The sequence below is a fragment of the Novosphingobium sp. FKTRR1 genome (assembly GCF_020404405.1).
Lineage (GTDB): Bacteria > Pseudomonadota > Alphaproteobacteria > Sphingomonadales > Sphingomonadaceae > Novosphingobium.
In genome coordinates this window covers 115,344-170,422 of record NZ_JAIZDA010000006.1, presented here as the reverse complement: position 1 = coordinate 170,422, position 55,079 = coordinate 115,344, and the positions used below count along the sequence as shown (strand labels likewise).

The 55,079-nt window shown below is 66.0% G+C and carries 59 protein-coding genes (2 of these 59 cut by a window edge); 28 read left to right on the top strand and 31 right to left on the bottom strand.

Annotation, left to right across the window (positions count from 1 at the left end; all coding sequences use genetic code 11):
• Nucleotides 1-438: the start of an efflux transporter outer membrane subunit gene (locus LDN95_RS08640; RefSeq protein WP_226017257.1), read on the bottom strand. Its footprint begins 945 nt before the window's first position; 438 of the gene's 1,383 nt are visible here — the first part of the coding sequence; it begins with the start codon at nt 436-438; its stop codon lies beyond the left edge, outside the window.
• An 11-nt stretch (nt 439-449) separates the two neighbouring features.
• Nucleotides 450-2,054: a DHA2 family efflux MFS transporter permease subunit gene (locus tag LDN95_RS08635; protein ID WP_226017256.1), complete on the bottom strand. Its 1,605-nt coding sequence runs from the start codon at nt 2,052-2,054 to the stop codon at nt 450-452.
• 72 nt (nt 2,055-2,126) lie between these two features.
• Here LDN95_RS08635 and LDN95_RS08630 point away from each other — a divergent pair, with 72 nt between their 5' ends.
• The 3 genes from LDN95_RS08630 to LDN95_RS08620 all read left to right on the top strand — a co-directional run bounded on the left by LDN95_RS08630 (nt 2,127) and on the right by LDN95_RS08620 (nt 8,212).
• Nucleotides 2,127-3,266, top strand: coding sequence for an HlyD family secretion protein (locus tag LDN95_RS08630; RefSeq protein WP_226017255.1), 1,140 nt, complete (start codon nt 2,127-2,129; stop codon nt 3,264-3,266).
• A gap of 2 nt (nt 3,267-3,268) precedes the next feature.
• The gene (locus LDN95_RS08625; RefSeq protein WP_226017254.1) at nt 3,269-4,075 is read left to right on the top strand and encodes an SDR family oxidoreductase; all 807 of its coding nucleotides are present in this window, start codon (nt 3,269-3,271) and stop codon (nt 4,073-4,075) included.
• 129 nt (nt 4,076-4,204) lie between these two features.
• Nucleotides 4,205-8,212, top strand: a complete 4,008-nt coding sequence (locus LDN95_RS08620; protein ID WP_226017253.1) for a non-ribosomal peptide synthetase — start codon at nt 4,205-4,207, stop codon at nt 8,210-8,212.
• 47 nt (nt 8,213-8,259) lie between these two features.
• On the opposite strand, the gene dctA is transcribed toward LDN95_RS08620, so the two are convergent.
• A complete protein-coding gene (dctA, locus tag LDN95_RS08615; RefSeq protein ID WP_226017252.1) occupies nt 8,260-9,555 on the bottom strand; it encodes a C4-dicarboxylate transporter DctA in 1,296 nt (431 codons plus the stop codon).
• A gap of 108 nt (nt 9,556-9,663) precedes the next feature.
• Complete coding sequence (locus LDN95_RS08610; RefSeq protein WP_226017251.1) at nt 9,664-10,092, bottom strand: organic hydroperoxide resistance protein; 429 nt, start codon at nt 10,090-10,092, stop codon at nt 9,664-9,666.
• Nucleotides 10,093-10,235: 143 nt separating this feature from the next.
• Between LDN95_RS08610 and LDN95_RS08605 the strand changes: the two genes are divergently transcribed.
• From LDN95_RS08605 to LDN95_RS08595, 3 genes are all read left to right on the top strand, one after another.
• Nucleotides 10,236-10,739, top strand: a complete 504-nt coding sequence (locus LDN95_RS08605; RefSeq protein WP_226017250.1) for a MarR family winged helix-turn-helix transcriptional regulator — start codon at nt 10,236-10,238, stop codon at nt 10,737-10,739.
• A gap of 99 nt (nt 10,740-10,838) precedes the next feature.
• The gene (locus LDN95_RS08600; RefSeq protein ID WP_226017249.1) at nt 10,839-12,101 is read left to right on the top strand and encodes an amidohydrolase family protein; all 1,263 of its coding nucleotides are present in this window, start codon (nt 10,839-10,841) and stop codon (nt 12,099-12,101) included.
• Nucleotides 12,102-12,151: 50 nt separating this feature from the next.
• Complete coding sequence (locus tag LDN95_RS08595; protein ID WP_226017248.1) at nt 12,152-13,312, top strand: aminotransferase; 1,161 nt, start codon at nt 12,152-12,154, stop codon at nt 13,310-13,312.
• Here LDN95_RS08595 and LDN95_RS08590 read toward each other — a convergent pair.
• Together LDN95_RS08590 and LDN95_RS08585 are read right to left on the bottom strand one after the other, a co-directional pair.
• Nucleotides 13,309-14,001 (bottom strand): glutamine amidotransferase, encoded by a 693-nt coding sequence (locus LDN95_RS08590; RefSeq protein ID WP_226017247.1) that lies wholly within the window; start codon nt 13,999-14,001, stop codon nt 13,309-13,311. The genes LDN95_RS08595 and LDN95_RS08590 overlap by 4 nt on opposite strands.
• 40 nt (nt 14,002-14,041) lie before the next feature.
• The gene (locus LDN95_RS08585; RefSeq protein ID WP_226017246.1) at nt 14,042-14,206 is read right to left on the bottom strand and encodes a hypothetical protein; all 165 of its coding nucleotides are present in this window, start codon (nt 14,204-14,206) and stop codon (nt 14,042-14,044) included.
• A gap of 313 nt (nt 14,207-14,519) precedes the next feature.
• Here LDN95_RS08585 and LDN95_RS08580 point away from each other — a divergent pair, with 313 nt between their 5' ends.
• Entirely contained in the window at nt 14,520-16,361 is a 1,842-nt protein-coding gene (locus LDN95_RS08580) for a DUF885 family protein (RefSeq protein WP_226017245.1), read from the top strand.
• Nucleotides 16,362-16,481: 120 nt separating this feature from the next.
• On the opposite strand, the gene LDN95_RS08575 is transcribed toward LDN95_RS08580, so the two are convergent.
• On the bottom strand, nt 16,482-16,640 hold the full coding sequence (locus tag LDN95_RS08575; protein WP_226017244.1) for a hypothetical protein: 159 nt from the start codon (nt 16,638-16,640) through the stop codon (nt 16,482-16,484).
• A gap of 99 nt (nt 16,641-16,739) precedes the next feature.
• Nucleotides 16,740-18,338 (bottom strand): isocitrate lyase, encoded by a 1,599-nt coding sequence (locus tag LDN95_RS08570; protein WP_226017243.1) that lies wholly within the window; start codon nt 18,336-18,338, stop codon nt 16,740-16,742.
• 171 nt (nt 18,339-18,509) lie between these two features.
• Here LDN95_RS08570 and LDN95_RS08565 point away from each other — a divergent pair, with 171 nt between their 5' ends.
• The 5 genes from LDN95_RS08565 (at nt 18,510) to LDN95_RS08545 (ending at nt 22,889) form a co-directional block, all read left to right on the top strand.
• A complete protein-coding gene (locus LDN95_RS08565) occupies nt 18,510-19,922 on the top strand; it encodes a short-chain fatty acyl-CoA regulator family protein (protein ID WP_226017242.1) in 1,413 nt (470 codons plus the stop codon).
• Nucleotides 19,923-19,995: 73 nt separating this feature from the next.
• Complete coding sequence (locus LDN95_RS08560) at nt 19,996-20,505, top strand: GNAT family N-acetyltransferase (protein ID WP_226017241.1); 510 nt, start codon at nt 19,996-19,998, stop codon at nt 20,503-20,505.
• Between the two features lie 23 nt (nt 20,506-20,528).
• Nucleotides 20,529-21,110, top strand: coding sequence for a DUF1285 domain-containing protein (locus tag LDN95_RS08555; protein ID WP_226017240.1), 582 nt, complete (start codon nt 20,529-20,531; stop codon nt 21,108-21,110).
• Entirely contained in the window at nt 21,107-21,715 is a 609-nt protein-coding gene (locus LDN95_RS08550; protein ID WP_226017239.1) for a CoA pyrophosphatase, read from the top strand. The genes LDN95_RS08555 and LDN95_RS08550 overlap by 4 nt, the downstream gene beginning before the upstream one ends.
• The gene (locus tag LDN95_RS08545; protein ID WP_226017238.1) at nt 21,708-22,889 is read left to right on the top strand and encodes a CCA tRNA nucleotidyltransferase; all 1,182 of its coding nucleotides are present in this window, start codon (nt 21,708-21,710) and stop codon (nt 22,887-22,889) included. The genes LDN95_RS08550 and LDN95_RS08545 overlap by 8 nt, the downstream gene beginning before the upstream one ends.
• Nucleotides 22,890-22,893: 4 nt before the next feature.
• Here the strand turns inward: LDN95_RS08545 and LDN95_RS08540 are convergent, their stop codons facing one another.
• From LDN95_RS08540 to hisB, 14 genes are all read right to left on the bottom strand, one after another.
• Nucleotides 22,894-23,427 (bottom strand): J domain-containing protein, encoded by a 534-nt coding sequence (locus tag LDN95_RS08540; RefSeq protein ID WP_226017237.1) that lies wholly within the window; start codon nt 23,425-23,427, stop codon nt 22,894-22,896.
• Nucleotides 23,428-23,544: 117 nt separating this feature from the next.
• Nucleotides 23,545-24,063 (bottom strand): peptidoglycan-associated lipoprotein Pal, encoded by a 519-nt coding sequence (gene pal / locus LDN95_RS08535; RefSeq protein WP_226017236.1) that lies wholly within the window; start codon nt 24,061-24,063, stop codon nt 23,545-23,547.
• Between the two features lie 87 nt (nt 24,064-24,150).
• Nucleotides 24,151-25,560, bottom strand: coding sequence for a Tol-Pal system beta propeller repeat protein TolB (gene tolB, locus LDN95_RS08530; RefSeq protein ID WP_226017235.1), 1,410 nt, complete (start codon nt 25,558-25,560; stop codon nt 24,151-24,153).
• Nucleotides 25,557-26,573: a TonB C-terminal domain-containing protein gene (locus LDN95_RS08525; RefSeq protein WP_226017234.1), complete on the bottom strand. Its 1,017-nt coding sequence runs from the start codon at nt 26,571-26,573 to the stop codon at nt 25,557-25,559. Before LDN95_RS08525 ends, tolB begins: the two co-directional genes overlap by 4 nt.
• 4 nt (nt 26,574-26,577) lie before the next feature.
• Nucleotides 26,578-27,033: a biopolymer transporter ExbD gene (locus LDN95_RS08520; protein ID WP_226017233.1), complete on the bottom strand. Its 456-nt coding sequence runs from the start codon at nt 27,031-27,033 to the stop codon at nt 26,578-26,580.
• Nucleotides 27,034-27,037: 4 nt separating this feature from the next.
• Nucleotides 27,038-27,739, bottom strand: a complete 702-nt coding sequence (gene tolQ, locus LDN95_RS08515) for a protein TolQ (RefSeq protein ID WP_226017232.1) — start codon at nt 27,737-27,739, stop codon at nt 27,038-27,040.
• Complete coding sequence (locus tag LDN95_RS08510) at nt 27,736-28,221, bottom strand: YbgC/FadM family acyl-CoA thioesterase (protein ID WP_226017231.1); 486 nt, start codon at nt 28,219-28,221, stop codon at nt 27,736-27,738. The genes tolQ and LDN95_RS08510 overlap by 4 nt, the downstream gene beginning before the upstream one ends.
• Before the next feature lie 77 nt (nt 28,222-28,298).
• On the bottom strand, nt 28,299-28,676 hold the full coding sequence (locus LDN95_RS08505; RefSeq protein ID WP_226017230.1) for a histidine triad nucleotide-binding protein: 378 nt from the start codon (nt 28,674-28,676) through the stop codon (nt 28,299-28,301).
• A 2-nt stretch (nt 28,677-28,678) separates the two neighbouring features.
• On the bottom strand, nt 28,679-29,002 hold the full coding sequence (locus tag LDN95_RS08500) for a phosphoribosyl-ATP diphosphatase (protein WP_226017229.1): 324 nt from the start codon (nt 29,000-29,002) through the stop codon (nt 28,679-28,681).
• 71 nt (nt 29,003-29,073) lie between these two features.
• Nucleotides 29,074-29,208 carry a hypothetical protein gene (locus LDN95_RS23145; RefSeq protein ID WP_255630812.1) on the bottom strand — a complete coding sequence of 45 codons (135 nt, stop codon included), beginning with the start codon at nt 29,206-29,208 and terminating at the stop codon, nt 29,074-29,076.
• 247 nt (nt 29,209-29,455) lie between these two features.
• Nucleotides 29,456-30,217, bottom strand: a complete 762-nt coding sequence (hisF, locus tag LDN95_RS08495) for an imidazole glycerol phosphate synthase subunit HisF (RefSeq protein WP_226017228.1) — start codon at nt 30,215-30,217, stop codon at nt 29,456-29,458.
• Nucleotides 30,214-30,942, bottom strand: coding sequence for a 1-(5-phosphoribosyl)-5-[(5-phosphoribosylamino)methylideneamino]imidazole-4-carboxamide isomerase (hisA, locus tag LDN95_RS08490; protein WP_226017227.1), 729 nt, complete (start codon nt 30,940-30,942; stop codon nt 30,214-30,216). Before hisA ends, hisF begins: the two co-directional genes overlap by 4 nt.
• 39 nt (nt 30,943-30,981) lie before the next feature.
• Nucleotides 30,982-31,614, bottom strand: coding sequence for an imidazole glycerol phosphate synthase subunit HisH (hisH, locus tag LDN95_RS08485; protein WP_226017226.1), 633 nt, complete (start codon nt 31,612-31,614; stop codon nt 30,982-30,984).
• Nucleotides 31,607-32,200 (bottom strand): imidazoleglycerol-phosphate dehydratase HisB, encoded by a 594-nt coding sequence (gene hisB, locus LDN95_RS08480; protein ID WP_226017225.1) that lies wholly within the window; start codon nt 32,198-32,200, stop codon nt 31,607-31,609. Before hisB ends, hisH begins: the two co-directional genes overlap by 8 nt.
• A 94-nt stretch (nt 32,201-32,294) precedes the next feature.
• On the opposite strand from hisB, the gene LDN95_RS08475 reads away from it, so the two are divergent.
• Together LDN95_RS08475 and LDN95_RS08470 are read left to right on the top strand one after the other, a co-directional pair.
• Complete coding sequence (locus LDN95_RS08475; RefSeq protein WP_226017224.1) at nt 32,295-32,798, top strand: SspB family protein; 504 nt, start codon at nt 32,295-32,297, stop codon at nt 32,796-32,798.
• Nucleotides 32,799-32,818: 20 nt separating this feature from the next.
• Nucleotides 32,819-33,274, top strand: a complete 456-nt coding sequence (locus LDN95_RS08470; protein WP_226017223.1) for a hypothetical protein — start codon at nt 32,819-32,821, stop codon at nt 33,272-33,274.
• Between the two features lies 1 nt (nt 33,275).
• Here LDN95_RS08470 and LDN95_RS08465 read toward each other — a convergent pair whose 3' ends face one another.
• Nucleotides 33,276-33,830, bottom strand: coding sequence for a hypothetical protein (locus LDN95_RS08465; protein WP_226017222.1), 555 nt, complete (start codon nt 33,828-33,830; stop codon nt 33,276-33,278).
• A gap of 80 nt (nt 33,831-33,910) precedes the next feature.
• On the opposite strand from LDN95_RS08465, the gene gmk reads away from it, so the two are divergent.
• Nucleotides 33,911-34,588 carry a guanylate kinase gene (gene gmk / locus LDN95_RS08460; protein ID WP_226017221.1) on the top strand — a complete coding sequence of 226 codons (678 nt, stop codon included), beginning with the start codon at nt 33,911-33,913 and terminating at the stop codon, nt 34,586-34,588.
• 73 nt (nt 34,589-34,661) lie between these two features.
• Here gmk and LDN95_RS08455 read toward each other — a convergent pair whose 3' ends face one another.
• From LDN95_RS08455 to LDN95_RS08445, 3 genes are all read right to left on the bottom strand, one after another.
• Complete coding sequence (locus LDN95_RS08455) at nt 34,662-35,465, bottom strand: SDR family oxidoreductase (protein ID WP_226017220.1); 804 nt, start codon at nt 35,463-35,465, stop codon at nt 34,662-34,664.
• Between the two features lie 14 nt (nt 35,466-35,479).
• Nucleotides 35,480-36,634, bottom strand: a complete 1,155-nt coding sequence (locus tag LDN95_RS08450; protein WP_226017219.1) for an acyl-CoA dehydrogenase family protein — start codon at nt 36,632-36,634, stop codon at nt 35,480-35,482.
• Nucleotides 36,635-36,732: 98 nt separating this feature from the next.
• Nucleotides 36,733-37,893: an acyl-CoA dehydrogenase family protein gene (locus LDN95_RS08445; RefSeq protein WP_226017218.1), complete on the bottom strand. Its 1,161-nt coding sequence runs from the start codon at nt 37,891-37,893 to the stop codon at nt 36,733-36,735.
• 180 nt (nt 37,894-38,073) lie between these two features.
• On the opposite strand from LDN95_RS08445, the gene LDN95_RS08440 reads away from it, so the two are divergent.
• From LDN95_RS08440 to LDN95_RS08425, 4 genes are all read left to right on the top strand, one after another.
• Complete coding sequence (locus LDN95_RS08440; RefSeq protein ID WP_226017217.1) at nt 38,074-38,916, top strand: SDR family NAD(P)-dependent oxidoreductase; 843 nt, start codon at nt 38,074-38,076, stop codon at nt 38,914-38,916.
• Nucleotides 38,917-39,023: 107 nt separating this feature from the next.
• A complete protein-coding gene (locus tag LDN95_RS08435) occupies nt 39,024-40,316 on the top strand; it encodes an acyl-CoA dehydrogenase family protein (RefSeq protein ID WP_226017216.1) in 1,293 nt (430 codons plus the stop codon).
• A 60-nt stretch (nt 40,317-40,376) separates the two neighbouring features.
• The gene (locus LDN95_RS08430; RefSeq protein WP_226017215.1) at nt 40,377-41,468 is read left to right on the top strand and encodes a Zn-dependent alcohol dehydrogenase; all 1,092 of its coding nucleotides are present in this window, start codon (nt 40,377-40,379) and stop codon (nt 41,466-41,468) included.
• A 40-nt stretch (nt 41,469-41,508) separates the two neighbouring features.
• Nucleotides 41,509-42,582 (top strand): phosphotransferase family protein, encoded by a 1,074-nt coding sequence (locus tag LDN95_RS08425; RefSeq protein ID WP_226017214.1) that lies wholly within the window; start codon nt 41,509-41,511, stop codon nt 42,580-42,582.
• A 45-nt stretch (nt 42,583-42,627) separates the two neighbouring features.
• On the opposite strand, the gene queF is transcribed toward LDN95_RS08425, so the two are convergent.
• Entirely contained in the window at nt 42,628-43,098 is a 471-nt protein-coding gene (queF, locus tag LDN95_RS08420; RefSeq protein ID WP_226017213.1) for a preQ(1) synthase, read from the bottom strand.
• A 187-nt stretch (nt 43,099-43,285) separates the two neighbouring features.
• On the opposite strand from queF, the gene sseA reads away from it, so the two are divergent.
• From sseA to LDN95_RS08375, 9 genes are all read left to right on the top strand, one after another.
• The gene (gene sseA / locus LDN95_RS08415) at nt 43,286-44,131 is read left to right on the top strand and encodes a 3-mercaptopyruvate sulfurtransferase (protein ID WP_226017212.1); all 846 of its coding nucleotides are present in this window, start codon (nt 43,286-43,288) and stop codon (nt 44,129-44,131) included.
• Nucleotides 44,132-44,233: 102 nt separating this feature from the next.
• Complete coding sequence (metC, locus tag LDN95_RS08410) at nt 44,234-45,481, top strand: cystathionine beta-lyase (RefSeq protein ID WP_226017211.1); 1,248 nt, start codon at nt 44,234-44,236, stop codon at nt 45,479-45,481.
• Entirely contained in the window at nt 45,478-46,455 is a 978-nt protein-coding gene (locus LDN95_RS08405) for a mechanosensitive ion channel family protein (RefSeq protein ID WP_226017210.1), read from the top strand. The genes metC and LDN95_RS08405 overlap by 4 nt, the downstream gene beginning before the upstream one ends.
• A gap of 69 nt (nt 46,456-46,524) precedes the next feature.
• Nucleotides 46,525-47,307 carry a uroporphyrinogen-III C-methyltransferase gene (gene cobA / locus LDN95_RS08400; protein WP_226017209.1) on the top strand — a complete coding sequence of 261 codons (783 nt, stop codon included), beginning with the start codon at nt 46,525-46,527 and terminating at the stop codon, nt 47,305-47,307.
• A complete protein-coding gene (locus LDN95_RS08395) occupies nt 47,304-47,600 on the top strand; it encodes a DUF2849 domain-containing protein (protein ID WP_226017208.1) in 297 nt (98 codons plus the stop codon). Before cobA ends, LDN95_RS08395 begins: the two co-directional genes overlap by 4 nt.
• Before the next feature lie 3 nt (nt 47,601-47,603).
• A complete protein-coding gene (locus LDN95_RS08390; RefSeq protein ID WP_226017207.1) occupies nt 47,604-49,238 on the top strand; it encodes a nitrite/sulfite reductase in 1,635 nt (544 codons plus the stop codon).
• Entirely contained in the window at nt 49,231-49,692 is a 462-nt protein-coding gene (locus tag LDN95_RS08385) for a DUF934 domain-containing protein (protein WP_226017206.1), read from the top strand. Before LDN95_RS08390 ends, LDN95_RS08385 begins: the two co-directional genes overlap by 8 nt.
• A 1-nt stretch (nt 49,693) precedes the next feature.
• Complete coding sequence (locus LDN95_RS08380; RefSeq protein WP_226017205.1) at nt 49,694-50,506, top strand: phosphoadenylyl-sulfate reductase; 813 nt, start codon at nt 49,694-49,696, stop codon at nt 50,504-50,506.
• A gap of 190 nt (nt 50,507-50,696) precedes the next feature.
• Entirely contained in the window at nt 50,697-51,770 is a 1,074-nt protein-coding gene (locus tag LDN95_RS08375; protein ID WP_226017204.1) for a GGDEF domain-containing protein, read from the top strand.
• A 4-nt stretch (nt 51,771-51,774) separates the two neighbouring features.
• On the opposite strand, the gene LDN95_RS08370 is transcribed toward LDN95_RS08375, so the two are convergent.
• The 4 genes from LDN95_RS08370 to obgE all read right to left on the bottom strand — a co-directional run.
• A complete protein-coding gene (locus LDN95_RS08370; protein ID WP_226017203.1) occupies nt 51,775-52,710 on the bottom strand; it encodes an NAD(P)-dependent oxidoreductase in 936 nt (311 codons plus the stop codon).
• Nucleotides 52,711-52,751: 41 nt separating this feature from the next.
• Entirely contained in the window at nt 52,752-53,930 is a 1,179-nt protein-coding gene (gene proB / locus LDN95_RS08365) for a glutamate 5-kinase (RefSeq protein WP_226017287.1), read from the bottom strand.
• Between the two features lie 364 nt (nt 53,931-54,294).
• Entirely contained in the window at nt 54,295-54,621 is a 327-nt protein-coding gene (locus LDN95_RS08360; protein ID WP_226017202.1) for a GIY-YIG nuclease family protein, read from the bottom strand.
• 130 nt (nt 54,622-54,751) lie between these two features.
• A protein-coding gene (gene obgE / locus LDN95_RS08355; RefSeq protein ID WP_226017201.1) for a GTPase ObgE crosses the window boundary here: on the bottom strand, nt 54,752-55,079 show its 3' end. It continues 728 nt past the right edge of the window; 328 of the gene's 1,056 nt are visible here — the last part of the coding sequence; its start codon lies off the right edge, out of view — the gene reads right to left on this strand; its stop codon occupies nt 54,752-54,754.

Genomic DNA, 55,079 nt, shown 5'->3' with positions numbered 1-55,079 from the left:
GGCGCCTGCCTGCGCCAGACTTGACCGGCGGCGGGCCGACAGCCCGCCGAACAAGTCGATCTCCCACTGGGCCGAAGGACCGACCTGATACAGATCGTATCCCCGCGACAGGCCCAACGCCTGCGAAACCGCGCCAAACGGCGTATTCAGCGACTGGCTGGCTGCTTCGGCAGAGGCACCCAACGTGACCGAGGGCAGCAGCGCGGCGCCTGCGCTCTTGGCCATGGCACGCGCCTGCTCGATGCGGGCGGCGGCGGCGGCAAGGTCAAGATTGCCAGCCAGCGCGCGATCCACCGCCTCGTCCAGCGTGGCGTCGTGAAAGGCGTGCCACCACGGCGTCGCCGGACCTGAGGGCGACGCGGCATGGGCTGGTGTGCCCGCCACCGCCAGAACTGCCAGGACCGGCAGCATGGCCTTGGTCGACATCGAAAAACGCATGGTCATCTCCATCAATGAGCCGCATCGGGCGGCGGCGGTGGCGCTCCGGGCATCAGCCTGCAAAAGGGCACGAGCACGAGCGCGCCGATGAACATCCACGCCATCACGCGGAAAACGTCGTCAAAGCCCATGGCCAGCGCCTCGCGCCCGACCAGTCGGCCCAGCGTGGCCGAAGCGAGCGCGCTGGCGTGGTCAGGATCGGGGCTGACCGTGCTCATTCGCGCGGCCAGCGTGGACAGCGCATCGCCTGCGGCGCGGCCCGAATGGCCAAGCGCCTCGGACAGGCGCGCAGCGGCAATGCGCGTGTCGTCCATCAGCCAGCTGTTGACCACGGCGATACCGATCGCCCCGCCCAGATTGCGCATCAGGTTGAACAGACCCGAGGCCGCGCCAAGATCCTGCGGCGCAACCCCGCTCAACGCCATGTTCACCGCAGGCACGATGCACAACATCAGGGCAAATCCGCGCACCAGCTGCGGCATCAGCAGTTCATAAAAGCCCCACTGACTGGTGATCGAGGACGTCATCCACAGGCTGTAGGCAAACAGCGAAAGGCCGACCGCGATCATCCAGCGCACATCGATCCGCTGCGACAGGCTGGCAGCCACCACGGTCGAGGCCAGTTGCGCCGCGCCAACCACGAACACCGTCTGTCCGATCTGCAGCGCGCTGAAGCCGCGCACTTGCGCCAGATAGACCGGCACAAGGTAGATCGAGGCGTACATGCCAAAGCCGATTACCAGGTTGAACAAGCAGGCAAAGGCGAACAGCGGTCGGCGGAACGGGCGCAAAGAGACTACCGGGCTCGGCGAAAACAGCGCTCGCTCCATGAACAGAACGAAGCCGACAAGCGCTGTCCAGGCGGCGATCGCGATGGTCTGGTCCCCCAGCCAGTCGTGGCGCGGCCCTTCTTCAAGCACGTACTCAAGGCCCGCCAGAAACACCGCCATCGACACGAAATGCGGCCAGTCGATCCGGCGCAGCATCGCCGGATCGGCATGATCGATGCGCAGCAGGACCGCGCAGGCCGACGCGATGGCAAGGCCGGGCAGCACATTGACGAAGAACAGCCAGCGCCAGTCGAGCGCTTCGGTGATCAGCCCCCCGGCCGACGGTCCGAGCGCGGGCGCCAGCACGCTGACCGTGCCGAGGATGGCGGGGATCAGCGCCCGCTCCTTGCCGGTGAACAGCCGGAACCCCACTGCGAACACCAGCGGCACCATCGCCCCGCCGGTAAAGCCCTGCAGGGCGCGGAAAGCGATCATCGAGCCGATCGACCATGACAGGCCGCACAGCAGACTGGACAGCGTGAACATCGCGCAGGACGCGACGAACAGCCAGCGGGTGGACAAGGCACGCGCCAGAAAGCCCGACAGCGGGATCATCACCAGTTCCGCCATCAGATAGGCGGTCTGCACCCAACTGATCTCGTCCCCGCCCGCCGCCAGCCCGGCAGCAACATCGCGCTGCGAAGCGGACACGATCTGAATGTCGAACAGGGCGAGAAACTGACCAAACGCCATCAGTCCGAAAATCAGGAATTTGCGCGGCGTGGGCATCGCCTCTGGGTCGGCGGACCAATCTTGGCCAAGCGCGGACAACCGGGTCAGGCGCATCGGAAATATCCCTCTAGACATATGATGGACGACATATATATGATGATCGTCATTGCAGCAAGAGGCTTTCCCATGGCGCAAGATGCCCCAGACACCGCACATCGAACCGAAACCGCGAATGACGAGGCGCCCGCAGCTCGCCGTCGGATCGGGCGTGGCACGCTTGCTGCCGGTGTGGCGCTGCTTGTTGCGGGTGCCGGGGCCGTCTGGATATTGGCGGAACCAGCCAGCCAATCGACCGACGACGCCTATCTGGCGGCCGATTCGACAACGGTCGCCCCGCGCGTGAAGGGCTTTGTCAGTCAGGTACTGGTGGCGGAGAACCAGTCGGTTCGTGCCGGGCAGCCTCTGCTCAGGATCGATGCGGAAGAGTTTTCCGCGCGCCACGCCGCCGCGCAGGCCGATCTGGCCAATGCCCGCGCGGCCGTTGCCGCCGCCCAAGCCGCACTTGCTCGTCAAGGTAGCGAAGAAGCGGTAGCCGCAGCGCAGATCACTGCGGCGGCGACCACGATTCGCGCAGGGGAAGCCTCAGCCACCAATGCCGACGCGGACAATCGGCGCTATGCCGCGCTGGTATCGACCGGCGCGGTGGCCGAACGCGATGCGCAAGGCTATCGCACCGCCGCCATCGGCGCACAGCAGGGACTGGCGCGCGCGCGCGCAGAACTCGACGTGGCCCGGCGGCAGGCAGCGGTCACGCTGGCAAGGCGCGCCGACTTGCGCGCGGCATTGGAAAGCGCACAGGCTGGAGAAGCGCGGGCACACGCTGCGCTCGATCTGGCCGGGCAGGACTTGCGCCATACCCTTATCGCGGCACCCGTCGACGGAGTCGTGGCCAACCGCCAGTTGCGGGTGGGCGACTATGTGCAACCGGGCACGCGCGCGCTGACGCTGGTGCCGCTCGGCGGCATCTATGTCACCGCCAATTTCAAGGAAACCCAGACCCGCCACATGCGCCCCGGCCAGCATGCCACCGTGCGGGTCGACGCGCTGGGCAGCACCACCCTGACGGGTCAGGTGGACAGTCTTGCCCCGGGTTCGGCGTCAACCTTTGCGCTACTTCCATTTGAACCGGGCACCGGCAATTTCACCAAGATCGTCCAGCGCGTGCCGGTGCGCATCCGCCTAGATCGCGGCCAGCCGGGCCTGACGGCGCTGCGCCCCGGACTTTCCGTTACCGCCACCGTGAACGTCAGCAAGCAGGAGCATTGATCATGACCATTCCCGCCCATTCGACCGCGCTTGTCACCGGCGCATCCGCCGGCATCGGCGCGATCTATGCTGACCGCCTTGCCAAGCGCGGCCACGACCTGATCCTTGTCGCGCGCGATGCGGCACGCCTCACCGCTCTGGCAGAGCGCCTGCGCGCCGAGACCGGGCGCAAGATCGATATCCTTCCCGCCGACCTGACCGATCCCGCCCACCTCGCGCTGGTCGCCCAGGTTATCGCCGACGCCCCGAACCTCGGGATTCTAGTGAACAACGCGGGCATGGCTCTTACCGGTACGCTGACCACCTCGCCCGAAGCCGAAGTGGCGCGGCTGATCGCACTCAATGTGACCGCACCCTCGCTGCTCGCCCGCGCTGCCGCCATCCGCCTGAGCGCGGCCGGCGCGGGCGCGATCATCAACTTGTCCTCGGTGCTGGCACTGATCCCCGAAAGTTTCGACGCGACCTACAGCGCCACCAAGGCTTTCATCCTCAACCTGTCGCAAGGACTTGCGCAGGAACTGGCCTCGAGCGGCGTACAGGTGCAAGCCGTTCTTCCCGGCGCCACCCGCACCGAAATCTGGGAACGCTCGGGCAAGGACATCGACAGTTTCCCCTCCGAAATGGTGATGGCGGTCGATGATCTGGTCGATGCTGCGCTGGTCGGGCTCGATCGCGGCGAAACGGTCACCATCCCGCCGCTCGCCGACCTTGCCGATTGGGAGACCATGCAGACCGCGCGCTTGGCGCTGGGGCCGCAATTGTCCAAGCGCGACGTTGCTGCACGCTATGCTGCAGCCGCGACAGCATAATCGCGAAGGCCATTGCGACTGCACAAATCGGCCAGCAAAATCAACAGACCCAGCTTGACGCTGCGAATCCTCCACCATTGCCGACACAGCCGGAATTGACGCGAAACGCTGGGACTCTAGGGGGGCGGGATGAGCGCAAGCGATTCTCGTCCCTTTACGCAATTCCTGCTGCCGGATCTGTTCCGCGCCACGGCGCTACGCTGTCCCGATCAGATCGCGCTTGATATCCCGCCGGGTCGCGGCCGACCTGAACGCCAGACCCTGACTTACGCGGCGCTTGACGCGCTGTCGGATGCGCTGGCCGGGCATCTTGCCGCACGTATCGGCAGTGGCGAGGCAATCGTCGCCCTGCTCATCCCACGTACGTCACCGCTGCTGTTTGCCGCACAACTCGGCGTGCTCAAGGCGGGCGGCGCTTATACCTGCCTCGATCCGGGCTTTCCTGACGAGCGGATGCGCGAGATCATCGAAGATGCCGCGCCCATCGCCGTGCTTGCCGATGCTGTCGGAATGGCGCGGTTGGCCGGGCTCACCCTGCCGGACGGGCTGGTGCTCGATGTCGCTGGCCTTGTTGCGCAGGCGCACGAAAGCGCGCCCGCACCGGCCAAACTCGCGCTCGCACATGACCGGCTGGCGTATGTGATCTACACCTCGGGCACCACCGGCAAGCCCAAGGGCGTGATGATCGAACATGGCCAGATCGCCAATCTGATACGGTCGGACATCGCGGAGTTCGCGCTGACCGAAGCCGATCGCGTGGTTCAAGGCTCGTCCTCCGCCTACGATTCATCGATCGAGGAAACCTGGCTGGCATTCGCTTCGGGCGCGCGGCTGCTGGTGATGGATGATGCCACCGCCCGGCTTGGGCCCGACCTGATCGGCTGGCTGCGCGACGAAGGCGCAACCGTGCTGTGCCCACCCCCCACTCTGCTGCGCGCGACCGGCTGCACCGACCCGGCCAAAGCCCTACCCGCTTTGCGCCTGCTCTATGTCGGGGGTGAGGCGCTGCCGCGCGATATCGCCGACTTGTGGGGCGCAGGGCGGCGGCTCGTCAACGGCTACGGTCCCACCGAATGCGCGGTCACGTGCGTGCGCGGCGACATCGTGCCCGACAGGCCGATCACCATCGGCAAGGCGGTGCCGGGCATGGCGGCTTTTGTGCTCGACGCCGCGCTCGAACAAGTGCCCGACGGCGTGCAGGGCGAACTGTGCATGGCCGGTGCGGGACTTGCGCGCGGCTATCGCAATGCGCCCGAGCTTACCGCCGAGAAGTTTGTCGTGCATCCACAGCTTGGCCTGATCTACCGCACCGGCGATCTGGCCGAGTACGATGCCGACGGCAACCTGATCTACCACGGCCGCATCGACGCGCAGGTCAAGCTGCGCGGCTATCGCATCGAACTGGGCGAGATCGAGGCGCGCCTTGCCGCCATCGACGGCGTGCGCGCTGCCGCCTGCACACTGCAGGGCGAAGGGGCGACGGCGGAACTCGTCGCGTTCATCGTGCCCGAAACCGCCACGTCTGCCCCCGCCGGGGACGATCTGCGCAGCGTTCTTGCTACCACCCTGCCTGCCTACATGGTGCCCGGCCGGATCGGGCTGCTTGACGCACTGCCAACCTCGGTCAGCGGCAAGCTGAACCGCAAGGCATTGCCGCTGCTTGGCCCCGGCGGCACCGCGCTGCAACGCGATATGGTTGCTCCCGCAAGCGCGATGGAAGCGCTGCTGAGTGCCGGTTATGCCGATATCCTGCGGCGCGACGTGGTTTCGGTGACCGATGACTTCTTCGTCGATCTGGGTGGCGATTCGCTCAGTGCGGCCATGCTGGTGACCCTGCTGCGCGACGATCCGCGCACCGCATGGATCACCGTCAGCGACATCTACGAAGCGCGCAGCCCGCGCGCACTCGCCCTGCTGGCGCCCGATGGCACGGCCGCTGCGACCGATCCGACGCGCGAACTTGTGCGCGAAGGACAGGCACGGCCATGGCTGGCCAATCTGGTCCAACTGAGCTGGCTGGCCGGAGAAGTCATCGTGGCGGGCTGGGCGGCGTGGTTTGCCGCGTTCCGCATCGTGCCGCTGCTGTACGGCGGGATGGGGCTGGTACCTTTCCTCATGCTGGCGCCGCTGCTCGCACTGGTCGCGACCGCCGCCTATGTGCCGTTCTCGATCGTAGTCGCGGTTGCGGTGAAGCGGCTGGTCATCGGCCATTATCGTGCGATCCGCACGCCGGTGTGGTCGGCCTATTACCTGCGCCATTGGGTCGTGCAGCAAACCGCGCGGCTGGTGCCGTGGCCGCTGTTGCAGGGTACGCAGTTGCAGCAGGTCGCGCTGCGCGCGCTGGGTGCCCGGATCGGACGCGGTGTGCATATCCATCGCGATGTCGAATTGGCGCGCGGAGGCTGGGATCTGCTCGACATCGGCGATAACGTGTCCCTCGGGCAAGGCGCGCAGATCAGTCTGACCGAACTCGACCGGGGCGATCTGGTTATCGGACCGATCACGCTTGAGGCTGGGGCAACATTGCAGGTGCGCGCCGGTGTCTCGGGCCACTGCAGCATCGGGGCGGGCGCGGAACTGACCGCGCTGTCGGTACTCAACCCCGGTCAGAACATTCCTGCAGGCGAGTTGTGGGACGGCGTGCCCGCGCGGCGAATCGGCCTGTCGCAACCTGCCCCCGCGCTTGATCAACCCGGCCGCCGCCTGTCGCCATTGGCTTGGGATGCGCTGGTCTTTTTGAGCGAGGCCGTGCTGGGTGCGATCGTCGCCCTGCCCGCACAACTTGCCGGGCTGGCTGCGTTCGCGCTGGCGGGCGTCGGTTACGAAGCGGTCTGGCGGTGGTTCTACCACCCCGATCTGACCAGCCGGACCGCCCTGCTGATGATCGGCTGGACCGTGCTCGGCCTGCCGCTGACGCTGGCTTGGACGGCAGTGGTGATGCGCCTGATGGGCCGCGTCGAGGCGGGCGTGATAGACCGCTGGAGCATCGCCTTCCTGCGCGTCTGGCTGAAAAGCGGCCTGCTGTCGGTTTCGGGCGAATGGCTTACCGGCACGATGTTCTGGCGCGGCTGGTTGCGGCTGGCGGGGATGAAGCTGGGCCGCGATTGCGAGATCAGCACGATCCTCGACGTCGTGCCCGAACTGGTCGAGATCGGCGAAGGAACGTTCTTTGCCGACGGCATCTATCTTGGTGGCGCATGGGTCAGGCAGGGTCACGCCACGCTTGGGCACGTCACGCTCGGGCGCAACACGTTTCTTGGCAATCACGCGGTGATCCCGCCTGGCGTCACGCTGCCGTCCGACATCCTGATCGGCATCGCCACCGTGGCCGACCCGATGCTGATCTCGCAAGGACAGTCGCGCTTCGGCCATCCCAGTTTCGACCTTCCCCGCCGCGAAGTCGTGGAAGTCGACCGCAGCCTGACGCACGATCCCGGCCCGCTCCGCTACTGGAACCGGGTGTTCTGGGAGGCACTGCGCTTTGCCCTGCCCGTCTTGCCGCTGCTGTTGAGCGCGCAATGGTACGCCTGGCTGGTCAGCGCAGCGCAAAACACGAGCCCGGCAGAATACGATCTGGTGGTCATTCCGTCGGCCACGCTGTTTCCGCTGGTGGTGCTGTGCGGCGCGGTACTGGCGTTGAAATGGCTCCTGATCGGCCGGGTCAAACCGGGCCAGCACGCCTTGTGGTCATGCTGGTGCAGCCGCTGGGACTTCGTCTACGTCGCATGGGCACGCTATGCCACGACCATCCTGCGGCGGCTCGACGGAACGTTCCTGTTGCCGCAGTTCCTGCGCGCCATGGGCCTGAAGATCGGCAAGCGCGCCGTACTCGGCCCGTTGTTCGCGCAGGTCGTCGATCCCGACATGATCGAAGTCGGCGATGGCGCCACGGTGTCGGCAATGTTTCAGGCGCACACTTTCGAAGATCGTGTGCTCAAGGTCGACAAGGTTCGCATCCGCGCGGGCGCGACCGTTGCGCATGGGGTAGTGCCCCTTTATGGCGCCGTGATCGGAGAACGGGCACACGTCGGCGCGCACAGCGTGGTGATGAAGCAGGAACACCTGCTGCCCGGCGTCGCGTATCAAGGCGTGCCCACCCGCGTGACTGGCCGCGAATACCTCGGCCCCGCAACCTAGGCCCCGCAACTTAGGCGGCGTGAACTAGGCCCGCTAAGTTCGGCCCCCTAAGTTCGGCCCGTCAGCGCCGCGTCCAATTGCGCGCGGTCGAGCGTCCCTTCCCAGCGGGCCACGACGATGGTGGCGACGGCATTGCCGATGAAGTTGGTCAGGCTGCGGCATTCGGACATGAACCGGTCGACCCCGAGGATCAGCGCCATGCCCGCCACCGGCACCGCCGGCACGATCGACAGCGTTGCAGCCAGCGTGATGAAGCCCGCGCCGGTGATGCCTGCCGCGCCTTTTGACGAGAGCATTGCCACGCCCAGCAGCAGCGCCTCTTGCCCGAATGTCAGGTGAACGTTGCAGGCTTGCGCGATGAACAGCGCCGCCAGCGTCATGTAGATATTGGTCCCATCCAGATTGAAGCTGTAGCCGGTGGGCACCACCAAGCCGACCACCGCCTTGGGACAACCGGCGCGCTCCATCTTCTCGATCAGCGCTGGCAAAGCGCTTTCAGACGAGGACGTACCCAGCACCAGCAGCAGTTCCTCGCGCAAGTAGGCGATCAGCCGCAGGATCGAGAAGCCGGTCAACCAGCCGACCAGCCCCAGCACGACCACAACGAACAGCGCCGAAGTGAGGTAGAACGTCGCCACCAGCGCGGCCAGGTTGGCAAGGCTGCCCAGCCCGTACTTGCCCACGGTGAAGGCCATCGCCCCGAAGGCCCCGATCGGCGCTGCACGCATCACCAATGCGACCAGCCGGAACACCACCGCCGAGGCGTCCTCCATGACCGCCAGCACGCGTTGGCCGGGCGCGCCTGCCTGCGCGAGCGCGATGCCGGTCAGCACCGCGACCACCAGTACTTGCAGGATGTTGCCTTGGGTCAGCGCAGAGAACCAGGTATCCGGCACCATCGCCATGACGAAGCCGATCACGGTCGTCTCGTGCGCCTTGGCGGTATATTCGCCAACCTTGGAAGCATCGAGGGTGGCAGGATCGATGTTCAGCCCCGCGCCCGGCTGGACAACATTGGCCACCACCAGACCGACCACCAGTGCCAGCGACGATACCACCGCAAAATACAGCAAGGCGCGCCCGGCCACGCGGCCAACCGCGCGCAGATCGCGCATCGCGGCGATGCCGGTGGACAATGTCAGGAAGATGACCGGCGCGATCACCATCTTGACCAGCTTGACGAACAGGTCGCCCAGCGGCTTGAGCGCCTCTCCGGCAGAAGGCGCGAAATGACCCACCGCCACGCCTGCGGCAATGGCAAGCAGCACGAGCACATAAAGTCGTGAGGGACGGGATGTGGGCAGCGCGGAAGGCGGTTCGGCGGCGGGATGCAACAGGGTCATGCCCTGCCTTGTGCATCCGCGCCGCCGCACTCGCAATCGATGATTGAGGCGCCTGATCAGGCGCCACGATCAGGCGCCACGATCAGGCGCCACGATCAGGCGACGCGATCAGGCGACAGTCAGTTGCACGTCGATGTTGCCGCGCGTGGCGTTGCTGTAAGGGCAAGCCTGATGCGCAGCGGCGACCAGCGCTTCAGCCGCAGCCTTGTCCACTCCGGGCACATTTGCAGAAAGCGCGACGGTCAGGCCAAAGCCGCCTTCGGCGCGCGGACCGATGCCGACAGTGGCAGTGACCGTGGCGTCATCCGGAACCCGCGCCAGGCTCTTGTCCTGCGTCGACACGAACTTCATCGCGCTGAGGAAGCACGCGGCATAGCCGGCGGCAAACAACTGCTCGGGATTGTTACCCTGTCCGTTGCCGCCCATTTCCTTGGGCACGGCCAGTCCGACATCGATCGAGCCGTCTGCGGTGCGGGTGCGGCCATCGCGGCCCCCGGTGGCAGTGGCGCTGGTGGTGTAGAGGGGGGAAATTGCCATGATGCTTTCCTTTCGAGATGTCGGAGCCTCGGGTAGGCTCGATATAAATCCTGCACGATTAGATCGTGTGCGATTTATCTAGATTGACGATGCGAGTCTGTCAATCCCTTGCGATTTGATCGTGTACGATTTATCTTCATCGCATGAACAACGCCCAACCCTCCGCTTCGGTTCCCGCCGCTGCGTCCGCCGACACGCCGCCTGCACCGGTCGGCCCGTTTGCAGACTATGTGTGCTTTTCGATCTATGCTGCGGGACTGGCGTTCAACCGGCTGTACAAGCACGTCCTTGACCGCTTCGGACTGACCTATCCGCAATACCTCGTGCTCGTTGCCCTGCGCGCGCGCGATGACCGGACGGTGGGCGAACTGTGCGAGTTGCTGTTCCTCGAATCGAACACGCTGACCCCGTTGCTCAAGCGGCTTGAGGCAGCAGGACTGGTCACGCGCACACGCGACAAGGCCGACGAGCGGGTCGTGCGCATCGGCCTGAGCGCGCAGGGTCGGACACTGGCCGCAGACATTGCCTGCGTTCCCGCCGACATGGTTGCCGCCGCAGGCACCAGCGAGCAGGATCTCGCCGAGTTGCCCCAGCTCATCCGCACGCTCGATTCGCTGGCCGAGACTCTTCGCAAGGCCCTACCCTGAACGACCAAGTCCCTGATCGACCAACGCCAGCGAAGGGTTTGACGCGCAGCGCCATCGTGCCCCACGATTGCACGACGACCCGTCGCTGGAGCCTGACCCATGATCCCCTATCCGATCCGCGCGCTGTTGCTGGCATGTGCTGCCGCTTGGGCTGGTCCCGTGCACGCCGCGCCGATCCTGCTGCGCCCTGCGCAAGTGTTCGACGGCACCGATCCCGCGCCGCATCAAGGCTGGCAGGTGCTGGTCGATGGCGAAAAGATCATCGCGGTCGGCCCTGACCTCAAGGCTCCAGCCGATGCCAGGGTCATCGACTTGCCCGGGCAAACGCTGTTGCCCGGCCTGATCGAAGGACATGGGCACTTGTTCCTGCACCCCTACAACGAAGTGCCATGGGACACCCAAGTGCTCCATGAAGCGCTGGCGCTACGCACCGCGCGCGCAGTCGCACAGGCGCGCGCGACCTTGCTGGCAGGCTTCACCACCGAGCGCGACCTGGGCACCGAGGGGGCGGGCTTTGCCGATGTCGGCTTGCGTCAGGCGATAGCGCAAGGGATCGTGCCCGGACCGCGCCTGCTGGTCGCGACCCGCGCGATCGTGGCGCTCGGCGCCTACGGTCCGAAGGGGTTCGAACCCGGCGTGACGGTGCCGCAGGGCGCGCAGGAGGCCAGCGGCAGCGATGGCGTGGTCAGCGCGGTGCGCCTACAAATCGCCGCCGGGGCCGACGTGATCAAGCTCTATGCCGATTACCACTACCAGCCCGGTGAGCCGACCCGCGCCACGTTCACCGCCGCGGAACTAGCCGCCGCCACCGCCGCCGCGCACGATGCCGGGCGCCCGGTCGCCGTCCACGCCACCACCGCCGAAGGTATGGCCCGCGCGATCGCGGCGGGCGTCGACACGATCGAACACGGCGACGAAGGCACGCCTGCCTTGTTCCGCGCGATGAAGGACAAGAGTATCGCGTTCTGCCCCACGCTTGCCGCAGGCGACGCCATCGCGCGCTATCGCGGCTGGAATGGCAGCACCCCGGCCCCGGCGATGGTCGAGGAAAGCGTTCGTGCGTTCCGGTTGGCGCTGGCAGCCGGTACACCGATCTGCATGGGCGGCGATGTCGGCGTCTATGCGCACGGCACCAATGTCCGCGAAATGGAGCTGATGCAGGCGGCCGGCATGGCGCCTGCGCAAGTCCTGATCGCGGCGACTTCGGGCAACGCCCATCACTTCCGCCTGTCCGACAAACTGGGCGCCATCCGCGCAGGCCTGCTGGCTGACCTGATCGCCACGCCGGGCGACCCGACACGCGATGTGGCGGCGCTGCGCACGGTATCGCTGGTGATGAAAGGTGGCGTTGTCGTCAAATGATCGCGCGGTCCCACCTTTCCCGTCGCAGCCCAACGGGTTAGACATGGCTGATGGCTGCGCTCAACCCCGTTTACACCGCCCTTCCGACCACGATCTTCGAACATATGTCGGGGCTGGCGCGCGCAAGTGGCGCGATCAATCTGGGCCAAGGTTTTCCCGATGCTCCGCCGCCCTTTGCGCTAACCGCAGCGGTGGCGCGCGCGATGGCCGAACGCTCGCAACAATACCCGCCGATGGCTGGCGTGCCCGAACTGCGCGACGCGGTCTCCGCATTCTATGCCCGCACGCAAGGCCTTGAACTCACCCGCGACCACGTGATCGTGACCTCGGGCGCAACCGAAGCGGTGGCCGCCGCCATCCTTGCGGTAGTATCAGCGGGTGACGAGGTGCTGCTGTTCCAACCCGCCTACGATGCCTATGCACCGCTGGTTCGGCGGGCTGGCGGCGTGCCGGTGTTCGTCAACTTGCGCCCGCCGCATTGGCAGTTGGAACGCACCGCGATCGAGGCCGCGATCACACCGCGCACCCGCGCGCTGGTGTTCAACGATCCGCTCAACCCGACCGGCACCGTCGCCTCAGCCACCGAACTGGCGCTGCTGGCGCAGATCGCGCAAGCGCACGACCTGATCGCCATTTGCGACGAGGTTTGGGAGCAAGTCCGTTTCGACGGCCAGCCGCACCGCTCGCTGCTGGCCGAACCCGGCATGGCTGGGCGCACGATCAAGATCGGCTCTGCGGGCAAGATCTTTGGCGCTACGGGATGGAAGGTTGGCTGGATGGTCGCCGCCCCCGAACTGGCGGCGGTGACGGCCAAGGCGCACCAGTTCCTGACCTTCACCACCCCGCCGATGCTGCAATACGCGGTGGCAGAGGCGCTGGCCGACGACGGACTGGTGCAAGGTTTGCGCGATGATTGGGCGGCTACGCGCGCCATACTCAACCAAGGACTTGCCCGCGCCGGACTTGCCGTCCTGCCGGGCTTGGCGACGTGGTTCACCTGCATCGATCTGGCCGCTAGCGGCATCGCGATCGACGATGCGACTTTTGCCGACCGGCTGGTGCGCGAGGCAAGCGTCGCCTCGATCCCGCTGTCCGCCTTGTGGGAAGGGCCGGCCGCGCCGCGCCATATCCTGCGGTTGTGCCACTGCAAGCCCGCCGCCATGCTGAATGATGCGGTCGAGCGCATCACGCGCTGGCGCTCAGAGCTTTAATCGAGCCCCTGCAGCCACTCCGCAATCATCGCGCGGCCCGCAGCAGCGGCGCGGGCACCGTGCGCCGCATGGGCTTCACGCAGCGAATCGGGGGTGTGCCCTGCCGCCTCGACATCATCGGGTGACTGTTCGATCCATGCGTCAAAGCGCGGATCCTCACCCATTTCGGCATGGAACTGAAGCGCCAGCAGATTGGCCCCCCGACGAAATGCCTGATGATCGTAGACATGGCTCGATGCCAAAAGTTCGACGTTATGCGGCAGAGTGAACGTATCGCCATGCCAGTGCAGCACCGGCGTATCGGCGACATGGCGCAACGGCCCCTGCGTATCGTGCACCGTTACCGGATGAAAGCCGACTTCCTTGGCCCCACCCGGAAAGACCCGCGCGCCCAAGGCTGCCGCCACCATCTGCGCGCCGAAGCATACCCCCAGCGTCGGCCGGTCGGCTTCAAGGCGCAGCGCGAGGCGCCGCATCTGGCAGGCGATCCACGGGTGCCGGTCGGTTTCATAGACCCCCATCGGGCCACCCATCATGATCAGCAAGTCGGGCTCACGCAGATCGATGCACCCGAAACCGGGGTCCGACACATCGATCCGATCGACCTGATAGCCCGCAGCCTCGATCGGCTCACGGTACCCGGCGACCCCTTCATAGGGCACATGGCGGATGATCAGGGCGGACTTCATGGTGCTATCGTGGTCAATTCACTGCTGCAGGAAAACACCTTTAAAGGCCAAGGCGCTTCCAGAAATCGTCGGCGGAAAGTGGCGTTTCGGCATCGCCTGCCGCACCAGCCAGCCGCCAGGAGGGGTGCGGCAGGCGACCGGGCGCGGGAATGCGCGGCAAGTGGACATTGGCGGGCGTGTAACGACGGTTGGCAGTCCTGGACATCTTCGTACCTCCTTTGCCGGAACACGAATCTGGCGAGGACGCCCGGATTGCGTGCGCTTTAGCCGTTGGTTACGCGGAGCAAGCTGGCATCGATCAAAAGCCGCGGTCGGGCGGAAGCGGGAGAGGGAACTTCCGCCCGACGCCCCTTCTCTACCAATTTGGTTGGCAATTGTCCTTTCAGAAAAACTCGAACCCCGCAAAGTTTTGCTTGATGATCGGGCGGTGCGGGTTCGTAGTGCGGCAATGGGGCAAACGGCTGTTGGCGCAGACTGAACGGGCCGCTAACAACCCTGAAAAATTGGAGAAAACAATCTTGTCTGAACGCTTGTCACGCCGGTTCGCTGCGGCCTTGCTCCTGTCGGCAACGACGGCAGCTTTTGCTCCTGCGCCCGCTCTTGCCCAAACACCAACCGCTCAGACAGACAATGAGACGGCGCGGCTCTATGCCTTCCTCGACACGCAGTTTGCCGAGCAACTGCGCCTGCAACCGCAGCTCGCCACTTATCTTGGCGACAAGGCCGGAGAGGATCGGCTCGACGACATCAGCGATGCTGCCGCATTGCGTCAGCTCGAATGGCGGCGCGCCAGTGTTGCGCGGATGAAGGCGCAGTTCGACCGGGCGAAACTGACGCCCGAGGCGCAGACCAACTATGACATCTGGGCACTGGAACTCGATCGCGCCGAGTTGTCCTATCGCAATCGCGGCTATGCGCCGCCGTTCTATTCCTTCCTCTATTCGGTCCATTCGCGCCTGCCCGATTTCCTGATCAACACCCACACGGTCAAGGATGCCGACGACATGCGCGCTTATGCGGCGCGGCTGCGGGCCATTCCGGCGGTGCTGGACGAGGCGATCGGGCAAAGCCGCGTCGCCGACGCTAAGGGCGTGCACGCGCCCCGCTTTCAGATCGAGCGGGTGATCGCGGGCAGCCAGGCAATCATCACCGGCGCTCCGTTCGACGCGGGCAAGGATTCGCCGCTCTGGGCCGATGCGCAGGCCAAAGTCCACAAGCTGCAGACTGCGGGCAAGATCTCCGCGGAACAGGCCGATACATTGCTGGCCGATACGCGGACCGCGCTGCTGTCGATCCAACCGGCCTACCAGCGGGTGATCGCCTGGGCGCAAGGGGAACTGCCGACCGCGCCAAGTGGCCGGGTCGGTGCGATCTCGCTGCCTGGCGGGGCGGACTGGTACGCAGCAGCGCTCAAGCTCAACACGACGACCGACCTTACCGCCGCGCAGATCCACCAGATCGGGCTGGACGAAGTGAAGAGGATCGAAGCCGAGCAGGACAAGCTGGCGCAAGAGGCCGGGTTCAAGGACCGCATCGCCTATTATGCTGACCGCGAGAGGCGCGACCCGCCGCAGCCGTGGACCGATGCGCTACGCGCCGAATACCTGCAAAAGGCCAACGCCACGATAGCGCACAACCGAACCTTGCTGCCCAAGTTCTTCGGAACCCTGCCGACGCGCGCGATGGAAGTGATCCGCGAGCCGTCGTTCAGCGAAGTGGCGGGCGGAGCTGCCCATGCCGCTGGCCCCAGCGCTGACGGCGCACGGCCGGGGCGCGTCTATGTTCACCTGCAAGGTCAGACGAGCGATCCGTCGACCGATGCGATCGTCGATCTGATGTGCCACGAAGGCGTGCCCGGCCACGTCATGCAGGGTGATATCCAGATCGGTCAGACATCGGGGCCGCGCTTCCGTCAGGCCACGCGCTATGTCGCGTTTGGCGAAGGCTGGGGCCTTTATGCCGAAGCGCTGTGCAAGGAAATGGGCGCCTATCCCGACCGCGCGAGCGACTTCATGCGTTTGGAGGCCGAAGTGTTCCGCGCAGCACGCTTGGTGGTCGATACCGGCATCCATTCGCTGGGCTGGGACGAGGACAAGGCTGTCGCCTACATGATCGCCAGCGGCCGGGCGACGCCCGATCAGGCACGTTCGGAAGTCCGCCGCTACATAACGCTGCCGGGACAGGCGACGGGGTACAAGATCGGCATGCTCAAGATCATGGAGCTGCGCCACAAGGCTGAACACGAACTCGGCGGAAAGTTCGATATCCGCTCGTTCCACGATCTGCTGATCGGATCGGGCTCGCTGCCCTTGTCCATCCTTGAAACCAAGGTCGATGCGTGGATTGCCGCAAGGCGCTGATACCGCGACAACTTCGCAGCCGCTCGGTGCTGCAAAACGGAAAAGGCCCGCGACGCCGGTGAGCGCCGCGGGCCGCTTTCCTCCCCAGGAAAGTCCCGATAGGGTTGGCGATAGGCCGGTTCAGCGGCCCATCGCGCTCCCAAGCCGGTGGTAAAGGTGCGAGAATTTCACCGATTCCGGCTCATCCTCGTGCGCCTTGAGATAGAACAGTACCGCTTCACGGATCAGCTTGAAGTCCTCGGTCGAGAGGACCGCGCGGGCGCGTGCCGGTTCAGCCATGGTCATTCTCCTTCTTCGGTCCTTCGTGGCGTGATGCCGCGAATGGGTAGTGGGGGCGGCCAGCAGGTTCAGTTTGCAGGCCGCGTCCCCTGTCGCAGATCAGGCTGCGGCAAACTGATTCATCGTGTTGTGAGCGCCGCCCGCCTTGAGCGCGGCTTCACCGGCGAAGTATTCCTTGTGATCGTCGCCGATGTCCGACCCGGCCATGTTCTGGTGGCGGACGCAGGCGATGCCCTGCCGGATTTCCTGACGCTGCACGCCCTTGACGTAGCCCAGCATGCCCTGTTCGCCGAAGTACTCCTTGGCGAGGTTGTCGGTGCTGAGCGCAGCCGTGTGATAAGTCGGCAACGTGATCAGGTGGTGGAAGATGCCAGCCTGCGCCGCTGCATCGCGCTGGAAGGTGCGGATGCGCTCGTCAGCCTCGATCGCCAGTTCGCTGGCGTCATAGTCCACGCTCATCAGACGGGCGCGGTCATAGGCCGACACGTCCTTGCCTTCGGCGACATAGGCATCGAACACCTGCTGGCGGAAGTTCAGCGTCCAGTTGAAGCTGGGCGAGTTGTTGTAGACCAGCTTGGCGTTCGGGATGACTTCGCGGATGCGGTTCACCATGCCGCCGATCTGGCCGATGTGCGGCTTTTCGGTTTCGATCCACAGCAGGTCCGCCCCGTTCTGCAGCGCGTGGATGCAGTCGAGCACACAGCGGTCCTCGCCCGTTCCGGCGCGGAACTGGAACAAGTTGGACGGCAGGCGCTTGGGCTTCAACAGCTTGCCGTCGCGGCTGATGATCACGTCGCCGTGGCCGATCTGCGTCAGGTCGACTTCCTCGACGTCGAGGTAGCTGTTGTACTGGTCGGCGATATCGCCCGGTTCCTTGACGAAGGCGATCTGCTTGGTCAGCCCGGCACCCAGCGAGTCGGTGCGCGCCACGATCACGCCGTCATCGACGCCGAGTTCGAGGAAGGCGTAACGAACCGCACGGATCTTGGCGATGAAGTCTTCATGCGGGACGGTAACCTTGCCGTCCTGGTGGCCGCACTGCTTTTCGTCCGAGACCTGGTTTTCGATCTGGATGCAGCAGGCGCCCGCTTCGATGAACTTCTTGGCGAGAAGGTAGGTCGCTTCGGCATTGCCGAAACCGGCGTCGATATCCGCGATGATCGGCACGACGTGGGTTTCGTAATTGTCGATGGTGTGCTGGATCTTGGCCGACTTGACCTGATCGCCAGCCTTGCGCGCCGCATCGAGATCGCGGAACAGGCCGCCCAGTTCGCGGGCATCAGCCTGCTTGAGGAAGGTGTAGAGTTCCTCGATCAGCGCGGGAACGCTGGTCTTTTCGTGCATCGACTGGTCGGGCAGCGGGCCGAAGTCGCTGCGCAGCGCGGCAACCATCCAGCCCGACAGGTACAGGTAACGGCCCTTGGTGGTGCCGAAGTGCTTCTTGATCGAGATCAGCTTCTGCTGCCCGATGAAGCCGTGCCAGCAACCCAGCGACTGGGTGTAGTTGGCCGGATCGGCATCATATGCGGCCATGTCGCGGCGCATGATCGCGGCGGTATACTTCGCGATATCGAGCCCGGTGTGAAAGCGGTTCTGCAGACGCATGCGCGCGACCGATTCGGCGGCGATGCCGTCCCAGGTCTGCTGGAAGGGAGCGATGGCCTGGTCGGCCTCGGCGATCTTCTGCTGGTAGGTCATGGCGTAACGTCCTTCACGCTGCATGTGTCTTGCGGCCGGCGGCTGCGGTGTGAATTCGGCCTAGAGCGGAACGCCGGGCCGCGTAATGCCTTGCGAAGTCTTGTTGTCAAACTTTACAGAATTTGCTTGTAAAGTTGTACAGGCTTCACACACCGCAGGATTTGCTTAACCATGGTCCGCGAAAACGCCGTTTCCCGCCCGCTCTATCTTGGTCCGCGGATCAAGCGCTTGCGCCGCGAACTGGGGCTGACCCAGGGCGCCATGGCCGAAGACCTTGGCATTTCGCCCAGCTACATCGCGCTGATCGAGCGCAACCAGCGCCCTCTCACCGCCGACTTGCTGCTGCGCCTTGCCCGCTCCTACCGCCTCGACGTGACCGACCTCGCCGCCGAGGATCGCGACGATTACGCCCGGCGCCTTGCCGAAGTGCTGCGCGATCCGCTGTTCGCCGAAATCGATCTGCCCGCGCTTGAAGTGGCCGATATCGCCACAAGCTTTCCCGGCATGGCCGAGGCGATGCTGCGCCTGCACGGCGCCTATGCGCGCGAACAGCAGGCGCTGGCAGGCCTGCGCGCCGGGGCTGGCACCGACCGCGCCGCCGATCCGGTGGGCGAGGCGCGCGCGTTTCTGAGCGCACGCCGCAACTATTTCCCCACGCTCGATTCGCGCGCCGAATCGCTGGCGGGCGAAGTCGACAAGGCGGGCGGCAGCGCCGAATGGGTCCGCCAGCAAGGCACGCGCGTGCGCCGCCTGCCCGCCGAAGTGATGATGGGCGCCATCCGCCGCTATGATCGCCACGGCGAGCAACTGCTGCTCGACGAAACGCTATCGCCGTCCGCGCGCGACTGGCAGATCGCCCTGCACATCGCGTATACCGGACTGCGCACCGAAATCGCCACGCTGGTGCGCGGGGAAAGCTTTGCCAGCCCGACAGCCGCGCAACTCGTCCGGCGCGCGCTGGCGAGCTATGGCGCGGCAGCACTGGTCATGCCTTATGAGCGCTTTGCCCGCGCGGTCGATGCGCACGCCTATGATGTCGAGGCGCTGGCCGGGCAATTCGGCGTCGGCTTTGAACAAGTGGCGCACCGTCTGACCACGCTGGGCAAGCCGGGGCAGGAGCGGGTGCCGTTCTTCTTCATCCGGGTGGACGCGGCGGGCAATGTGTCCAAACGGCTGGACGGCGCGGGCTTCCCCTTTGCCGCGCACGGTGGGGGCTGCCCGCTGTGGAGCCTGCACGATGCCTTCCGCCGCCCCGGAGAAGTGCTGACCCAGTGGCTGGAACTGCCCGATGGACAGCGCTTCTTCTCGATCGCACGCACCGTCACCTCGGGCGGCGGCGGCTTTGGCAAGCCCGCCAGCTTGCGCGCGATCGCGATCGCCTGCGCGGCCGAGCACGCGCCCAAGCTGGTCTATGCCCAGACCGCGCAAGGCAGCGCGCCGCCCGCACCCACCCCGATCGGGCTGACCTGCCGCCTGTGCCAGCGCGCGGACTGCACCGCCCGCGCCGAACCGCCGCTTGGCCGCGATGTCCTGCCCGACGATTTCCGTCGCGCCGCGCAACCGTTCAGCTTTGGCGAGAGTTGAACGGCTTGCCCACACGGCTCCCCCCGGCTATCGGCCAAGCCCTTGTTGTTCCGTCCTGTAAAGGCTGTGCCCTGTGGCCACGATCATTCCGCTCGCCGACGTCGACCCCGCGCTGGTCGAGCAAGTGCTCGACACCGCGTTCGAGCCCGAGCGCCACACCCGCACCGCCTATCGCCTGCGCGAAGGGACCGAATGGCTGCAGGCGCTCTCGTTCGCTGCGCTTGATGATGACGACATGCTGGCCGGCACGATCCAGTGCTGGCCGGTCGCGCTGACCGATCCGACCGGCCGCGCGCATCCGTTGATCATGGTCGGTCCGGTGGCGGTGCTGCCCCACGCGCAAGGGCTGGGCTATGGGCAGGCGCTCATGACCGCCAGCCTGACCGTGATCGACCCGCGCGCGCCCTTGCCGCAAGTGCTGATCGGCGATCCGGAATACTACGAGCGCTTCTTCGGCTTTTCCGCCGCGCACACCGCAGGCTGGACGCTTCCCGGCCCCTGGGCGCCCGAACGGCTGTTGTGTCGCACCGCCAATCCGGCCGTCCTGCCCCAAGAGGGCATGCTCGGGCCTTGGCGCGGCTGAACGGTTCTGGCAGGGCATGATCAATGCCCTATGAACCGCCCCCCGAACTTGCCACGCTAAGCCTTGGCCAACTGGCCGAAGCCATTGCCGCCCGCCGCTTGCCGCCGCTCGACCAATGGGCCCCGGCGGCATCGGGCGACAGCGAGATGCGCATCGCCGCCGACGGGCGCTGGTTCCATCAAGGTGGCCTGATCTCGCGTCCCGCCATGGTGCGCGCTTTCGCCTCGCTGCTGATCCGCGATGCCGATGGCCGGCACTGGCTGATGACGCCGACGCAACGGTTGGCGATCGCGGTCGACGACGCCGGGTTCCTCGCCACCGACATGCAGGTGCGCCATGACGATAACGGCCGCGCGGTGCTCGCCTTTCGGCTCAACACCGATGACATCGTGCTGGCCGATGCCGACCACCCGCTGCGCGTGGCCGGAACGGCGGATCTGCCCGCGTTCTACCTTGGTGTGCGCCATGGCACCGAAGCGCGGCTCAACCGCAGCACGTACGGACAGTTGATCGACCACGCTTTGACCGTGTCCGAGCCAGAGGCGCTTGCGGTAGAAAGCGCGGGCCTGCGCTTTGCTCTCACTCCGCCGGAACCTGCCGCATGAGCGATGCGCTGATCGCCCGGCTGCAAGCGCTATTTGCGCAAGGCCATGCCGATCCTTCGGGTGCGGTGGACGAATCCGACGCGTTCGATCCGGCGGTGCCGCTGCGCCCGGCGGCAGTGCTGATCGCGATCACCCACCGTCCCGACCATCCCGACGGCCCCGGCGTACTGATGATCCACCGCCCGGCACACATGCGCGCGCACCCCGGTCAGGCCGCCTTTCCCGGTGGCAAGCTCGAGCCGGGCGAAACCCCGGAACAGGCCGCGCTGCGTGAAGCGCATGAGGAGCTGGGCCTCGACCCCGCAGGTGTGCGGCTGATCGGCGCGACCGACCGCTATCGCACTTATTCGGGCTATGACATCACCCCGGTGCTGGCGCTGGTGCCCGAAACGCCCGTGATCGACCCCAATCCGGGCGAAGTCGCTTCGTGGTTCGAACCACCGCTCGGCTTCCTGCTCGATCCGGCCAACATCGTCTATAAAGGCGGCGAATGGCGCGGGGCACGGCGCGAATATGTCGAGATCGTGTGGTCTGGCCACCGCATCTGGGGTGTGACCGGCGGGATCATCGCCAACCTTGCCCGGCGGATCGACTGGCATGGCTGAGCCGACCCGCCTGCCCGCAGCGCCGTGGACCCGGCGTGACGATCTGGCCGCTCTGGTCGTCGCGCTCGACCCTGCGGGTGCCGGCACCTGCCGCTGGGTGGGTGGAGCCGTGCGCGACACTTTGCTGGGGCAGCCGGTCAAGGACATCGACATGGCAACCCAAAGCCTGCCCGAGCAGACGCTGGCCGCGCTCAAGGCAGCGGGGATCAAGGCCGTACCCACCGGCATCGCCCATGGCACCGTCACCGCCGTGCTGGCCGGGGGGCCCGTCGAGATCACCACGCTGCGCCGTGATGTCGAGACCGATGGCCGCCACGCCACGGTCGCCTTCGCCACCGACTGGCAGGAGGACGCTGCTCGCCGCGACTTCACCATCAACGCGCTCTATGCCGATCCGCGCACGCTGGCGGTGTCCGACTGGTTCGGTGGGCTGGACGATCTGCGCAGCCGCACCGTGCGGTTCATCGGCGATGCCGAGCAGCGCATCCGTGAGGATTACTTGCGCATCCTGCGCTACTTCCGCTTTCAGGCGCGCTTTGGCGGGTATCCGGCGGACGCGCCTGCAGAGGCGGCGTGCGCGGCGCTGGCAGCGGGGATGAAGGGCCTCTCGCGCGAACGAATTGCCGCCGAACTGCTCAATCTGCTCGGCCTGCCCGATCCGGCCCCGACGGTGCGGCGCATGGCCGAACTGGGTATTTTGGCGCAAGTTCTGCCCGAGGCCGACGCCTCAGCGCTCGCCCCGCTGATCACCACCGAACGGGCGCAATCGGTCGCGCCGGATGCACTGCGCCGCTTTGCCGCCCTGCTTCCCGCCGAGCCGCCGCTGGTCGAACAAGTCGCCGCGCGGCTGCGCCTGTCCACCGCGCAGCGCAAGCATCTGGCAGCCGTGGCGCAAAGGTCAGGCTCGGACGCAGACGCGCGCGCCCTCGCCTACCACATCGGGCGGGACGAGGCCGTCGACCGCCTGCTCATTCTCGGCCAGTCCATCGCGCCTCTGCAAGATTGGTCGATCCCGCGTCTGCCGCTGAAGGGCGGACAGATCGTGGCGCGGGGGATCAGTGCGGGACCGGAAGTTGCACGCATCCTGCGCGCGGTCGAATCGCGCTGGGTGGCCGAGGGCTTTCCGGACGACGCGCGGGTAGCGCAGTTGCTGGACGAAACGCTGGCGGAATAGCCGCTTACCCGCGCCACTCCCGGCGTTCCTCGGCCGCGCGCAGCACTTCGTAGGCGGTCTGCAGCTTCAGGAATTCAGCGGCAGCAGCAGCGTCGCCGGGGCGCACATCCGGGTGGACCAGCTTGGCCTTGGTCCGCCAGGCCCGCTTCACCGCCTCGTAATCGGCGTCGGGCTCGAGTTCCAGAGCCTCAAGCGCGCGCAATTCGTCACGGCTGCGGGTGCCGTCGCCCGATCCGCCCCATTCCGCCCACGCCGCCTGACGATAGCCCGAGGATTCGCCGCGTTCGGCCTGCTCGCGCTGTTCGGCCTCTTCCTTGTCCAGCCCTTCGAAATAGTTCCAGCCCGCGTTGTATTCGGCGGCATGAGCCTGACAGAAATACCAGCGATCCGGGCTGTTGGGCGATTTTGGCGCAGGACAGTTGCCCGGCTCGTTGCAGCCATGCCGATCGCACAGACGCACTTGCGCCGCCTCGCGCGAGCTGCCGTAGCCGCGCCAGCGGGGGAAACCCCAGTCATTTGTCCGCCCGTTTCGCGCCATGAACCCGCAAAGCCCGAACCTGCGCCCAACGTCAAGATGCCGATGCGGCAACCCGCATGCAAAACGGGCCCGGAGCATTGCACCCCGAGCCCGCCATACATGCCAAGAAGCCTGCGCTTACTGGACGGTGATCGTCACCGCGCGGCGGTTCTTGGCCCAGCTTGCCTCATCCGAGCCAAGCGCGATCGGGCGTTCCTTGCCATAGCTGACGGTGGTGACGCGCGACCCGGAAACGCCCAGGCTGACCAGATAGTTCTTGGCCGCGTTGGCCCGGCGTTCGCCCAGCGCGATGTTGTAATCGCGGGTGCCGCGCTCGTCGCAATGGCCTTCCAGCGTTACCGACTTGCCGGGATTGCGCGCCAGCCACTGGGCCTGACTTTGCAGGATGCCCTGGCTTTCGGCGTCGATGGTGTACAGGTTGGTGTCGAAATGGATCGTATCCGACAGCACCGAGGCGAGGAAATCGGCCTGACTGCCCGGAACCGGACCGGCAGGCAAAGGCGCGGGCAATTGCGCACCGGCCGTGCTGGTGGTGGCGCCCGAAGGCTGTGGCGGCAAGGCTGCAGGAGTGCTGGCACAGGCGGCGAGCGCAAGGCTTGAGGCCAGAACAGTGATGGAGAGGATCCGGCGGCGCATGATCAGTACTCCTTGACGGGGATTGCGACAGATTGTGCATTGCACAAGACAAAATCGCAACCGATTCCGTCCTGCGTCTTGTTTCGATCAGGGCAGCACCGGTCCCCATGCGGGATCGGAGGCGTCGACCGGCGTTTTCAACTTGCGTTCGTTGCGTCCGGTCAGATCTACCTGCCAGATCGCGGTGCGACCACTGCCCCTTTCGGTGCGGAAGAACTGGATGATCCGTCCGTTGGGCGACCAGGACGGCGCTTCATCCTGCCAACTGTCTGTCAGGAAACGCAAACCGCCACCTTGCGGGTTCATCACCGCAATGCGGAAATTGCCGCCAAGATAGGTGAACGCGATCTGGTCGCCGCGCGGGCTCCATTCGGGCGTGGCCGCGCGCGCGCCGAAAAAGCTGATACGCTGCTGGTTGGTGCCATCGGCGTTCATCACATAGACCTGTTGCGATCCGGAACGGTCGCTTTCGAACACGATCTTGCTGCCGTCGGGCGAATAGCTGCCGCCGACGTTGATGCCGGTGGTGTTGGTCAGCCGCACCGATTCGCCGCCGCTCGCCGGAACGCGATAGATGTCGGTATTGCCCGCAATCGCCATCGAATAGAGGATGTACTTGCCATCGGGCGACCAGCGCGGGGCAAACGTCGGCCCCTTGGCCTGCGTCACCAGATGCTGCTGGCCGGTGCCGATGTCATAGACATAGATGCGCGGGTTGCCGTTCAGATAGCTGAGATAGGCAATCCGGCTGTAATCGGGCGAATAGCGCGGGGTCAGCGCAGTCGCCTGCCCGTTGGTGATGAAGCGGTGGTTGGCCCCGTCCGAATCCATGATCGCCAACTGCTTGCGGCGATGATCCTTGGGCCCGGTCTCGGCGATATAGGCGATCTTGCTGTCGAAGAAGGGGCTTTCCCCCGACAACCGCGAATAGACCATGTCGGCGCACTTGTGCGCGGCGCGGCGCCATTCGTCGGGTCGCACGACATAGCCCTGCCGCGCCAGTTCCTGACCCAGCGCCACGTCGTAAAGATAGCAACCAACCGTCAACCGCCCGTCATCGGCGGCCTTGACGAAGCCTTGCACCAGCATTTCGGCATTGCGCGCACGCCAGCCCTGGAACGCAGGTGCAGCAACTTCGGCATAGGCGATCCCCGGCAACTGGTCGGGCCCGGTCGGCTTGAACAGCCCGTTGTTCTTCAGATCGTTGAACACCACGCGCGCAAGGTTCTTGCCCAGCACATCGGTGCTGCCGCCCTCGGCCGCGGTGGATACCGGGCGATCGGTGGAAAAACCCGGTATCGCCACGCCCAGATCCTGCCATTCGCTTTCATCGGTGACCGATCCGGTCAGCACGGTGTCCTCGGCAGGCTTGCCAGGTTCTGCCGGCTTGGCATTTGATCCCGGCAACAACTGCTGCTGCGCCTGAACGCTGACGACGGACAGCGCCAGCGCGGGCAGCGCGGCAGCGAGCAACAGCACGAGCTTGCAGGTCTTCATTGCGACAACTTCCTGTCAAAGCGGAACTCAACGCGTTTCCAACTGGCGTAAAATTGCGGCGGCAGATCGAACGGAGCGGCCAGTTGCACGGCGCGGATCGCCTGTTCGGCATGGCGCTGCGCCTGCGCGCGGTTCTCGTCGGTAATGCCGCTTTGTGACACGACGACGGGCCTGCCCGCCAGCGAGCCATCGGGATTGAGGCTCCACGCCAGCACCGTGACCAGCTTGTCGGTGTCGACGCCCTGCGGCGCGGCCCAGCGCGGCTTGATCTGCCGCGACACCGCGCTGCGCAGCGCGGCGACCGGCGCCGGACCGACCGCGTCGGCAGGCGGCGTGCGCGCGGTCCCCGGATTGCTCGATGACGCGATGCCGTGCAGGAAATCGTCGCCGATCCGGCTGCCTCCGGTCGGCAAGGTGGTGCGCCGCCGCGTGCGATCGTCCGCAGGACGCGCGGCTGACTGCGCGGCGGATTGCGACTTGGCCGGCGCAGGCTTGGCTGGTGCGGCCTGTGGCTTCGCGGGTGAAGGCTTGGCAGGCGCAGCTTGTGGCTTGGGCGGCGCTGGCTTGGGCGGCACTGGCTTGGCTGGTGCGGCTTGAGGCTTGGGCGGCGCTGGCTGAGGCTTGGGCGGAACCGGCTTGGGTGGCGCAGGTTTCGGCGGAACCGGCTTGGGCGGTACAGGCTTTGCCGGAGCAGGTTGGGGTGGCTGCGGCTTTGCCGGTTCGGGTTTTGCCGGTTCCGCCTGAGGCTCGGGCTGCGGCTCCGGCTCGCCCAGTTCGGGCGCCACATCGGGCGCTGGCTGTGCCTGCGGGTCGGGGGACAGCGACCGGTCGGCCACGGTATCGGCGAACGTTACGGTCATCCGTTCGGGCGGCGGCTGCACCGACCGGCCCGGCGGGGCAAGCGTGAACGCCGCCAGCAGCGCGACATGCGCCGCCACCGCCAGCACCAGCGCCAGCGCTTCTTCGCCGGTCAGCCCGCTACGGGTATCGTCGATGTCGGCGCGCGTTGCCATGCGGTCAGGGGGCCTGCACCGAACCGTTGGTGACCAACGAGATCGACTTGAACCCGGCGGCGTTCAATTCGCCCATCACTTCGACCACGCGGCCATAATCAAGCCCACGATCGGCGCGCAGCGTCACGAGTGGCGGATGATCGCCCTTGGGCACATTGGCCAGCCGATCGCCCAGTTCGCCGGGCGCAAGCTCCTGATCGTCAAGGAACACGCGTCCTTCGCCGTCCATGCTGACGGTGATCTGGCGAACATCTTCCTTCAGCGCCTCGGCCTTGCTGTCGGGCAGGTTGATCGGCACACCTGCGGTCAGCATCGGCGCGGTGACCATGAAGATGATCAGCAGCACCAGCATCACGTCGACCAGCGGGGTGATGTTGATCTCGCTCATCGGCGCGGCACGGCCACGACCGCGCCTCCTGCTGCGGCCGCCGCCGCCTCCCGAGGCCAGGTTCATCGCCATTGCCTCAGTTCTCCAGTTCGCGGCTCAACGTCGCGTGGAAGCGGTCGGCAAAGCGGAACAGCTGCGTTTCAAAGCGGTTCACCCGGTGCGAGAAGCGGTTGTAGGCGACGACCGCCGGGATCGCCGCGAACAACCCCATCGCGGTGGCGAACAGCGCTTCGGAAATGCCGGGGGCGACCACCGCCAGCGAGGCATTCTGCTGCGCACCGATGTGGAAGAAGCTGTCCATGATGCCCCAGACCGTGCCGAACAGGCCGACGAACGGCGCGACCGAGCCGACCGTCGCCAAAAAGTTCAGCCGCGCGGAAAGCTTGTCGGTCTCGGCGGTCACCGCGCTGTCCATGGCGCTGGCCAGCCGCTGGCGCGTGCCCTCGCGGTCAACCGCCTTGCCCGAAGTGGAGCGCCGCCATTCGGCCAGAGCGGCCGCAACCACGCGCGATGACGGGATCGCCGCGCTGCCTTGCTCCTTCTGGTAGACGTCGATGTCGCGCGCCTCCCAAAAGCCTTCCTCGAACTTGCGGTTGTTCCCCGAAACCCGCGCGACGCGGAACGTGAAGCCCAGGATGATCATCCAGATCCAGACCGAGGCGAGCGCGAGACCGGCCATCACCACCTGCACCACGATGTCGGCGTGCAGGAACAGTTCGACCGGGTTCAGCCGGGTCGGCGCGCCCGCTGCACCGGCGGCAAGAAGGGCAATCGTCATGCGGGGCCTTTCAACGCATGGCCCGCACCATCAGCGGTGACGGGCTCGTGGACGGACTGGATCGCGGCCAGCCAGGCGGGTGGCTGACGCCGTGCCCGACCGGAAGGTGCGACGAATGCGACGCGGACTGTCGCCGCGCACAAAAGCTCTGTGCCCCTGAACGCCTGCTGAAGCAGGCGGCAGGTGGCGGGGGTGACCGCTTCGACGCGGCTTTCGATCAGCACCACATCGTCAAGCCGAGCCGGGCGGTGATAGCGCAAGCCCATATCCGTGACGGCATAGGCCCCTTCGCCGGCATCGTGCGCGGCACGCTGCTCGATCCCGATCAGCCGCAGCATGTCGGAGCGGGCGCGTTCGAACCAGCGCAAGTAATTGGCATGATAAACCACGCCCGAAAGATCGGTGTCCTCGAAATAGACACGCACGGCAAAGAGGTGGCGCGCGCCGTCAAAGCGGCCAGAGGGCGGTTCGGGCGAAATCATGGGTCAGGCCCCTAGTAACCCGCCACGCGGCGTCGGGGCAAGGATGCGTTAACGATTGCGCAGCCCTTCTTGGTAGATCAGCGGGCGAGCAAGGGCCCAAGCGGCCGCCCGGCAAAGACGTGGACGTGCAAATGCGGCACTTCCTGATGGCTGTCGAGCCCGGTGTTGGCGAGCAGGCGATAGCCCGGCGCGACAAGCCCGGCCTCACGCGCGACATGGCCGACCGCACGGACGAAGCCTGAAATCTCAGGCTCGCTAGCGCGGGCGGAAAAGTCGTCCCAGCTTACATAAGCACCCTTGGGAATGACCAGAATGTGCGTGGGCGACTGCGGGTTGATGTCGTGGAAGGCCAGCGCCCAGTCGTCCTCGAACACCTTGCGCGCCGGGATCTCCCCGCGCAGGATTCGGGCAAAGATGTTCTGATCGTCATAGGGAAGCGTGGCATCGACCGCCATTGTCACGAACTCCTGCTGGCCTTTTCGGCAATCCCAGAGGTGCCCTCACGACGCTGCAGCTCATCCAGCACGGCCTGCACCGGCACCTCACGGGCGCCCAGCAGGACCAGCAAATGGAACAACAGATCGGCCGATTCACCGACCAGATCCTGCGCGGTACCGGTCAGCGCGGCGATGACCACCTCGGTTGCCTCTTCGCCCACTTTCTGCGCGATCTTGCCGATGCCTTTGGCGTTCAGGCGGGCGACATAGCTCGCATCGGGATCACCGGCACGGCGTGCGGCGATGATGGCTTCAAGGCGGGCAAGGATGGTGGCGCTGTCCATGGGCCACGCGGCAATGGAGCGCCGTGCGCGCCGGGTCAAGCGTCCGCTTCAGGCCGTCGCCCGTATCCCGCTCAATCCTTGCGGCGGGCTGCGCGGCGACCGATGATCAGGCCGATGAAACCAAGTGCCAGCAAAGCCAGATTGGTCGGTTCGTCGATGGTGATGCCGCCCGTCCCCGCCAAAGCCGAAACCGGCATCGTGGCCATGGCGATCACGCAGGGGAGTGAAATGGCGGCCAGCAAGCGTTGCAAGAACAAAGTCCCGTCAGAAAGTGCCGCTCAATTGGCGGCGAGTGGCCCCCGCCACCGAATGCGTTTCAATACCACGGTATCGATTAACGCCCACTAACCATTCGGTTGAGCAAAGCGACCGATTTCGGGACTCCCGCCCAAAAGTTCAGGCCCAAAAGTTCAGGCCCAAAAAATCAGGCCCCAAAAATCAGGCCCCAAAAGTTCAGGCGCGCGCGGGCAATCCCGCCGCCCGCAACGCGGCATGGGCCTGCGCGATCGAATGGGTGCCGAAGTGGAAGATCGAAGCCGCCAGCACCGCGCTGGCATGACCCTTGGTCACGCCTTCGACCAGATGGTCGAGCGACCCCACCCCACCGCTGGCCACCACCGGCACACCGACCGCATCGGCGATCGTGCGCGTCAGGCCAAGGTCATAGCCCGCCTGCGTGCCATCCCCGTCCATCGAGGTGACGAGCAACTCGCCTGCGCCCAATTCGGCCAGACGCACCGCATGGGCCAGCGCGTCGATCCCGGTTGGCTTGCGCCCGCCGTGGGTGAAGATCTCCCAGCGCCCTTCGCCCACCTTGCGCGCATCGACCGAACCGACCACGCATTGTGCGCCGAAGCGTTCGGCAATGTCGCGCACCAGTTCGGGCCGGGCGACGGCGGCGGAATTGACCGCCACCTTGTCTGCGCCTGCCAGCAGCAGTGCGCGCGCATCGTCGGCGCTGCGCACCCCGCCGCCCACGGTCAGCGGCATGAAGCAGACCTCTGCCGTGCGCGCCACAACGTCAAGCAAGGTGCCGCGCCCTTCGTGGCTGGCGGAAATGTCGAGGAAGCACAGCTCGTCCGCACCCGCCTTGTCATAGGCGCGCGCCTGCTCGACCGGATCACCGGCATCGCGCAGATCGACGAAGTTCACCCCCTTCACCACGCGGCCATCGCGCACATCGAGGCAGGGGATAACCCGGACGCGGACGGTCATGCCGCTTCCGCCATCGCGATCGCCGCGCGCAGATCGAGCCGCCCTTCGAACAGCGCGCGCCCGGTGATCACGCCCTCGATCCCGTCGGCCTCGTGGATCTTGAGCAGGCGGATGTCGTCCAGTCCCTTGACCCCGCCGCTGGCGATAACCGGCAGGTCGGTGGACCGGGCCAGATCGACCGTCGCCTGCACGTTGCAGCCCTTGAGCATGCCATCGCGGCCAACGTCGGTGAACAGCAGCGAGGCCACGCCCGCATCCTCGAACCGGCGCGCCATGTCGACGATGGAAACGTCGGAGACTTCGGCCCAGCCCTCGGTCGCAACCATGCCATCGCGCGCGTCGACCGCCACCACGATGCCGTCGGGAAATGCTTTTGCCATGTCCTTGACGAACTGGGGATCTTTCAGCGCCGCCGTGCCGATGACCACGCGCGACACACCCAGATCGAACCAGCCTTCGACCGCCACCGGCGTGCGGATGCCGCCGCCGAGCTGGACGTGACCGGGGAACGTCTCGAGGATGGCCTCCACTGCCGAGCGGTTGACCGCTTCCCCCGCGAACGCGCCGTCGAGATCGACGACGTGGAGGAACTGGCTGCCCTCTTGCGCGAACAGCATCGCCTGATGGGCAGGGTCATCGCCATAGACGGTGGCGCGGGCCATGTCGCCTTCGGCCAGGCGCACCACCTGCCCGCGTTTGAGGTCGATGGCGGGAAACACGATCATGGGCAACGCTTTCGAATCTTGAGTCAGGCCAGTCTGTAGTCAGGGTTTCCAGGCGAGGAAGCGGGCGAGCAACGACAGCCCGTAATCCTGGCTCTTTTCCGGGTGGAACTGGACGCCCAGCACCGAATCGCGCGCCACGGCCGCAACCACACCGCCGCCATGGTCGGTCATCGCTGCCACATCGGCGCCTTCATCGGCGACGAAGTGATAGGAATGCAGGAAATAGGCCTCACCCGGCTCGATCAGGCTGTCGTTGCGGCTCCTGTGATGAGCCGGCTCCACGTCGTTCCAGCCCATGTGCGGCACCTTGATGGTGGGGTCGGCGGGCACAATCGGGCGCACTTCTCCGCCGATCCAGCCCAGCCCCTCGGTCACACCGAATTCGATGCCACGGTCGGCCAGCAATTGCATGCCCACGCAAATGCCAAGGAATGGCGCGCCGCCGACCAGCACACGCTCTTCCATCGCCTCGACCAGCCCGGAAACGCCGCGCAGCGCCTCGGCACAGGCGCGAAACGCGCCCACGCCGGGCAATACGATGCGATCGGCCGCGCGGACCACGTCGGGATCGGCGGTAACGTGGACCCCTTCCGCCCCGGCCGCTTTCAAAGCATTGGCGACCGAACGCAAGTTGCCCGCGCCATAGTCGATCAACGCCAGCACTTCAGCCACCAAGTTGGCCCTTGGTGCTGGGGATGGCATCGGCCTTGCGCGGGTCGATCGCCACCGCCTCGCGCAGGGCGCGGGCAAAGGCCTTGTAGATGCCCTCGATGATGTGGTGGTTGTTGCTGCCGTAGAGGCATTCGACGTGCAGCGTGATCCCGGCGTTCTGCGCCACCGACTGGAACCAGTGCTCGAACATCTCGGTGTCCATGCTGCCAAGCTGGGCCTGCGTGAATGCCGCCTTCCACACCAGCACCGGACGGCCCGAGATATCGAGCGATACGCGGGCCAGCGCCTCGTCCATCGGCGCATAGGCTGTGCCATAACGCGTGATCCCGCGCTTGTCGCCCAGCGCGGCCGCAATCGCCTGACCGATTGCGATGCCGCAATCTTCGGTGGTGTGGTGCCCGTCGATATGCAGATCGCCCTTGATCCTGACGGTCAGGTCGATCAGCGAATGGCGGCTGAGTTGTTCGATCATGTGATCGAGAAAGCCGATGCCGGTATCGACGTCATAAACGCCGTTGCCGTCGAGGTTGACGGTCACCGAAACGTCGGTTTCGGCCGTCTTGCGGGAGATGGAACCGGTGCGCATGGCCGTTGCCTATAGGCCCCTGTCTCTGAGAATCAATCGCTGCTGCAACGGCTTTTGCTTGACCAGCGCGCGGCGCGGCGTCATCCGTGCGGCAATGAGCGATGCATCCGACAGCCTGATCCCCTACGACGAAATCGTGCAGGAAGCCCTGCGCGCGGTGGTTGGCCGCGTGCTTGGCCAGGTGGAGGCCGGCGGCGGCCACCTGCCCGGCCATCACCACTTCTACATCACGTTCAAAACCGCTGCGGCGGGCGTTTCCATCCCCACCCGGCTGAAGGAACGCTTCCCTGACGAGATGACCATCGTCCTGCAGAACAAGTTCTGGGATCTGAAGGTCACAGATGAGGGCTTTTCGGTCGGCCTGTCGTTCAACCAGATCCCCTCGACACTGATCGTCCCGTTCAGCGCGATCACCGCCTTTGTCGATCCTGCGGTCGATTTCGGCCTGCAATTTCAGGCATCGGGCGATCTGGACGACGACGATGGCCCCGACGGCGCGGAGAACGATTCGGCCACCGGGCCCGAGGACGATTCCACCGGCGCCCCCGCTGGCGATGGATCAAATGTCGTTTCCGTGGATTTTGGCAGGAAGAAGTAACCTTTCTGGAGGCCACTTTCATGGCACGTCCGCCACGCCAAGACGACACAACCAAGACCGGTACAAGCAGGACCGGCCCGGCTGCTCAAGCCGCTGACGACGCCGCCCGCGCGGCAAGGGCACAGCAAGACACCAGCGAGATCGTGCGCCCGATGGCGACGATGATCCTTGCCGACGTGGCTTTGCGTGCCGGTCAGACGCTGGTGCGGCGTGGCGTGCTGGGCGGGCTGCTCGGTCGGCAGGTAGCGAAAGCCGCAAGCAAGAAAAGCGGCCGGATCATCAAGGGCCGCACCATCGGTCACACGCTGGTCGGCACCGCGCTGGCCCGCGTGGCGACAAGTTCGGTGCCCGGCGCCATCGTCGTCGGCGGCGGCCTGCTGGCCAAGACGCTTTACGACCGCAGGCAGGCCAAAGCGGCGAAAGCCAGAGCCGATGCTGCTGCGGCCACGGCCAAAATCCCCGTGCACGAGGACTGAGTTACAAGCGGCAGGTGCCAAACCGCAGTACCGCCACTTCCGGATCGTCGGCCCAACGCAAACCGCATTGCGGATGGAGCACGTCCCAGCGCGCGGCAAACCGGCGGCGCGACCAGAACGCCAACGGCAGAAGCGTGCGGTAGCCTTCGGCCACCAGTTCCTCGGCACCGATGGCGCGCAACCGGCCCATGGTGCGTCGTTCGATCACCAGTTGCGCGCGCGTGGCCCAGCCCGGCATGTGCATCGCGGCGAGCCACTTTTCCGCCGCATCGCGCGGGCTTTCGGCGCGCCATTGCCGACCGGAGCGATCCCTGCGCCAGCCGTCGGCAAAAGCGACGAATTCGGCGCGCTTGCGATCGGTGGCCATTTCCACTCCGTCGCTGCGCCGCCGCCCCGGCACACAAGCCTCGCGCAGGCCGATGACCGCGCCCTCGCACGCGATCGCGGCAAGCGGCGCTGCCAGCGGCACCCGCATCTGGCGCTGGCGACCGGTCAGGATGGCTCGTGCCATCTTGGGATCGGCCAGCACCCAGCCATCGATCTGCGTCGGTTTCATCGTGTGCTGATGCCGACTCGGGGTGATCCCTGCAAGGTCGGACGCTTGACGAACCGCCCCATGACGGGGCAGGTGCGCACATGGCCGACCAGACCCCGCCCCAACCCGCCGCAATCCAGCCCACATCCGACGATGCGCTCCATCGGCGCGGGCTGATGTTCATCCTCTCTTCGCCTTCCGGCGCTGGCAAGACGACGATCGCGCGGCGACTGCTTGCCGAAGATGCGGACCTGACGGTGTCGGTATCGGCGACGACGCGGCCGATCCGGCCGGGCGAGGTCGATGGCGAGGACTATCACTTCGTCGATCAGGCCACGTTCAACCACATGGTCGACGCCAACGAGTTCTACGAATGGGCGCGCGTGTTCGGCAATTGCTATGGCACGCCAAAGGGACAGATTCGCGCCGGATTGAAGGCGGGAACCGACTTCCTGTTCGACATCGACTGGCAAGGCACCCAGCAATTGCATCAAAAGGCGCAAGCCGATGTGGTCCGCGTGTTCATTCTGCCGCCCAGCCTCGATGAATTGCGTCGCCGCCTTGTCGGACGCGGGACCGACAGCGCCGAAGTGATTGCGGCGCGCATGGCCCGCGCGCAGGCCGAGATCAGCCACTGGGATTCCTACGACTATGTCGTGGTCAACGATGAAGTCGAGGTCTGCCTTGGCAAGGTGCGTCAGATCCTTGCCGCCGAACGGATGCGCCGCACCCGCCAGACCGGCCTGATCGATTTCGTGCGCGGGCTGATGCAAGGCTGAGCCTATGAATGCAAGGGACGAATGCAAGGGACGCCGGGTTGCGACCCGACGTCCCTGCCCATTCCACTACCGCTCAATGCCCCGAAGGATCGATCGCCCCGTCCGGTATCCAGCCGTTGACGATGCCGCCATCGATCGGCAGCGCCGTACCCACCACATAGTCCCCGGCGCGGCTGGCAAGGAAGATGGCGCCGCCTGCCATGTCCTCGATCGTGCCGATCCGCTTTGACGGGATGCCCTTGGCCGATTCCTCGGGCTTGCGCGCGGCGGCCTTGTTCATTTCGGACGCGAAGGCACCGGGAGCGATCGCGCTGACGACGATGTTGTCCTTGATCAGCCGCGCGGCCATCCGCCGCGTCAACTGGATCACCGCCGCCTTCGACGCCTGATACGAGTAGGTTTCCCAAGGATTGATCCGCAGGCCATCGACCGAGGCGATGTTGATGACCTTGGCCGGTTGCTCCTTGCTCGCGCCTGCCTGCAGCAGCTTGTGCAGTTTCTGCGTGAGGAAGAACGGCGTCTTGACGTTCAGGTCCATGACCTTGTCCCAGCCGATTTCTGGAAAGTCGTCGAACTCCGCACCCCACGCCACCCCGGCGTTGTTGACGAGGATGTCGATCTTCTCCTCGCGCGAGGCAAGGTCGGCGGCAAGCGCCTCGATCCCGGCGACGTTCGAGATATCGCCGGGCAGCGCGATGCAACGCTCACCCAGCCGCGCGGCGGTTTCTTCGACCACGGCGGCCTTGCGCGCGGTGATATAGACGCGCGCGGCCCCTGCGGCGAGGAACCCGCTGGCGATCATCTCGCCGATCCCGCGCGATCCGCCGGTGACCACGGCAACACGCCCTTCAAGGCTGAACAGCTTGGCAAAATCCATCGGAATATCCTTCCTCAATAGCCGCTGAGCTGGGCCACGCGCTCGGCGTGATAGAACGGATCGCCCATGAATTCGGCCAGTGCGCGGTCGCGCTTCATGTACAGGCCGATGTCGTATTCGTCGGTCATGCCGACGCCGCCGTGCATCTGCACGCCTTCGCGCACCGCCAGGTTGCAGGCGCGCCCGGCCTTGGCCTTGGCCACCGACACCATCAGCGCGGTGCGGTCGGACACCGGATCGGCGCCGTTGGCATCGAGCAGCTGCTGCGCCTTGATCGCGGCGGCAGTGGCGATCTCGACCTCGGAATAAAGGTGTGCCGCGCGGTGCTGCAAGGCCTGGAATTCGCCGATCAACTGCCCGAACTGCTTGCGGGTACGCAAGTAAGCGGTGGTCACGTCGAACGCGCCGGAAGCAACGCCGGTCAGTTCGGCCGCCGCGCCCACGCGCGTGGCCGCCAGCACTTTGTCGAGCAGTGCGCGCCCGCCGTCGACTTCGCCGATCACGCTGCCGCCGTCGACTTCAACGCCATCGAACGTCACATGGCTGGCGATCGAGCTGTCGACCAGCCGGACCGCGTTGTGGCCAAGTCCGGCCGCATCGCGCGGCACAGCGAACAGCGTCACGCCGTCAGCGTCCCCATCGGCGCCCGAGGTGCGCGCCGCCACGATCAGCGCATCGGCGGTGGCGCCATGGATCACGAAATCCTTGCGACCCGACAGCCGGAACCCGTTCCCGGCCTTTTCCGCCCGCAGCGCAATACGTTCGGGGCGATGCTTGGCGCCTTCGTCGATGGCCAGCGCCAGAACGGCTTCGCCGCTCAGCACGCCGGGCAGATAGCGCCCCTTCAGGTCGGCCGACGCAGCCGCCAGCGCGGTCACTCCGCCCACCGAAGTCGCCAGAAACGGCGAAGGCGTAAGGTTGCGGCCGATTTCCTTGAGTACGATGCCCGCTTCGACATGGCCAAGGCCCAGCCCGCCATCGGCCTCACCAACCAGAATCCCGGTCAGGCCAAGGTTGGCAAATTCCTTCCACAAATCGGCGCCATAGCCAGCACCATCGTTGGCATCGCGCAAGGCGCGCAATTGCTTCTTGATCCCGCCTTCGTCACCCAGAAAGCCGGTGACGGTTTCGGCCAGCATGGCCTGATCTTCGGTATGATAAAGCGGCATGATCCCCTCCGTTGGTGTGTGGGCCGCTGAAATTCATCCCTTGCGCCGCGTGGCCCCCGCTTGCCGGGTCCGGCACGCGGCGCAAGGATCGTCTGGTGTCAGGCGCCGGGCAGGTCGAGAATGCGCTTGGAAATGACGTTGAGCATCACTTCGCTGGTGCCACCCTCGATCGAGTTCGCCTTGGTCCGCAACCAGTTGCGCGCCGGAGCACCGCCGCGGGTTTCCTCGCTGTCCCATTCAAGCGCGGTCGATCCGCCGGCCGCCATCAGCAGTTCGTGGCGCCGCTTGTTCAGCTCGGTGCCGCAATACTTCATCATGTTGGGCTGCGCCGGATGGGCCTTGCCGACCTTCACCTCATCCATGAACTTCTCGCCCATCGCGGTGTAGGCCAGCGCATCGACGTCGAACAGCGCCAGTTCGGCGCGCAGGATCGGGTCTTCCAACCCGCGCCGCGCCACGATTGCGCCGATCGCGTTGAGCCGGTCGCCGCCACCCGCGCCCGAGATCATCTCGCGCTCATGGCCGAGCAGGTACTTGGCCACGTCCCAGCCGCGATTGAGCTGGCCGACGAGTTGCGCCTTGGGCACGACCACGTTGTCGAAGAACGTTTCGCAGAACGGCGAGGCACCGCTGATCAGCTTGATCGGCCGCGTGGTGACACCCGGCGTGGTCATGTCGAACAGCAGGAAGCTGATGCCCTGATACTTGTTGGTCTTGTCGGTGCGGACCAGACAGAAGATCCAGTCGGCCTTGTCGGCATAGCTGGTCCAGATCTTCTGGCCGTTGACCACCCAGTGATCGCCTTTGTCCTCGCCAAAGGTCTGCAACGACACGAGATCGGAACCCGAACCCGGTTCCGAATAGCCCTGACACCAGCGGATTTCGCCGCGCGCGATCTGGCCGAGATAGTGAACCTTCTGTTCCTCGGTCCCGAACTTGAGCAAGGCCGGACCAAGCATCCAGATGCCGAAGCTGGACAACGGCGGCCGCGCGCCGATGCGGGCCATTTCCTCGCGCCAGATCTTGGCCTGCGCCGGGGTCATCCCCGCGCCGCCATACGCCTGCGGCCAGTCGGGCACGGTGTAGCCCTTGGCGACACAGCGATCGAGCCACAGCTTTTGCGCCGGGTTCTTGAAAACGACGTTGCGGCCACCCCAGCAGACGTCATCTTCGTCGGCCGCGGGCTGGCGCATTTCGGCCGGGCAGTTCTCTTCCAGCCAGGCGCGGATCTCCGCACGGAAGGCATCAAGGTCTGACATGTTCTGGCTCCTCTCTTAATCGAGAGGTTAAGGCGAGTCGCAGCGATCTGGCAAGCGCAGATTTCCGTGCTTTCAGGCAATGTGGCCATGCCGTAACGTCAACCAACGATGCATTGACGCACGCCCCCTTGCGCCTAAGCTTCGCGCAAAGTCCACGCCACGAAAGGACCAGGAGAGGCCATGCGTTTCAACAACAAGACCGTCGTCGTGACCGGCGCCGCATCCGGCATCGGCCGCGCCACGGCGCTGCAATTCGCCGCCGAGGGCGCGATCGTCTATGCCGCCGACATCGACGAGGCGGGCCTTGCCCAGACCGTCGCCGATTCGAACGGCAAAGTCGTGGCGCAGGGCTGCGATGTCACCTCGCCGCAGGACATCAAGGCACTGATGGACCGCGCGGCGGCCGAAACCGGCGGCATCGATGCGGTGTTCAACAATGCCGGCGCCGGGGGCGATCGCGCGACCATCGACGAGATCGAGCCCGAGGGCTGGGACCGCACGATGGACCTTCTGCTGCGCTCGGTCGCGTTCGGCATCCGCTATGCCGTGCCGCACATGAAAGGGCGCGCCAGCGCCGCCATCGTCAACACGTCGAGCGTGGCTGCGATCGGGCCAGGCTATTCCCCCACCGCCTATGCCGTGGCCAAGGCGGGGGTGCTCCACCTGACCAAGTGCGCTGCCGCAGACCTTGCGCAGTACCAGATCCGCGTCAACGCGGTGCAGCCCGGCTTCATCAACACCAACATCTTCACCCGCTCGTTCGACATGCCCCCGGAACTTGAGGAAAAGGGCAAGCAGGCCATCGCGATCATGTCGCAATCGGCCCAGCCCGTCGCGCGCGGCGGCCAGCCGACCGACATCGCCGATGCCGTGCTGTTCCTGTGCAGCGAGGCGGCCAGCTTCATGACCGGAACGTCGCTGCTGGTCGATGGCGGGCTTACCGTCGGCCCGCGCCACAGCTGGGATCCGGAGGCGCCCGGCGTCTATCAGGCCCTTGAAGCAATCGCCGCCAGTGCAAGTTGACAAATCGCCCCCTTGATCTCGGTCCTGGGATGGCGCACGATTTAACCGACAGATTAAACACAAAGGGATTCGGCGCAAAAGCTTGGCGCTGAGGCAGGAGAGGACGCATGGATTTCGACCCGAACGAGCGCCAGGTCTATTGGCGCAACCGCGTGCGCGACTTTATCGAGGCACACGTCCGCCCACGCCACGGTGATTACAAGGCCGAGCAGGCGCAAGGCGAGCGCTGGAAAGTGCTGCAGGTGGTCGAGGAGGAAAAGGCCCGCGCCAAGGCGCAAGGCATCTGGAACCTGTTCATGCCCCCGCGCAACTCGGGGCACCATCACGTGGACGAGACGTTCGAGTTCGAAGGTCCGGGCCTGACCAACCTTGAATACGCCTTGTGCGCCGAGGAAATGGGTCGCTTTTCGTGGTCGAGCGAGGTGTTCAACTGCGCCGCGCCCGATACCGGCAACATGGAAGTGCTGCACCGCTATGGCACTGCCGAGCACAAGGAACAGTGGCTCAAGCCGCTGATGAACGGACAGATTCGTTCGGCCTTCCTGATGACCGAGCCGCTCGTCGCCTCGTCCGATGCCACCAACATCGAAACCTCGATCCGTCGCGAAGGCGATGAATACGTGATCAATGGGCGCAAGTGGTGGTCGTCGGGCCTTGGCGATCCGCGCTGCAAGATCGCGATCGTGATGGGCAAGACCGATTTCGAGGCCAAGCGCCACCAGCAGCAGTCGATGGTGCTGGTTCCGCTCGATGCGCCGGGGATCGAGATCATCCGTCCGCTGCACGTGTTCGGCTATGACGATGCGCCGCACGGCCACATGGAAGTGGTGCTCAAGGATGTGCGCGTGCCCGCTTCGAACATCCTGCTGGGCGAAGGGCGCGGGTTCGAGATCGCGCAAGGGCGGCTCGGGCCGGGCCGCATCCATCACTGCATGCGCACTATCGGCGTAGCCGAAGAAGCCATCGCCAAGATGGCCAAGCGGCTGCAGACGCGCGTGGCGTTCGGCAAGCGCATTTCCGACCATTCGGTGTGGGAACAGCGCATCGCGCAAGCCCGCATCGACATCGAGATGACCCGGCTGCTCTGCCTCAAGGCCGCCGACATGATGGACAAGGTCGGCAACAAGGCCGCCGCGCTGGAAATCGCGATGATCAAGGTGCAGGCCCCCAACATGGCGTTGCGCATCATCGACGACGCCATTCAGGCGCATGGCGGCGGCGGCGTGGCGCAGGACTTCGGCCTGGCCGAAGCCTGGGCGCATCAGCGCACCTTGCGGCTGGCCGATGGTCCGGACGAAGTCCACGCCCGTGCCATCGCGCGCATCGAGTTCGCCCGCCATGCCGATCTGCCGCAAGCTGATCGCGGCTTCAGCTCGGGCGACCTTGGCGTCGCACGGTAACCCAACACTCTCCCCCTTCTGCCGCCGCGCGGTGGAAGGGGGATACCAAGGATACTCCGCATGAAAGCCGCAATTCTCGAAAAGGCCGGACAGCCGCTGGTGATCGACCGGCTGGCCGTGGCCAAGCCTGGCCCGCACGAAGTGCTGATCCGCACCCATGCCTGCGGGCTGTGCCATTCGGACCTTCACTTCATCGAAGGCACCTACCCCCACGCGATGCCCTGCGTTGCCGGGCACGAAGCGGCCGGCGTGGTCGAGGATGTCGGCTCGGAAGTGCGCACGGTGAAGAAGGGCGACCATGTGGTCACCTGTCTCTCGGCGTTCTGCGGACACTGCGAATTCTGCGTGACCGGACGCATGGCGCTGTGCCTTGGCGCCGAAACCCGACGTGCTGCGGGCGAAGCGCCGCGCCTCACCCGCGCCAGCGATGGCAGCGTGGTCAACCAGATGCTCAACCTTTCGGCGTTTGCCGAGATGATGCTGATCCATGAGCACGCTTGCGTCGCGATCAACCGCGATATGCCGCTCGACCGGGCCGCCGTGATCGGCTGCGCGGTGACCACCGGCGCGGGCACGATCTTCAATGCCTGCAAGGTCACGCCCGGTGAAACCGTGGCCGTCGTCGGCTGTGGCGGGGTCGGCCTTGCCACGATCAACGCCGCCAAGATTGCGGGCGCAGGGCGGATCATCGCCGCCGACCCCTTGCCCGAAAAGCGCGCACTGGCGGTGAAGCTGGGGGCGACCGATGTAGTCGATGCCACCGCCGGAGACGCCGCACAGCAGATTCAGGAGCTGACCAAGGGCGGCGTCGATCACGCGATCGAAGCGGTCGGGCGTCCGGCCTCGGCCAGCCTGGCCGTCGCCTCGCTGCGTCGCGGTGGCACCGCCACGATTCTTGGCATGCTGCCGCTGGCGGAAAAGGTCAGCCTGTCGGCGATGGATCTGCTTTCGGGCAAGAAGCTGCAAGGCGCGATCATGGGCATGAACCGCTTCCCGGTCGACCTGCCCCGCCTTGTCGATTTCTACCTGCGCGGGCTGCTCGACCTCGACACGATCATTGCCGAGCGCATCCCGCTTGAGCAGATCAACGCCGGTTTCGACCGGATGAAGCAGGGCCACTCGGCGCGCTCGGTCATCGTGTTCGACACCTGAGAGCGATGACAAGACAAGAACGATCAAGGAGTTGGGGCAAATGACGGCGACCATCGACGCGCAGGCCGCGTTCACCGGCACGATCACGCCCGAGGGCGATGACCGGCTGGACGAGGCGCGGCTGACGGCCTGGTTCGAGGCCAATGTCGCCGGGTTCACCGGGCCGTTGACGGTCGCCAAGTTCAAGGGCGGGCAGTCCAACCCGACCTATCGCATCGATGCCCCGTCGGGCCCTTATGTGCTGCGGCGCAAGCCTTTGGGCAAATTGCTGCCCTCGGCCCATGCGGTTGATCGGGAATACAAGGTGCAGGCCGGACTGGCTGGCAGCGGCTTCCCGGTTGCGCCGCAATACGGCCTGTGCACCGACGATACCGTCGCCGGATCGTGGTTCTACGTGATGGGCTGCATCGACGGGCGCACGATCTGGGACGGGGCGATGCCCGGCGCCTCACCCGCCGAACGCCGTGCCACTTATGAAGCGATGGTCGACACGCTGGCCGATTTGCACGCGATCGATATCGAAAGCGTCGGCCTGTCCGACTTCGGCAAGCCGGGCAACTATTTCGGTCGGCAGGTCGATCGCTGGACCAAGCAGTACCGCCTGTCGGAAACCGAGCGGATGGAGGAAATGGAGCGGCTGATCGACTGGCTGCCCCGCACCCTGCCCGAACAGACCCGCACCAGCGTGGTCCACGGCGACTATCGCATCGACAACATGATTTTTGCCCATGGCGAGCCGCGCGTGCTGGCCGTGCTCGACTGGGAACTGTCGACGCTGGGCGATCCGCTGGCCGATTTCACCTATTTCTGCACCGCATGGGTGCAGGACAACGCGGGCCGCTCGGGCGTTCAGGATCTGGACCGCAAAGCGCTGGGCATTCCCGAACTGGACGAAGTGGTCGCCCGCTATTGTGCGCGCACGGGTCGCGAAGGCCTCGGCAACCTCGACTGGTATCTGGCCTACAACTTCTTCCGGCTGGCCGCGATCATCCAAGGCATCAAGAAGCGCGTGATCGACGGCACCGCCAGTTCGGCCCATGCCAAGGCGACGTCGGAGCGCGTGCAACCGCTTGCCGCGCTGGCGCTGGACTTTGCCATCCGCGCTGGCGCCTGATCAGGGGCACCGGCAGATGGCCAGCGCGCCCTGTCGCGAGTGCGCTCAGCCGCGCCCGCGATAGGGCGCGACGCCTTGATCGGGCACCCACAGCCCGTCCGGTGCGGCGCTCGACTGCCAGAACACGTCGATCGGAATGCCGCCGCGCGGATACCAGTAGCCGCCAATGCGCAACCAGCGCGGCTGCATTTCGGCGAACAGGCGCTGGCCGATGCCTACGGTCACATCCTCGTGGAACCCGGCGTGGTTGCGGAATGAGCCGAGGAACAGCTTGAGCGACTTCGATTCGACGATCGTCTCACCCGGCGCATAGTCGATCACCAGATGCGCAAAGTCGGGCTGGCCGGTCACGGGGCACAGCGAGGTGAACTCGGGCGCGGCAAAGCGCACCAGAAACAGCGACCCTGCGCGCGGATTGGGCACATAATCGAGCACTGCTGCCTCGGGCGAGGTCGGCAATGCGCTGGATTGACCCAGATGCAACGGCTGCAGCGGCGGCGTGGTGGAATCGGCCATGGAAAGTCCTTTCGTCGCGCTGCCCATGCACCGCGTCTCGATCCGGGGCAAGATCGCGCTTGGGGCAAGGTTTCCCGCTTGTGACAGGCCCGGAATCGCCCTCGACGGCTGGGCAGGGCACGGCTAGACAGTTGTCCAGATGAACCCGCGCCAGACGGGTCGCAGCAGGCAGGCAGGAGCAACAGACATGGATTCGCTGGTCACGACCGAATGGCTCGCGGGCGAAATGGGCGCAAGCGACCTGAGGGTGGTCGATGCGAGCGCATTTCTGCCCGAACACGCGCGCGACCCGCTGCGCGAATACGAGGCGTGCCACATTCCCGGCGCCGTGTTCCTCGATCTTGCCAATCTGGTCGACAACGCCGCCCCGCTCGCCAACACCCTGCCCAGCCCCGAAAAATTCGCCAGCCGGATGCAGTCGCTGGGCCTTGGCGATGGCAGCCGCATCGTCATCTATGACGACAGCCCGATCCATTCCTCCACCCGCGCCTGGTTCATGCTGACCCTGTTCGGCGCGCACAACGTGGCGCTGCTCGATGGCGGCATCACCAAGTGGAAGGCCGAAGGTCGCCCTTGCGCACAGGGCCGCGAACACCAGCGCCACCGCCACTACACCGTGTGGAGCGATGATCGCATGGTCCGCAGCAAGGCGCAGATGCTCGCCAACCTTGAAAGCAAGGCCGAACAAGTGGTCGACGCGCGCGGCGCCGGGCGTTTTACCGGCGCGGTGGCCGAAACCCGGCCCGGCCTTGCCAGCGGCCACATCCCCGGATCGCGCAACCTGCCCTATGCCAGCCTGTTCGCCCCCGACGGCACGTGGAAAAAGCCCGACGCCCTGCGCGCCGCGTTCGAAGCGGCGGGCATCGACCTCGACCGCCCGCTGGTCGCCACATGCGGTTCGGGCATGACCGCCAACGTCGCCATCTTTGCCGCGCACCTGCTGGGCAAGGACGGCGTGGCGCTCTATGACGGATCATGGGCCGAATGGGGCGCCGATCCGGCAACGCCCAAGGCCACCGGCGCGGCTGGGTAAGGTTGGCGGATAACGGCGGGCGGGTCGTTCGCCAGTCCCGGCGGCCAAGCCAATTGCTCGCCCCGCTTGAATCCCTGCGCCAATCCTGCTTTGCCATCGGGCATGAGCAGCAGCGACGACAAGAACTCTCCCGCCAGCCCAGCCCACGGCATCGGCACACGGCTGGTCGAGACCGGACGGCGGCCCGAATGGACCGGCACGCCGGGGCATCCGGGTGCGGTTGTCAGTCCGGCGGTGTGGCGGGCGAGTACGCATTTGTACCCCGACATGGCGGCGCTGCGCGCGCATCCGGCCAACGAGGATGGCAAGTTCTATTACGGCAGGCGTGGTGCGCCGACCCAGTGGGCGCTGGCCGAAGCGCTGACCGAACTGGAGCCGGGCGCTGCGGGGACGGTGCTCTATCCTTCCGGCGTGGCCGCAATCGCGGGCGCCTTGTTGACGGTACTGCGCCCCGGCGACGTGCTGCTGATGACCGACAGCGCCTATGAGCCCAGCCGCACGATGGGGCGCGGGCTGCTCAAGGATTTCGGCGTGGAAACCCGCTGGTTCGATCCGCAAGACCCCGCAGCGTTCGAAGCGACGATCTGCCCGCGCACGCGGGCTGTTTTGCTCGAGAGCCCCGGCAGCCTGACCATCGAAGTGCATGATATTCCGGCGCTTCTGGCCATCGCCAAAGCGCGCGGGCTGGTCAGCGTGATCGACAATACCTGGGCCAGCCCGCTGGGATTCACCCCGCTGACGCACGGCGCCGACATCACGGTGATGAGCCTGACCAAGCACGTCGGCGGCCATTCGGACGCGATGATGGGCTCAGCCAGCGCCGGAACCGAGTGGTATCGCAAGCTGCGGTTGCGCGCGCAGGGGCTGGGCAACGTGGTCTCTCCCGACGATGCCGCGCTGATGCTGCGCGGCTTGCGCACGCTGAGCTTGCGGCTGGAGCGCGAGACCGCGAGTGCCCTCACCCTCGCCCGCTGGCTTGACGCACAGCCGGAAGTCGCCCGTGTGCTGTGCCCGATGCTGCCGGGATCGCCGGGGCACGATCTGTGGGTGCGCGACTTCACCGGCGGCTGCGGCCTGTTCAGCTTCGTGCTGAACGGCGGCACCAGCGCGGCGCGCGATGCGCTGATCGACGCGCTGCACTTGTTCGGCATCGGCTATAGCTGGGGCGGGTTCGAGAGTCTGGCTACCCCGGTCGACCCCGCGCCGATCCGCACCGCGAGCCGCTGGCCCTTTGCCGGGATGGCCGAAGAGGACCGCTTCGGGGTGCGCCTGTCGATCGGGCTTGAGGATACCGCCGACCTTATCGCCGATCTGGCCGGGGGCCTTGCCGCCTGGAAGGCCCACGCATGAAGCTGAACCCCGAACGCACCTTCCGCATCGCCTCGCGCGATTTCGTCGACTGGATGGACGGCACCGCGATCGACGTCGGCCGTTACCACATCTCGCTGCTGACCGCGGCGCGCGGGGTGATCGTGCTGGCCTTCATCCTGATCGCCGCGTTCATCGTGGCGCGGATCGCGCGGCGGCTGATCCGCCGCATCGGTGGCATCGACCCGACCCAGCGCCTGCTGAGCGAAAAGGTCGCCACGATCATCGTGTGGACGCTGGCGTTCTTCATCGGGGTGGATGCCCTCAACATCAGCCTGACCGCGTTCACGGTGTTTTCCGGGGCGTTCGGCCTCGCCATCGGCTTTGGCTTGCAAAAGACCTTCGGCAACCTGATCGCCGGACTGATCCTGTTGATGGACCGCTCGATCAAACCGGGCGACGTGATCGCCATCGCCGATGGCAAGGAACATACCTTTGGCGAAGTGCGCAAGATCGGGGTGCGCGCGGCCATCGTCACCACGCGCGATAACCGTGAATACCTGATCCCGAACGAAATCCTGATGACCAGTCAGGTGGAGAACTGGACCTACTCGTCGCGCACGGTGGCCATCTCGATCCCGGTGCACGTCACCTACACCAGCGATATCGCGGCGGCCGAAGCTTTGCTGTTGAAGGCCGCGCGCGAGGTGCCGCGTGTGGTGGCCGAGCCCGCGCCATCGGTGCTGCTCAAGGCGTTTGGCACCGCATCGATCGAACTGCTGGTGACCGTGTGGATCAGCGATCCCGAACACGGCGTGCTGGGCGTGCGCAGCGCGGTGCTGATGGCCGCATGGCAGGCGATGCAGGCCAGCGAGACGGTGGCCATGCCGGTTCCGGCGCCTGCGGGCATCAACCTGCTCGATTCGGCCGGCATCGACAAGCTGGCCGAGGCTCTTGCCCGGCGCCACAAGGCAACCGGCGCTGACGAGCAAGCGGACCCGGCCGAGGGTGGCTAAAGTTCGCCTAGCCCCGCTGCAATCCATTCTCGCTGGCAAGTGCTGCGCGCAAGGACCATCTGCGCTGGCATGATCGCGTTGCAGCCATTGGCCGACAATCCCGTCGGCACCGTCTATCTGGTTGGCGCAGGCCCGGGTGACCCCGACCTGCTGACGCTGCGCGCGGCCCGGCTGGTGATGAATGCGCGGCTGATCGTGCACGATGGGCTGGTCGATCCGGCCATTCTGGCGATGGCGCCGCGCACCTGCCGCTTCGTTTCTGTGGCCAAGCAGCGGTCGCGCCACACGATGGCGCAGGACGACATCAACGCGCTGCTGGTGCGCGAGGCGCTTGGCGGGGCCGACGTGGTACGGCTGAAGGGCGGCGATCCGTTCGTGTTCGGACGCGGCGGCGAGGAGGCCGAGGCCTGTCATGCCGCAGGCGTGCCGGTGCAGGTCGTGCCGGGAGTGAGCGCTGCATTGGGCGCGGCGGCTGCCGCACAGATCCCGCTCACCCACCGCGAAAACGCCAGCATCGTCAGCTTTGTCGCCGGGCAGTGCAAGGGCCTGTCCGACCAGAACTGGGCGGGACTTGCCGGGCAAGGGCGCACGCTGGTGATCTACATGGGGCTGGCCACCGCCACCCCGATCACCGAAAAGCTGATTGCCGATGGCCTGTCCCCGGAAATGCCGCTGGCGGTCATCGAAAACGCCACGCGGCCGACCATGCGCGTGTTGCGCGGCCAGCTTGCCGGGCTGGCCGAACTGGTCGAACACAACAACGTGAAAAGCCCCGCGCTCATCGTGATCGGTGAAGTCGCGGCACGAGGAGACATGATGGAACTCGGACGGATGGCGGAGCAAGTGGCGTGAAGATCCTGACCGGTAACGATTTGCCCAGCGGCGATGTGATCTGGTGGACCGGCGAAGGCTGGTCGCGCCATGTCGATGATGCGGTCGAAGTGGGCGACGAAGCGCAGGCCCTGATCGCGCGCGAGGACGCCGCGCGCCGCGTCAATGGTGCCTATGTGATCGAAGCGACGCGCGATGGCGGCAGCGTTCGCCCTGCGCACATCAAGGAACGCATCCGCGCTTTGGGCCCGACCGTGCGGCTCGACCTTTCCCTCAAGCCCGCCGACCCTGCCGCCGGCACCTGGGTGATCTGACCGATGTATCAGTACGACAACTATGACCAGGCCATGGTCGATGCCCGCGTGGATGAATTCCGCGATCAGGTGAAGCGCCGCCTTGCCGGTGAGCTGAGCGAGGATCACTTCCGCCCGCTGCGGCTGAAGAACGGCCTGTACCTGCAACTCCATGCCTACATGCTGCGCGTGGCGATCCCTTACGGCACGCTCAATTCGCGGCAGATGCGCGCGCTGGGTGACATCGCCGACAAGTACGATCGCGGCTATGGCCACTTCACCACACGCCAGAACATCCAGTACAACTGGATCAAGCTGGACGAAGCGCCCGACTTGCTGGCCGATCTGGCCGCGGTCGAGATGCACGCCATCCAGACCAGCGGCAACTGCATCCGCAACACTACGGCTGACCACTTCGCCGGGGCCGCTGCCGATGAACTGGTCGATCCGCGCCCTTATGCCGAGCTGCTGCGCCAATGGTCGACGTTCCATCCGGAATTCGACTATCTGCCACGCAAGTTCAAGGTGGCGATCATCGGGTCGGAAACCGACCGCGCCGCGATGAAACTACACGATATCGGCATCCAGCTTGTCAAGAACGACGCGGGCGAGATCGGCTGCCGCTTCTATGTCGGCGGCGGCATGGGCCGCACCCCGATGATCGCCCCGGTGATCGCCGACTTCGTGCCGCCGCTGCAGATGATCAGCTATCTCGAAGCCGCCTTGCGCGTCTACAACCGCTATGGCCGCCGCGACAACAAGTACAAGGCGCGGATCAAGATCCTGGTTCACGAGATCGGCGCCGACGAATACCGCCGTCAGGTCGACGCCGAGTTCGCCCACATCCTCACGCTCGGGCTTGAGCCGCCGCCAGCCGAACTGGAGCGGATCAAGGGCTATTTCGCCAATCCCGGTTTCGAGGCGGACCTGCCTGACAACGTGGACCTGAGCGACCCCGACTTTGCGCTGTGGGTTGACCAGAACGTCCACGCGCACAAGCAGCCGGGCTATGCGATCGTCACGATCAGCCTGAAGCCTGCGGGCGGCATCCCCGGCGATGCCAGCGCCGACCAGATCCGCCTGATGGCCGATCTGGCGCGCGACTTCGCGCTCGACGAACTGCGCGTCACCCACGCGCAGAACATCGTGCTGCCGCACGTCAAGAAGGCGGACCTCTACACCGTCTGGCAGAAGCTGGACGCCGCCGGGCTGGCCAACGCCAATCTCGACCTGATCAGCGACATTATCGCCTGTCCGGGGCTGGATTACTGCAGCTTGGCCAACGCCCGCTCGATCCCGCTGGCGCAGAAGATCAGCGAGCGCTTTGCCGATATCGGTCGCCAGCGCGAGATCGGGGAGCTGAAGCTCAAGATTTCGGGCTGCATCAACGCCTGCGGCCACCACCATGCCGGCCACATCGGCATTCTGGGCGTGGACCGCAAGGGCACCGAAAACTACCAGTTGCTGTTCGGTGGTTCGGAAGCGGCCGACACCTCGCTCGGCACCATCATCGGCCCCGGCTTCAACGAGGACGGCATCGTCGATGCCGTTGAAAAGGCCACCGACGTCTACCTCGCCCAGCGTGAGGACGGCGAACGCTTCCTCGACACCTACCGCCGTATCGGCGTGGCCCCGTTCAAGGAGGCGATCTATGGTTGATCTCGTTTTTGCCGACAACGTCCTGCGCTTTCGCGATGACGATGTGGTGAGCGACCCTGCCGTCACCGTCGATGCCTTTGTCGATGCCGTTTCGGGTCAGCCCAACGCCAGCGCGGTCCGCGTTGAACCGGGCGACGATGCGCGCGCGCTGCTGCCGCATCTCGACCGGCTTGCCTTGGTCGAAGTCAACTTCCCCGCTTATACCGATGGGCGCGGCTATTCGGCGGCGCGCATCCTGCGGGAACACGGCTATACCGGCGAATTGCGCGCGGTGGGCGACGTGCTGATCGACCAGTTGTCGCACATGCGCCGCTGCGGGTTCGATGCCTTTGTCCCGGCGCTGCCGATCAGCGCGGACGCCGCCGCAAAGGCGTTCGCGACATGGCCCGAAGTCTATCAAAAGACCGTCGACGGTCGCACCCCGATCTGGGCGCGGCGCCACCCGGTCGCCTGACATGCGCGACACCACCACCCGCAAGGTCGATCGGATCGACAGCGCCCCGCGCTTTGTCGAAAGCGATGCGATCAGGCTGAACAACCTGTTCCGCGGCACCGACACGCACGAGATGCTGCAATCGGTCATCCGCGACGGACTGGTCGGCGACCTTGCAGTGGTGTCCAGCTTCGGTGCCGAAAGCGCGGTACTGCTGCACCTGATCGCGCAAGTCGATCGCGCGCTGCCGGTGCTGTTCCTTGATACGCACAAGCACTTTGCCGAAACGCTCGCCTATCGCGACGCGCTGGTGGCACGGCTGGGGCTGACCAATCTGGTGATCATCGAGCCCGAGGCAGAGGCGGTTGCGGCCAAGGACGGCAATGGCCTGCGCTGGTCGTGGGATCCCGATGGTTGCTGCGAAATCCGCAAGGTTCTGCCGCTGGCCCGCGCTCTGGCCCGTTTCGATGCCACGCTGACCGGGCGCAAGGGTTTTCAATCGCAGACCCGCGCCGGGCTGCCGCGCTTCGAGATGGACCGATCCGACACGCAAGGGCGGCTGAAGGTCAATCCGCTGGCCAGTTGGACCGGTGCCGACATCGAAGCCTATTTCGAAGCGCACGACCTGCCCCGCCATCCGCTGGTGGCGCTGGGCTACCCCTCGATCGGCTGCGCACCGTGCACCAGCAAAGTCGCGCCGGGCGAAGATCCGCGCTCGGGCCGGTGGAAGGGCTGGGACAAGACCGAATGCGGCATCCATGCGCCCGTCTCGAACGGGACCGGCAGCAGCGATGGCAGCGACGATCTGCCGCCTGACTACCAGCCCGCGTTCTGACCGTACGCACCCACGCGCGCGGGCGATATCCTGCAGACTCTGCCCCTGACCCATACGCAAGTGTCCGTATGGCCCCGATAGAACGATAGTAACCGCAAACGGGTAGCGTCCCCCTTGTCGAACCACGGTGCCGACAAGCGGCCAATTCCGTAAACCGGCGCCATGGCAACGCAGAAGCGGGACGTTGCGCGTGAGCTTTCTCAGTCTGTTTTCCCAACGCCCGCATGGCGAGGCGGATACAGCAGCGGGATCGTCGACCAGCGATGCAACACCGCTGGCCGCAATCACCAACGCGCAGATCATGGAGCGTATCCACGCGCTGCTGATCGACAACCATCTGGCCGTCACGCCCCACAACCTGTTGTTCGCGCATGCCGTGTTTTCGGGGCAAGACGCGCATCTCGCCCGCAAATTGACCGCTCGGATTGCCTCGGGTGCGCCCATCACGCAAGATTGGGTCAATCAGGCAATGCCGCCCGATGACCGCACCGCAAGTGTCGGCAAGATGGTCGAGCGCCTTGAAAAGTCGCTCGAAACCTTTGTCGTCAGCACCCGCAAGGCGCACCGCAGCGCCGCAAGCTACAACGATGCACTGGAACGGCAGGTGGCAGATGCGGGCGGCCCGGCCAAGGGCCATGCCGTGCACGACATCCTCGTGTTCGCCAACGCCATGCTGGAACGCACCCGCGCGCTCGAAGCGGAAATGAAGCGGCGCGAGAGCGAGGCGCAGCATCTGAAGAAGCGTCTGGCCCGAGCCCGGCGCGATGCGGATCTTGACCACCTGACCGGCCTGCCCAACCGCCGCGCCTTCGAAGCGCTGCTCGAAACCAGCCATCGCGAAGCCAATCAGCAGATCGAGCCGCTGAGCGTGGCGTTCTGCGACATCGACAACTTCAAGAATATCAACGACAAGCATGGCCACGATACCGGCGACCGGGTGATTCAGGCGATTGCCGAGGGGCTGGCAAGGCTCAGCAATGCCCGTTGTCATGTGGCGCGCCATGGTGGCGAGGAATTCGTGCTGCTGTTTCGCGGGCTGACCAAAGAGGAAGCCCGCGTGAAGCTCGATGCCGTGCGCGAAACGTTCGCGGAACGGCGCTTCGTCAACCGGTCAACCGACGAGCCGATCGGCAAGATCACCTTTTCCGGCGGGGTGGCCGATGTCTTTGCCTATGCCAATCCGCGCGCCGCCTTGAAGGCGGCCGACGAGGCGTTGTATCGGGCCAAGGCAACCGGCCGCAACCGCATCGTTGCCGCACCGTAGCGCGCTACTTCAGCCAGCCCGCCTCGCGGTACCAGGCGGCGGTGGCGTGAAGCCCCATGCGCGTTTCGACTTGTGGACGCCAGCGCGCCATTGGCGGCTGCGCGCCCGAACCGGCGGTCCAATCGGGGTGGCACATGTAACCGACCCGATCGAGGGTCAGCTTGGCCTTGTCCTTGCGCACCGCCTTGTCGGCGCGCGCAACCCATTCCAGCAGGCGCTGCGGCAGCGGCAGGGCCACGACACGGCGCCCGACGGCAATCCCGATCGCCCGCGCCATCTCGACATGGCTCCAGCCGCCCGCGGTCCCGTCGTCGGGCTCGAAGCTCAGGTGCGTCACGTCCTCGTCGCCGGGTACGAGCGCCAGCAACAACCGCGCGAGATCGGCAACGTGGATGATCGACATGCGGCCATTCGGCGGCAAAGGCACCACGCCCCGGCTTGCCAGCCGGAACAGTTCGAACATTTCGGTATCGCGCGGGCCATAGACGGCGGGCGGGCGCACGATCGTCCAGTCAAGGCTTGAGGCGCGCACGATCTTTTCGCCCTTCAGCTTGGACGCGCCATAGACCGAAAGCTGCGGCTCGCGCGCCGATAGCGAGGAGACGTGCACCAGCCGCCCGACCCCCGCTTCAAGCGCGGCGTTGACCACGTTGAGCGTGCCGCGCACGTTGCCTTCGTCAAACCCTGCGGGGTCTGGCGCATTGACCACCCCGGCGATGTGGATGACCACGCTGGCCCGCGCCATCAGTCGCTTGAGCGCACGCTTGTCGGCCAAATCGCCCGGCACCCACTCCACGCCCGCGCGCGCCTCTTGCGGCCTGCGGGCAAGCGCGCGCACTTCCAGTCCGGCGCGGGTGGCGAAGTCGAGCACGGTCTGGCCGACAAAGCCCGTCGCCCCGGTGATCGCGATCAGGTGGCCGCTTGCCGACAAGCTGTCCAACACGCCAGCGCCCGACGTGTCATGGCCCGGCCCGGTTCCGGTCAAAGCAGCACCAACTGATCGCGGTGGATCAGTGCGGAGCGGGGTGCATAGCCGAGGATGCCTTCATGTTCGTGGCTGGAACGGCCTTGCAGCGCGATGCATTCGGCAGCGTCATATTCGCTCAACCCGCGCGCCAGCGTGGCACCGTCCGGCCCCAGCACCGCCACCGCATCGCCGCGCGCAAAGTCCCCGGCAACCTGTGTCACCCCGGCTGCAAGCAGGCTTGACCCGCCCGCCAGCGCGCGTGCGGCACCGGCATCGACATGCACCTGCCCCTTCACGCGCAATTTGCCGCCCAGCCACGCCTTGCGCGCGCCCCGCGCGGCGCGCGGCAGGAACACCGTCCCGCGGCCCTCGGCAAGAGCCTGAGCCATTGGCGAAAGCGGCTGCCCATCGATGATGCCCAGCGCCATTCCGGCCAGCCCGGCGATCTCTGCGGCCTGCAGCTTCGATGTCATCCCGCCCGAGCCAAGGCCAGACGACGATCCGCCAGTGGCCATCGCATGGATTTCGGGCGTCACCCGCTTGACCACCGGAATACGCTGCGCGCCGGGCTGGCGCGGATCGCGGTCATACAACCCGTCGATGTCCGACAGCAGCAGCACCGCGGCTGCACCCGCCGCCTGCCCGACGCGCGCCGCCAGCCGGTCGTTGTCGCCAAAGCGGATTTCGTTGGTGGCGACGGTGTCGTTCTCGTTGATCACCGGCACCGCGCCTGCCGCCAGTAACCGCCCAAGCGTGGCGGTGACGTTGAGGTAGCGCCGCCGGTCCTCAAGATCTTCCAGCGTCAGCAGCACTTGCGCCGCCGTGATGCCGTGCGCGGCCAGCAGTTCGGCCCATAGCCCCGCCAGCGCGATCTGACCCACCGCTGCCGCCGCCTGCGCATCGGCCAGACTGCCGCGCCCGCCCTTGGCCAGCCCCAGCCGCCGTGCCCCCAGCGCGATCGCGCCCGAAGATACCACGATCACGTCCTGACCGCGCGCGCGCGCTGCCGCCAGTTCGGCCACCAGCGCCGCCAGCCAGGCCCGGCGCGGCTGCCCATCACCGCCCACCAGTAAGGCCGAGCCGACCTTGTACACGATCCGGGGAGTGAGCGCCGGGTCGGCAAGATCGGCAAGCTGGCGCACGGAGGTTTTGGGGCCGGAGTAGTTGGGGGCGGGCTGGCGGGAGGACTTCATCACTTGCGCCGCATAGAGCAAGCGCAGGCCATGAGGGAACCGGTTTTTGCCCTCGCCCATCACCCGCGCGGCTTAGGTCGTGAACCCACAAATGCGAACGACCGCCTCACACCAAAGCACGACGCACGCACCATGCCAGCAAACATCCGTCACGCCGCGCTTGACCCGGGGTTCCGCTATCCCTTCCAGCGCTGTTCCCACCGCAAGAAGCGGGATCCCGGGTCAAGCCCGGGATGACGTAAGGGAGGCGGTTGGGCTTTGGCGGCGGATGCCCAAGCGCGGACGACTGCTTCCGCGCACTTGCGGACGTGAACGCCACCAAAACGCAACACCTTCGTCGCCCCGTGCTTGACACGGGGCTTGGCTACCTTTCCACATCGCCGCACAGCGCGTTCGCCGCCGGATACCACTGGTCCCAAAGGTCCAACCAATCGGGATTGTCGGCTTCGATCAGCGCGAATTTCCATTCCCGCCGCCACTTCTTGACCAGTTTCTCACGAGCGATGGCGGGCTCGATCTCTTCGTGGCGCTCGGCGTAAACCAGCCTCGCCTTGCCAAAGTCGTCCACGTGGCTTGAGCCCATACCTTCACGATGCTGCCACACGCGCCGCATCAGATCGGCGGTGACGCCAACGTACATCCCGCCGCGATAGCGGTTCGCCATGATATAGACCCAGCCGCCCTTTTCCATCGGGCAGTCATGCCGAACGCGCGGCCGCAAGGAAAGCCAAGCCCCGTGTCAAGCACGGGGCGACGGGGGTTTGGAGGAGGAGATTTCCGCTCCCCACCCATCCATCACCTTCGCGCTTGCAGCTTACAGCCTAGAACGGCGACCACGGCTTGGCGGTGGCGGCGTCCTCGACCGCGCCGGTGGGGCGCTCGGTCACCGTGGCATCGGGCAGATAGCTGAGCACCGCATCGAGCAGCGCATCCATGCCCTTGCCCGTCGCGCCCGAGATCGGGAACACCCGCTCGGCGCCCGCCGCGATCAGTTCGGCGGAAAAGGCGCGGACCAGTTCGCCATCGACCAGATCGATCTTGTTGAGCGCGATCAGACGCGGCTTTTCATCCAGCCCGGCGCCATAGTTGCCGAGTTCTTCCTCGACGATGGCCAGTGCTTCGGCGGGGTCGGTGCCGTGAATGTCGACC

Excerpts from the sequence above, each read along its gene's own strand:
- LDN95_RS08450 (WP_226017219.1), bottom strand. The coding sequence starts at position 36,634 with ATGCCGCTTTATCATACCGAAGATCAGGCCATGCTGGCCGAAACCGTC.
- LDN95_RS08630 (WP_226017255.1), top strand. The coding sequence starts at position 2,127 with ATGGCGCAAGATGCCCCAGACACCGCACATCGAACCGAAACCGCGAAT.
- gmk (WP_226017221.1), top strand. The coding sequence starts at position 33,911 with ATGGCCGACCAGACCCCGCCCCAACCCGCCGCAATCCAGCCCACATCC.
- LDN95_RS08520 (WP_226017233.1), bottom strand. The coding sequence starts at position 27,033 with ATGGCGATGAACCTGGCCTCGGGAGGCGGCGGCGGCCGCAGCAGGAGG.
- LDN95_RS08465 (WP_226017222.1), bottom strand. The coding sequence starts at position 33,830 with ATGAAACCGACGCAGATCGATGGCTGGGTGCTGGCCGATCCCAAGATG.
- LDN95_RS08605 (WP_226017250.1), top strand. The coding sequence starts at position 10,236 with ATGAACAACGCCCAACCCTCCGCTTCGGTTCCCGCCGCTGCGTCCGCC.
- LDN95_RS08425 (WP_226017214.1), top strand. The coding sequence starts at position 41,509 with ATGACGGCGACCATCGACGCGCAGGCCGCGTTCACCGGCACGATCACG.
- sseA (WP_226017212.1), top strand. The coding sequence starts at position 43,286 with ATGGATTCGCTGGTCACGACCGAATGGCTCGCGGGCGAAATGGGCGCA.
- LDN95_RS08470 (WP_226017223.1), top strand. The coding sequence starts at position 32,819 with ATGGCACGTCCGCCACGCCAAGACGACACAACCAAGACCGGTACAAGC.
- LDN95_RS08610 (WP_226017251.1), bottom strand. The coding sequence starts at position 10,092 with ATGGCAATTTCCCCCCTCTACACCACCAGCGCCACTGCCACCGGGGGC.
- LDN95_RS08625 (WP_226017254.1), top strand. The coding sequence starts at position 3,269 with ATGACCATTCCCGCCCATTCGACCGCGCTTGTCACCGGCGCATCCGCC.
- LDN95_RS08435 (WP_226017216.1), top strand. The coding sequence starts at position 39,024 with ATGGATTTCGACCCGAACGAGCGCCAGGTCTATTGGCGCAACCGCGTG.
- LDN95_RS23145 (WP_255630812.1), bottom strand. The coding sequence starts at position 29,208 with ATGGCCACGATGCCGGTTTCGGCTTTGGCGGGGACGGGCGGCATCACC.
- LDN95_RS08550 (WP_226017239.1), top strand. The coding sequence starts at position 21,107 with ATGAGCGATGCGCTGATCGCCCGGCTGCAAGCGCTATTTGCGCAAGGC.
- queF (WP_226017213.1), bottom strand. The coding sequence starts at position 43,098 with ATGGCCGATTCCACCACGCCGCCGCTGCAGCCGTTGCATCTGGGTCAA.
- LDN95_RS08405 (WP_226017210.1), top strand. The coding sequence starts at position 45,478 with ATGAAGCTGAACCCCGAACGCACCTTCCGCATCGCCTCGCGCGATTTC.
- LDN95_RS08575 (WP_226017244.1), bottom strand. The coding sequence starts at position 16,640 with ATGGCTGAACCGGCACGCGCCCGCGCGGTCCTCTCGACCGAGGACTTC.
- LDN95_RS08500 (WP_226017229.1), bottom strand. The coding sequence starts at position 29,002 with ATGGACAGCGCCACCATCCTTGCCCGCCTTGAAGCCATCATCGCCGCA.
- LDN95_RS08390 (WP_226017207.1), top strand. The coding sequence starts at position 47,604 with ATGTATCAGTACGACAACTATGACCAGGCCATGGTCGATGCCCGCGTG.
- LDN95_RS08590 (WP_226017247.1), bottom strand. The coding sequence starts at position 14,001 with ATGAAGTCCGCCCTGATCATCCGCCATGTGCCCTATGAAGGGGTCGCC.
- tolQ (WP_226017232.1), bottom strand. The coding sequence starts at position 27,739 with ATGACGATTGCCCTTCTTGCCGCCGGTGCAGCGGGCGCGCCGACCCGG.
- LDN95_RS08595 (WP_226017248.1), top strand. The coding sequence starts at position 12,152 with ATGGCTGCGCTCAACCCCGTTTACACCGCCCTTCCGACCACGATCTTC.
- LDN95_RS08430 (WP_226017215.1), top strand. The coding sequence starts at position 40,377 with ATGAAAGCCGCAATTCTCGAAAAGGCCGGACAGCCGCTGGTGATCGAC.
- LDN95_RS08525 (WP_226017234.1), bottom strand. The coding sequence starts at position 26,573 with ATGGCAACGCGCGCCGACATCGACGATACCCGTAGCGGGCTGACCGGC.
- metC (WP_226017211.1), top strand. The coding sequence starts at position 44,234 with ATGAGCAGCAGCGACGACAAGAACTCTCCCGCCAGCCCAGCCCACGGC.
- LDN95_RS08540 (WP_226017237.1), bottom strand. The coding sequence starts at position 23,427 with ATGGCGCGAAACGGGCGGACAAATGACTGGGGTTTCCCCCGCTGGCGC.
- tolB (WP_226017235.1), bottom strand. The coding sequence starts at position 25,560 with ATGAAGACCTGCAAGCTCGTGCTGTTGCTCGCTGCCGCGCTGCCCGCG.
- LDN95_RS08385 (WP_226017206.1), top strand. The coding sequence starts at position 49,231 with ATGGTTGATCTCGTTTTTGCCGACAACGTCCTGCGCTTTCGCGATGAC.
- LDN95_RS08585 (WP_226017246.1), bottom strand. The coding sequence starts at position 14,206 with ATGTCCAGGACTGCCAACCGTCGTTACACGCCCGCCAATGTCCACTTG.
- hisA (WP_226017227.1), bottom strand. The coding sequence starts at position 30,942 with ATGATCGTGTTTCCCGCCATCGACCTCAAACGCGGGCAGGTGGTGCGC.
- LDN95_RS08570 (WP_226017243.1), bottom strand. The coding sequence starts at position 18,338 with ATGACCTACCAGCAGAAGATCGCCGAGGCCGACCAGGCCATCGCTCCC.
- hisB (WP_226017225.1), bottom strand. The coding sequence starts at position 32,200 with ATGCGCACCGGTTCCATCTCCCGCAAGACGGCCGAAACCGACGTTTCG.
- pal (WP_226017236.1), bottom strand. The coding sequence starts at position 24,063 with ATGCGCCGCCGGATCCTCTCCATCACTGTTCTGGCCTCAAGCCTTGCG.
- LDN95_RS08445 (WP_226017218.1), bottom strand. The coding sequence starts at position 37,893 with ATGTCAGACCTTGATGCCTTCCGTGCGGAGATCCGCGCCTGGCTGGAA.
- LDN95_RS08565 (WP_226017242.1), top strand. The coding sequence starts at position 18,510 with ATGGTCCGCGAAAACGCCGTTTCCCGCCCGCTCTATCTTGGTCCGCGG.
- LDN95_RS08440 (WP_226017217.1), top strand. The coding sequence starts at position 38,074 with ATGCGTTTCAACAACAAGACCGTCGTCGTGACCGGCGCCGCATCCGGC.
- LDN95_RS08510 (WP_226017231.1), bottom strand. The coding sequence starts at position 28,221 with ATGATTTCGCCCGAACCGCCCTCTGGCCGCTTTGACGGCGCGCGCCAC.
- LDN95_RS08455 (WP_226017220.1), bottom strand. The coding sequence starts at position 35,465 with ATGGATTTTGCCAAGCTGTTCAGCCTTGAAGGGCGTGTTGCCGTGGTC.
- cobA (WP_226017209.1), top strand. The coding sequence starts at position 46,525 with ATGATCGCGTTGCAGCCATTGGCCGACAATCCCGTCGGCACCGTCTAT.
- LDN95_RS08555 (WP_226017240.1), top strand. The coding sequence starts at position 20,529 with ATGCCCTATGAACCGCCCCCCGAACTTGCCACGCTAAGCCTTGGCCAA.
- proB (WP_226017287.1), bottom strand. The coding sequence starts at position 53,930 with ATGAAGTCCTCCCGCCAGCCCGCCCCCAACTACTCCGGCCCCAAAACC.
- LDN95_RS08545 (WP_226017238.1), top strand. The coding sequence starts at position 21,708 with ATGGCTGAGCCGACCCGCCTGCCCGCAGCGCCGTGGACCCGGCGTGAC.
- LDN95_RS08505 (WP_226017230.1), bottom strand. The coding sequence starts at position 28,676 with ATGGCGGTCGATGCCACGCTTCCCTATGACGATCAGAACATCTTTGCC.
- LDN95_RS08635 (WP_226017256.1), bottom strand. The coding sequence starts at position 2,054 with ATGCGCCTGACCCGGTTGTCCGCGCTTGGCCAAGATTGGTCCGCCGAC.
- LDN95_RS08475 (WP_226017224.1), top strand. The coding sequence starts at position 32,295 with ATGAGCGATGCATCCGACAGCCTGATCCCCTACGACGAAATCGTGCAG.
- LDN95_RS08600 (WP_226017249.1), top strand. The coding sequence starts at position 10,839 with ATGATCCCCTATCCGATCCGCGCGCTGTTGCTGGCATGTGCTGCCGCT.
- hisF (WP_226017228.1), bottom strand. The coding sequence starts at position 30,217 with ATGACCGTCCGCGTCCGGGTTATCCCCTGCCTCGATGTGCGCGATGGC.
- LDN95_RS08620 (WP_226017253.1), top strand. The coding sequence starts at position 4,205 with ATGAGCGCAAGCGATTCTCGTCCCTTTACGCAATTCCTGCTGCCGGAT.
- LDN95_RS08380 (WP_226017205.1), top strand. The coding sequence starts at position 49,694 with ATGCGCGACACCACCACCCGCAAGGTCGATCGGATCGACAGCGCCCCG.
- LDN95_RS08360 (WP_226017202.1), bottom strand. The coding sequence starts at position 54,621 with ATGGAAAAGGGCGGCTGGGTCTATATCATGGCGAACCGCTATCGCGGC.
- dctA (WP_226017252.1), bottom strand. The coding sequence starts at position 9,555 with ATGACCCTGTTGCATCCCGCCGCCGAACCGCCTTCCGCGCTGCCCACA.